This is a genomic window from Empedobacter sp. UBA2044, assembly GCF_002333005.1.
Lineage (GTDB): Bacteria > Bacteroidota > Bacteroidia > Flavobacteriales > Weeksellaceae > Empedobacter > Empedobacter falsenii_B.
Genome location: NZ_DDBA01000054.1, coordinates 1 through 47,147, shown reverse-complemented (window position 1 = coordinate 47,147; position 47,147 = coordinate 1). Strand labels below are relative to the sequence as shown.

General features: G+C 31.5%; 40 protein-coding genes. 19 read left to right on the top strand and 21 right to left on the bottom strand.

All coding sequences use genetic code 11. The features are described from left to right. Positions 1-668 precede the first annotated feature (668 nt). The 5 genes from B4E59_RS09505 (at position 669) to B4E59_RS09485 (ending at position 4,361) form a co-directional block, all read left to right on the top strand. Positions 669-902 (top strand): hypothetical protein, encoded by a 234-nt coding sequence (locus tag B4E59_RS09505; protein ID WP_171622699.1) that lies wholly within the window; start codon positions 669-671, stop codon positions 900-902. Between the two features lie 70 nt (positions 903-972). Next, the gene (locus B4E59_RS09500; RefSeq protein WP_171622698.1) at positions 973-1,698 is read left to right on the top strand and encodes a hypothetical protein; all 726 of its coding nucleotides are present in this window, start codon (positions 973-975) and stop codon (positions 1,696-1,698) included. Positions 1,699-1,920: 222 nt separating this feature from the next. Further along, entirely contained in the window at positions 1,921-2,619 is a 699-nt protein-coding gene (locus B4E59_RS09495; RefSeq protein WP_291052665.1) for a uracil-DNA glycosylase family protein, read from the top strand. Positions 2,620-2,845: 226 nt separating this feature from the next. Continuing rightward, entirely contained in the window at positions 2,846-3,709 is an 864-nt protein-coding gene (locus tag B4E59_RS09490) for an aminoglycoside 6-adenylyltransferase AadS (protein WP_003013318.1), read from the top strand. Between the two features lie 160 nt (positions 3,710-3,869). Then, a complete protein-coding gene (locus tag B4E59_RS09485; protein ID WP_291052661.1) occupies positions 3,870-4,361 on the top strand; it encodes a hypothetical protein in 492 nt (163 codons plus the stop codon). Between the two features lie 242 nt (positions 4,362-4,603). Here the strand turns inward: B4E59_RS09485 and B4E59_RS09480 are convergent, their stop codons facing one another. Genes B4E59_RS09480 through B4E59_RS09465 form a run of 4 tightly spaced genes read right to left on the bottom strand, consistent with a single transcriptional unit; the run spans position 4,604 to position 10,788 of the window. After that, positions 4,604-7,780, bottom strand: coding sequence for an efflux RND transporter permease subunit (locus B4E59_RS09480; protein ID WP_291052657.1), 3,177 nt, complete (start codon positions 7,778-7,780; stop codon positions 4,604-4,606). A 13-nt stretch (positions 7,781-7,793) separates the two neighbouring features. Beyond that, on the bottom strand, positions 7,794-8,864 hold the full coding sequence (locus B4E59_RS09475) for an efflux RND transporter periplasmic adaptor subunit (RefSeq protein ID WP_221856169.1): 1,071 nt from the start codon (positions 8,862-8,864) through the stop codon (positions 7,794-7,796). 12 nt (positions 8,865-8,876) lie between these two features. Next, positions 8,877-10,190 carry a TolC family protein gene (locus tag B4E59_RS09470; RefSeq protein ID WP_291052652.1) on the bottom strand — a complete coding sequence of 438 codons (1,314 nt, stop codon included), beginning with the start codon at positions 10,188-10,190 and terminating at the stop codon, positions 8,877-8,879. Positions 10,191-10,197: 7 nt separating this feature from the next. Then, a complete protein-coding gene (locus B4E59_RS09465; RefSeq protein WP_291052649.1) occupies positions 10,198-10,788 on the bottom strand; it encodes a TetR/AcrR family transcriptional regulator in 591 nt (196 codons plus the stop codon). 143 nt (positions 10,789-10,931) lie between these two features. Between B4E59_RS09465 and B4E59_RS09460 the strand changes: the two genes are divergently transcribed. The 4 genes from B4E59_RS09460 (at position 10,932) to dinB (ending at position 16,187) form a co-directional block, all read left to right on the top strand. After that, positions 10,932-11,909 (top strand): YpdA family putative bacillithiol disulfide reductase, encoded by a 978-nt coding sequence (locus tag B4E59_RS09460; RefSeq protein WP_280037076.1) that lies wholly within the window; start codon positions 10,932-10,934, stop codon positions 11,907-11,909. A gap of 45 nt (positions 11,910-11,954) precedes the next feature. Further along, positions 11,955-12,659, top strand: a complete 705-nt coding sequence (locus B4E59_RS09455; RefSeq protein ID WP_291047070.1) for a class I SAM-dependent methyltransferase — start codon at positions 11,955-11,957, stop codon at positions 12,657-12,659. A gap of 162 nt (positions 12,660-12,821) precedes the next feature. Beyond that, on the top strand, positions 12,822-15,089 hold the full coding sequence (locus tag B4E59_RS09450; protein WP_291047071.1) for a cation:proton antiporter domain-containing protein: 2,268 nt from the start codon (positions 12,822-12,824) through the stop codon (positions 15,087-15,089). A gap of 18 nt (positions 15,090-15,107) precedes the next feature. After that, on the top strand, positions 15,108-16,187 hold the full coding sequence (gene dinB / locus B4E59_RS09445; RefSeq protein ID WP_286496366.1) for a DNA polymerase IV: 1,080 nt from the start codon (positions 15,108-15,110) through the stop codon (positions 16,185-16,187). Between the two features lie 425 nt (positions 16,188-16,612). Here the strand turns inward: dinB and B4E59_RS09440 are convergent, their stop codons facing one another. From B4E59_RS09440 to B4E59_RS09415, 6 genes are all read right to left on the bottom strand, one after another. After that, positions 16,613-17,425, bottom strand: a complete 813-nt coding sequence (locus tag B4E59_RS09440) for a purine-nucleoside phosphorylase (protein ID WP_115001055.1) — start codon at positions 17,423-17,425, stop codon at positions 16,613-16,615. Then, positions 17,409-18,449, bottom strand: coding sequence for a tetraacyldisaccharide 4'-kinase (lpxK, locus tag B4E59_RS09435; RefSeq protein WP_221856528.1), 1,041 nt, complete (start codon positions 18,447-18,449; stop codon positions 17,409-17,411). The genes B4E59_RS09440 and lpxK overlap by 17 nt, the downstream gene beginning before the upstream one ends. 121 nt (positions 18,450-18,570) lie before the next feature. Beyond that, entirely contained in the window at positions 18,571-19,188 is a 618-nt protein-coding gene (locus B4E59_RS09430) for a DUF4230 domain-containing protein (protein WP_052217853.1), read from the bottom strand. Next, entirely contained in the window at positions 19,181-19,732 is a 552-nt protein-coding gene (locus tag B4E59_RS09425; RefSeq protein ID WP_219034218.1) for a TlpA family protein disulfide reductase, read from the bottom strand. The genes B4E59_RS09430 and B4E59_RS09425 overlap by 8 nt, the downstream gene beginning before the upstream one ends. Positions 19,733-19,767: 35 nt before the next feature. Further along, positions 19,768-20,943 carry a M14 family zinc carboxypeptidase gene (locus B4E59_RS09420; RefSeq protein ID WP_286495560.1) on the bottom strand — a complete coding sequence of 392 codons (1,176 nt, stop codon included), beginning with the start codon at positions 20,941-20,943 and terminating at the stop codon, positions 19,768-19,770. A gap of 206 nt (positions 20,944-21,149) precedes the next feature. Then, entirely contained in the window at positions 21,150-22,271 is a 1,122-nt protein-coding gene (locus tag B4E59_RS09415) for a GNAT family N-acetyltransferase (RefSeq protein WP_291052645.1), read from the bottom strand. 205 nt (positions 22,272-22,476) lie between these two features. On the opposite strand from B4E59_RS09415, the gene B4E59_RS09410 reads away from it, so the two are divergent. Then, positions 22,477-23,166, top strand: coding sequence for a zinc metallopeptidase (locus B4E59_RS09410; RefSeq protein WP_286495562.1), 690 nt, complete (start codon positions 22,477-22,479; stop codon positions 23,164-23,166). Positions 23,167-23,224: 58 nt separating this feature from the next. On the opposite strand, the gene B4E59_RS09405 is transcribed toward B4E59_RS09410, so the two are convergent. From B4E59_RS09405 to B4E59_RS09380, 6 genes are all read right to left on the bottom strand, one after another. Next, the gene (locus tag B4E59_RS09405) at positions 23,225-25,000 is read right to left on the bottom strand and encodes an AMP-dependent synthetase/ligase (protein ID WP_115001063.1); all 1,776 of its coding nucleotides are present in this window, start codon (positions 24,998-25,000) and stop codon (positions 23,225-23,227) included. Between the two features lie 121 nt (positions 25,001-25,121). Continuing rightward, positions 25,122-25,358, bottom strand: coding sequence for a DUF8828 family protein (locus tag B4E59_RS09400; RefSeq protein ID WP_038336082.1), 237 nt, complete (start codon positions 25,356-25,358; stop codon positions 25,122-25,124). Between the two features lies 1 nt (position 25,359). Beyond that, positions 25,360-26,811, bottom strand: coding sequence for an MATE family efflux transporter (locus B4E59_RS09395; protein WP_286495564.1), 1,452 nt, complete (start codon positions 26,809-26,811; stop codon positions 25,360-25,362). Between the two features lie 140 nt (positions 26,812-26,951). Next, complete coding sequence (aspS, locus tag B4E59_RS09390) at positions 26,952-28,709, bottom strand: aspartate--tRNA ligase (protein ID WP_286495565.1); 1,758 nt, start codon at positions 28,707-28,709, stop codon at positions 26,952-26,954. A 119-nt stretch (positions 28,710-28,828) separates the two neighbouring features. Then, complete coding sequence (locus B4E59_RS09385; protein ID WP_291052642.1) at positions 28,829-30,247, bottom strand: hypothetical protein; 1,419 nt, start codon at positions 30,245-30,247, stop codon at positions 28,829-28,831. A 90-nt stretch (positions 30,248-30,337) separates the two neighbouring features. After that, positions 30,338-32,239 (bottom strand): amino acid permease, encoded by a 1,902-nt coding sequence (locus B4E59_RS09380; RefSeq protein WP_221855381.1) that lies wholly within the window; start codon positions 32,237-32,239, stop codon positions 30,338-30,340. A 140-nt stretch (positions 32,240-32,379) separates the two neighbouring features. Between B4E59_RS09380 and B4E59_RS09375 the strand changes: the two genes are divergently transcribed. Further along, entirely contained in the window at positions 32,380-33,405 is a 1,026-nt protein-coding gene (locus B4E59_RS09375; RefSeq protein ID WP_280049540.1) for a M28 family peptidase, read from the top strand. Between the two features lie 51 nt (positions 33,406-33,456). Here B4E59_RS09375 and B4E59_RS09370 read toward each other — a convergent pair whose 3' ends face one another. Genes B4E59_RS09370 through B4E59_RS09360 form a run of 3 tightly spaced genes read right to left on the bottom strand, consistent with a single transcriptional unit; the run spans position 33,457 to position 36,405 of the window. Then, positions 33,457-34,218: an ABC transporter permease gene (locus tag B4E59_RS09370; RefSeq protein WP_286495567.1), complete on the bottom strand. Its 762-nt coding sequence runs from the start codon at positions 34,216-34,218 to the stop codon at positions 33,457-33,459. A gap of 1 nt (position 34,219) precedes the next feature. Continuing rightward, positions 34,220-35,101, bottom strand: a complete 882-nt coding sequence (locus B4E59_RS09365) for an ABC transporter ATP-binding protein (protein ID WP_286495568.1) — start codon at positions 35,099-35,101, stop codon at positions 34,220-34,222. Further along, complete coding sequence (locus tag B4E59_RS09360) at positions 35,101-36,405, bottom strand: erythromycin esterase family protein (RefSeq protein ID WP_291047075.1); 1,305 nt, start codon at positions 36,403-36,405, stop codon at positions 35,101-35,103. Before B4E59_RS09360 ends, B4E59_RS09365 begins: the two co-directional genes overlap by 1 nt. Before the next feature lie 185 nt (positions 36,406-36,590). Here B4E59_RS09360 and B4E59_RS09355 point away from each other — a divergent pair, with 185 nt between their 5' ends. The 5 genes from B4E59_RS09355 to B4E59_RS09335 all read left to right on the top strand — a co-directional run bounded on the left by B4E59_RS09355 (position 36,591) and on the right by B4E59_RS09335 (position 43,616). Then, positions 36,591-38,081, top strand: a complete 1,491-nt coding sequence (locus B4E59_RS09355; protein ID WP_219034212.1) for an aminoacyl-histidine dipeptidase — start codon at positions 36,591-36,593, stop codon at positions 38,079-38,081. A gap of 262 nt (positions 38,082-38,343) precedes the next feature. Next, positions 38,344-41,913 (top strand): glycoside hydrolase family 2 TIM barrel-domain containing protein, encoded by a 3,570-nt coding sequence (locus tag B4E59_RS09350; protein ID WP_291052639.1) that lies wholly within the window; start codon positions 38,344-38,346, stop codon positions 41,911-41,913. Beyond that, positions 41,856-42,410, top strand: coding sequence for a discoidin domain-containing protein (locus B4E59_RS09345; protein ID WP_291052637.1), 555 nt, complete (start codon positions 41,856-41,858; stop codon positions 42,408-42,410). Before B4E59_RS09350 ends, B4E59_RS09345 begins: the two co-directional genes overlap by 58 nt. Before the next feature lie 98 nt (positions 42,411-42,508). Further along, the gene (locus B4E59_RS09340) at positions 42,509-43,300 is read left to right on the top strand and encodes a cobalamin-binding protein (protein ID WP_286495573.1); all 792 of its coding nucleotides are present in this window, start codon (positions 42,509-42,511) and stop codon (positions 43,298-43,300) included. A 4-nt stretch (positions 43,301-43,304) separates the two neighbouring features. After that, the gene (locus B4E59_RS09335; RefSeq protein WP_219034206.1) at positions 43,305-43,616 is read left to right on the top strand and encodes a hypothetical protein; all 312 of its coding nucleotides are present in this window, start codon (positions 43,305-43,307) and stop codon (positions 43,614-43,616) included. Positions 43,617-43,642: 26 nt separating this feature from the next. Here the strand turns inward: B4E59_RS09335 and murB are convergent, their stop codons facing one another. Both murB and B4E59_RS09325 read right to left on the bottom strand, forming a co-directional pair. Beyond that, positions 43,643-44,662: a UDP-N-acetylmuramate dehydrogenase gene (murB, locus tag B4E59_RS09330; protein ID WP_219034205.1), complete on the bottom strand. Its 1,020-nt coding sequence runs from the start codon at positions 44,660-44,662 to the stop codon at positions 43,643-43,645. A 13-nt stretch (positions 44,663-44,675) separates the two neighbouring features. After that, positions 44,676-45,878, bottom strand: a complete 1,203-nt coding sequence (locus tag B4E59_RS09325) for a pyridoxal phosphate-dependent aminotransferase (RefSeq protein ID WP_221854791.1) — start codon at positions 45,876-45,878, stop codon at positions 44,676-44,678. A gap of 100 nt (positions 45,879-45,978) precedes the next feature. Between B4E59_RS09325 and B4E59_RS09320 the strand changes: the two genes are divergently transcribed. The 3 genes from B4E59_RS09320 (at position 45,979) to B4E59_RS09310 (ending at position 47,068) form a co-directional block, all read left to right on the top strand. Beyond that, positions 45,979-46,338 carry a YtxH domain-containing protein gene (locus B4E59_RS09320; protein ID WP_125350224.1) on the top strand — a complete coding sequence of 120 codons (360 nt, stop codon included), beginning with the start codon at positions 45,979-45,981 and terminating at the stop codon, positions 46,336-46,338. Between the two features lie 63 nt (positions 46,339-46,401). Further along, positions 46,402-46,752: a phage holin family protein gene (locus B4E59_RS09315; protein ID WP_219034203.1), complete on the top strand. Its 351-nt coding sequence runs from the start codon at positions 46,402-46,404 to the stop codon at positions 46,750-46,752. Next, complete coding sequence (locus tag B4E59_RS09310) at positions 46,742-47,068, top strand: hypothetical protein (RefSeq protein WP_115000004.1); 327 nt, start codon at positions 46,742-46,744, stop codon at positions 47,066-47,068. The genes B4E59_RS09315 and B4E59_RS09310 overlap by 11 nt, the downstream gene beginning before the upstream one ends. Positions 47,069-47,147 lie beyond the last annotated feature (79 nt).

Below are 47,147 nucleotides of genomic sequence, written 5' to 3'. Positions count from 1 at the left end.
TCTGCCCGCATTTGTCCACTTCTGTCCAGTTGCTTTTTACACAATAATAGTAATATAACAAAATAAAAACCTCGCTAACCTCCTATTTATAAGTGCTAGAGAGAAGTTGAATTTTTGGTCAATTTTGGTCTTGTTCGACCATCGTTCGACCATTGTTCGACGAATCTTCGGAAAAACGGCATTCTCGTCGAAGAACGGTCGAAGAAAACACGAACAAAAGTGGGAGGAAATTGAAATTGTAAAAATAAAATGATGCAAGAATACTTTGTTTCGCTATCCATACATTCATTATTACATTCTACAATAAATTATTTCGTGATACATGAATATTTTTTTTATAAGTATCTTATTTACAAAAAAATAATTATACTTGCTTCTAATTTTACGAAATACAGATATAGGTGATTTTTTACGAAACAAAAGCTAGATCTGTTTCGTGAAAAAACAATGTTGGTTGCAATTTTTAACAGCATGACGTTGAAGAATTACGGTTTATTTAAATAGTTTTGAAGAACATTTTACAAATTTCTCAAATATAGCCACTCACTACTAAAGAGATTATATCGTATTTTGTAAACAAATTGATTTATTAAATTATTACCAATATGGGAAATAACCCAACCTACTGCAGGAAGCAGATTAATTAATTTAACACTAAAAAAAATTACATGAAAAAATTAGTTTTTACATTAGGTTTTATGCTAATTGGAACACTTGCTTTTGCTTCAAATGAAAAGATTGAAGAACCCAAAACAATTATTCAAAAAGAAAATTGTGAAGAAAAAAGATCTTTAACAATACAAGTATTTGAAGAGGCTAACTTAGGATTATCTTCAGATGAGTTAATTGAACTTGGAGACGCTATGTACAATATTTGTACATTTAACAATATGAATAGATAATCATTATTTTTTTTATTTTGATCCTTTAATAATTAAAGGATCAAAATAAATATTAATTATAATTTATAATATGAAAACAATTAAAATTTTAATATTATTATTATTTACTTATAATCTATTTGCTCAAGAAAAAGCTAATACATTTATATATAAATTTTATAATGCTTATGACTCTGAAAAAATCACCGCATTAAGTAAAAAAGGAATTTCGGTAAAATTCGACGATTCAATAACATATATACTTGAACAAAATGATTCAATAGGAACTTTTAAAGCCGAGTCTAAATTAAATAATTCACAAGGTACTAGCTTCGATTTAACAGAAGTATTTATAAAATCTCAAGGTGATTTTTTTTATGATTACAAAAATAACATTACATTAAACAGTAAAAGAGATTATGTAATTAAAATTGATGAAAATGATTTTACTTGGGAGATTATTGAAGACAATATTTCTTGTTTGGAACGTATATGTAAAAAAGCTAAATTTACAAAAATAGAAAAAGGAGTAACAAAAGACAGAGAATATACAATTGAAGTTTTATATGATGACAGTTATTCAAAAAATATATTACCGTTTGGACTTTTAGGTTTAAAAGGATTAATTGTTAAAATTAACTTTAATGGTAATCAAGAAGTTATCCTAGAAGAAATGAAATATAATAAAAATATCAAAATAAAACCTTTCAAGGATAAAAGAAAAATAATTACTCAAAGAGAGTATAATGAAATTTTAAACAATAAAATGCTGGAAATGAAAGATAGACTAAATTTAAAAGTTGTAATTCCTAGTTAAAAAAACTGCTACCAACATAGTATTTGCGAAAAACGGGCTGAAAGTAAACTTTCATCCCTTCTTTTTCCGTTCGCAAAATTGCTTTTCAGAAAACTTTTATATAATTTAGTTTCAGCTAAGCAATTTGCTTGAACGCACGAACTTGAACTTCGTTCAATTTTCTTCCCGTTCTTCGCAAATACCAGGCTCGTTATACGAGATTTTAAACCAACACCGAACCATATGAACGAAAAATTACAAGAAATTTACAATTCTAAATGGAATGAATTATCTGATGGATTGAATGAAATTCTCAAGGATAATTCAAAAGAAAATAAACCTACAAATCCTTTATTACTTTATATAAATGAAAATGATTATAAAAATGCAGACATTAAAATAATGATTTTTGGACAGGAAACTAATGATTGGGAAGGAAATTTTCAAAATGATATAAATATTTGTCTAGACACCTATGACGATTTTTTTAATGCAAATGACTGCTTCTCATATGGTGGACAATTTTGGAACGGATTTAATAGATTTTTGACATTATTGCAAAATGAATTTCCTAACAAAAAAATTTCAAGTGTTTGGAATAACGTAATAAAAATTGGAAATTCAGGAAGAGATAAAAACTATCCGCCAGAATATATTTACAATATAGAAAATGAAAAGTTCAAAGTTATTAGCAGTGAAATTGAAATTTTAAGACCTGATATAATCTTATTTTTGTCGGGTCCAAATTATGATCTAGAATTAAAAAACTCGCTAAATGAAGCGGTATTTTCAGAATTAAGTGAGGATTTTACAGAAAGAAAATTGGCTAAAATAAAATACAAAAATTACAAAAACGTATTTAGAACTTATCATCCAAATTACCTATGGAGAAATGGAATTGACACATACTTTAACGAAATAATTAAAAAAATAGAAATATAAAAACCTCGTATAACATGGGTTTTGCAAGATGCGGGGTTGAAGGAAATCTCAGAAAATTTGTAGGCGGTACCCGCAAAAAACCATTTCATTTTTTTTTGTAAATTTGAAAAAAACGAAAATGGTTTTTGCTAGCGTTCGGTTCTCCTCTCCACTTTCGGTTTGCAGTAGCCCGCACCTCGCAAAGCCCTTTCCCGTTGTACGACATAGTAAAACCGAACCAAACAAAATGAAAGTCAGAGAAGAAAAGTTAAGAACAATTATAGAATGGTCGGAGAAAAACGAAGATGTAAGAGTTCTTCTTCTGACAAGTTCACTTGTAAATCCTTTAGCACTTGTTGACGAATTTAGTGATTTAGACATTGAATTTGTTTTTGAGGATAATACAAATTACATTTCAGACAAAAGCTGGACGCTTAAATTCGGAAATCCAATTGCTATGATTGAAGAAGACGAAAGTTGTTTTAACCATAAACACGCAATGAAAATGCTACTTTATGAAGACGGTGTGAAAGTAGATTTTAAACTTTACAGCAAATCAAAATTTATAAAGGAAACGCAAGAGAAAGAATTACCAGAAGATTGGGATATTGGTTATAAAATTTTAATTGATAAAGATGGTATTACAAAGCAAATGCTGAAACCAACTTATCAAATTTCCATTATCAAAAAACCGTCTGAAAAAGAGTTTCAAAATCTAATAAACGATTTTTGGTGGGACACAACTTACGTGGCAAAGTGTCTTGTGAGAGATGAAATATTCTATGCGAAATTTATGTCGGAAACCGTTATTCGCACAGAATATCTAATTCCTTTAATTGAATGGCACATTGCAAGTGAACACAATTGGAACATAACGACCAATAAATATGGACGACTTTTCAAAAAGTATCTTAACCAGGAAATGTGGGCTAAAACAGAACAAACATTTTCAGGGAGCGATATAAAGGAAAATTGGACTGCTCTATTTTCAATGACTGATTTAGTTTCAGAAATAGGAACTGAATTGTCAAAAAAATTAGAGTACAAATACCCGGATAAATTAGAAAATGACATACGAAAATATTTAGCTGGACTAAAACCCAAAACATAACTACGTCGTACAACATCGTATTGGCAATAGGCGGGCTGAACGGCTTCGTATCAACGGAAGTGCAAAATTCAACTTCTGTTCTTCGATTAAAGTTCAGTGCTAAAAATCCCGCCCATCGCCAATACGCGGCACGTTAGCTGTAATTTTAAAACGACAAACAATGAAGAAAATAATAATTCTGATAGTTGTATTTTTTGTTCAAAAATCATTCGGACAAAATTTAATAATTGATATTGACAATGGTTTAGTAACAATAAAATCTGTCAGCATAACATTTGACTATTCTCAAGGCAGTGACGGACGAGTTGTTTGCTACCCAACTCATTGGACAACAACAAGTGGGTCAGATGGTAGAATCGTTGCATATCCATCAGGTTGGACTTGGGAGCAAGGAAGCGATGGACGCAAAGTTGTTAGACCCTCATCAGGTTGGACTTGGGAATCAGGTAGTGACGGACGCAAGGTTGTTAGACCTTCATCAGGTTGGACTTGGGAATCAGGTAGTGACGGACGCAAAGTTGTTAGACCTTCGTCAGGTTGGACTTGGGAATCAGGTAGTGACGGACGCAAAGTTGTTAGACCAAATGGAAGTTCAAGTAACTTAGAATTTATTTTTATCAATGCTGAGTATCTAGCGATTTTTGAAGACTAGCCGATCTAAACTTAATTCATAAAAAAGTTGAGGAATAAATTCTTTTCGTCCTTGCATACTACAAGATATAAAAAATTGCTATATTTAGTGTTGTGCAACAAGCACATCGCATTAACAAAATAACGAGTTTCAACTAAATAAAAATCCTTGTCAAGGTTTAGAACTTTGACAAGGATTTTTTTATGTATCAATTAAAATAATAAAAACTGAACGGGTTTGATTAAATATCTAAAAACGAAAGATTACTCTTCCCATTCTTCTTTTATTTGTCGCGCTTCATAATCTGCAACCATTTCTGCTTCATAATCTACTTTTTCTCCTTTTGAGAATCGACGAATTGCACTATCGAATAATGAATAAACCACAGGAACAATAATTAAGGTTAGGAATAATGAGGAAACTAATCCACCGATAATAACCCATGCCAAACCGTTGTTCATCTCTGCTCCTGCTCCTTCTGCCAAAGCAATCGGAATCATACCAAAAACCATGGCGATAGTTGTCATCAAAATTGGACGAAGACGTGCATGATTGGCTTGTACCAAAGCATTGTGTGTTGTTTCTCCTGCTTCTTTTCTATGGTTTGTAAAATCGACTAATAAAATGGCATTTTTGCACACCAAACCAATCAACATAATCATTCCGAGAATCGTGAAGATATTCAACGAATTATTAGTTAAAGCTAAAACCACAAAGACTCCAATTAATGATAATGGAATAGAAAACAAAACCACGAAAGGATAAATAAACGAATCATACAAAGCAACCATCACCAAATAAACTAAAATAATTGCTGCTAATAATGCGTAACCTAATGTACCAAAACCTTCGGATTGATTTTCTTCATCTCCACCCCAAACATACGATACACCGGTTGGTTTTTTACTATCAATTTTTTGTAAACTATTTTTGAAATCAGTCACAATATCACCCGTTGTACGACCAACAGATTGCGCTTGCACAGTTACAGAAGGTGTTTTATCACGACGCTCTAAGAAACTTGGTCCAGAACTTTGTGTAACCGTTGCAAATTGATCCAAACGAATTTGTTGTCCTTTATCATTCATAAATATCAAACTACGAACATCATCGATATTCGAACGATTAAAATTATTGTACTGAATATTAATATCATATTCGTATTCACCCGCTCTAAATTTACCATCTGTATTTCCAGAGAAAGCAGTTTGCATCGTCAAACCAACTGTTTGTAAATTCAATCCTAAAGCAGCCATTTTATCACGGTCAACTTGCACATTAATTTCAGGATTTCCGGCTTCTGTCGTTAATTTCACTTCCGAAGAACCCTTAATTTGCTCTAATTCGTGTTTTGCTAATTCAGCAAATTTCATGGCGCTTTCTAAATTTGGACCTGTCACAACCAACGCTATTGGCGCTTGTTCCGCTCCAATTAAACCAACTGGAACAGTTTTAACCTTAGCACCAACTAATTCTTTTTCTAAATCGCGTTTTACTTTTGCCGCATAAATAAATGAATTGTCTTCACGCTCTGATTTATCATTTAAAATAACGTCTATTTCTGCTTTATAAGCTGTTGCTTGTGCTGCTCCAAATCCTTCAGAACTTTGACCAACAGTTGTAATCATATCAACAACTTCTTTTTTACCACGTAAAAATTTTTCTGCTTTTTGCGTCATAAAATTTGATTCCTCTATTGTTGCATCTTTTGGTAACTCTATTTGAACTAAGAATTCACCTTTATCTGTTTTAGGGAAGAATTCACCACCAATATATTTTCCTCCCATTAAAACTCCAATAACTGCAAATAAAACGATAAATACCCCAATAAAAACTCCAATTCTACGAACGGTAGATTTTAAACACCATTCTAACATATCAGAAATGAAGTGGGTAAATTTCATTAATTGTTTTTCGAACCAAAGAATAAATTTCTCAAAAATATTTTTCCCTGTGATATGTTCTAATTTCCCGAAACGAGAAGACAACCAAGGAACAATTGTAAATGACGACAATAAGGATAGTAAGGTTGCGATAACGACTGTCACACAAAACTGTGCAATAATATTCGCCACCAAACCTGTACTCATTGCAATTGGTAAGAATACCACGACAATTACCAACGTAATAGCTGTTACTGTAAATCCAATTTCTTTTGCCCCATCGTATGATGCTCTAATTTTCGATTTTCCCATCTCCATGTGACGGTAAATATTCTCTAAAACAACGATAGCATCATCCACTAAAATCCCTACAACAAGCGATAAACCAAGTAACGACATCAAGTTTAAGGTATACCCCATTAAGTACATTCCGATAAAAGTCGCAATTAACGATGCTGGAATAGAAACCATTACAATAAAAGCATTACGAATACTATGTAAAAATAAAAGCATTACAATTGCAACTAAAACAACTGCTAAAACTAAATCGAAAATAACGTGATCTGCCGCAGCCAATGTAAAATCAGACGTATCATTTACAATCTGAATTTTAAGTCCTTCTTTCTTATAATCTGTTTCAACTTTTTTGATGGTTTCTTTCATCAATTCAGAAACTGCAACCGCATTTGCATCTGATTGTTTTACAACCTGAACAATAATCGCTGAACTCTGATTAACACGTGCAATTTTTTCTACTTCTTTTTGAGAATCTTGCACAAAAGCAACTTCCGATAAACGAACTTGAATTCCATTATTCGAAGAAATTACCAAATTATTTAATTCATCAACTGATTTATATTTTCCAGAAAGACGAATAATTGTAGAGTTTTCACGTGTTTTTACACTTCCTGTTGGGAAATCTAAATTCGAAGTTAAGATTGCTTGCTGAACTTGAGGCACAGATAATCCATAACCTTTCAATTTCACAGGATCTAAACTTACCTGAATTTCACGTTCTTGTCCTCCAATCAAATTTACTTGCGCAACACCTGTCACACGCGATAAAACTGGTTCTATTTTTTTATCTAACAAATCATACAAATCTTTTTCTGTCAACTTATCAGACGTTACACCAGCTGTAATAATTGGTAAATCACTTAACGAGAATTTCGTCAAAGAAGGCGGATCTACATCATCAGGTAAATCTTTCTCAATGGCATTAATCTTACGTTGCGCATCATTCAACGCTAAATCTGCATTTGCATCAGAATTCAACGTCACCATTACAACTGATAAACTTTCATAAGATTTCGATTCTACTTTCTTTACATTTTCTAAGGCTGCAACCGCATCCTCTATCTTTTTGGTTACAGAATTTTCAACTTCGTTTGGAGAAGCTCCAGGATAAACCGTTGAAATCGTAACAACATTCGTTTCAAATTTTGGGATTAATTCGTATCCCATTTGCGTATAACTAAACAATCCTCCTAATGTTAAAATCGTGAATAACACGATAATCATTGTGGGACGTTTAATTGATATTTCTGCTATTTTCATGGAAAAACTACTCTTATTTTACAACTTTCACTTTCGTTCCATCTTTCAGATTAATCTGACCACTTGTCACGATTTCAGCTCCATCTTTAATTCCACTAATAATTTCAACTTCAGTTCCAACCGTTTTCCCAATCACAACTTTCGTTAATTTCGCTGTATTATTTTCAACCACGAAAACTTGTCCAGAACTAATTCCGTTAACAAAAGCATTCGCTGGAACAACCAATACATTTTTCCCTGCATTTACATCATCTTTTGTCGAGAAAACTGCCGTTCCGTACATACCAGCTTTTAAACCAGAATTATTCGAAACTTGAATTTCTACTGGAAAGTTTAATGAAGCATCTGCTTTAGGCGCAATAAAAGAAATTTTTCCTGCAAATTCTTGATCAGGAAAAACACTCGCCAATACTTTGATTGTTTGTCCCACTTTCAAATTCACAACTTCAGCTTCTGTTACTGTAACTTGTAATTTTAGTTTTGACACATTAACAATATCAAACATTTGCGAACCCGGTGCTACTACAGATCCTGGCTCTATGTAACGCTTGTTAATCACACCAGAAATAGTTGCTTTTACATTGGTATCACGAACACGTAAATTTTGTGCAGAAACCGCTGCTCTTGCATTTTTTAATTGCAAACGCGAATTATCCAATTGTTGCTTTGTTACTCCTCCAGTTTTGTACGCATTTTCGTAACGTTGATTATCTATAATCGCATTTTGAAGATTATTTTGTGCTTGAGTTACATCAACCTCAATTGCATCTTTTTTGATTGTTGCCAATGTTTGACCAACAGAAACATAACTACCTTCATCTACCAATACACGAACAATTCTTCCTGAAATTTCTGAAGGAAAACTCATTTCCTGAAATGGCGCAAATGTACCGTTTGACGTATAATCTGTATTTAAGCTTTCGTATTTTGCTTTAATTGTATTTACCACAACCTCATCGTTATTAGCATTTACAATCGCAACTTCCTTTTCTTGCTTCGCTTTGTTATTTTTGATTATGTAAACTGCTCCACCAATCAAGCCAGCAGCAATTAATATATAAAGTAAAGTTTTTACTGATTTCATAAATCGGTTCTATTATTGAATTAATGTTTTTAAATCTCCTTTTGCTTTGATTAATGCGATTTCGGCAATTTTATATTCTAATAAAGCATTTGAGTAATTATTTCTAGCATCTGTCAACGCATTTTCAGCATCTAAAATTTCTGTCAAATTAGCTAAACCTTGTTGGTAATTATTTTGAGTATTTGATAAAACTTTCTCCGCCAAACTCACGTTTTCTTCTTGAATATCGACACTTTTCAATGCATTTTCAATTTGTGCTTTTGCATTTTGATATTCTAAACTCAAACCAAGTTTTGTGTCATTCATTTGTTCTTCGATATCCAACAAATCAATTTCTGCTTGATTAATTTTTGCTTTTGTAGCTCCTCCTGAAAAAATCGGAACTTTAACACTCAAACCTATCGAAGCCAAATCTGACCAGATGTAACTTTTCGACGTAATAAATTTTTCGCCAAAACCTTGCAATCCATAATTTCCAGCTAAACCAACTGTTGGATATAAATTCGCACGCTCGGCTTCTTTAGCAAAATCTAACAATTCTTTTTGTTTTGATAAAACTTTAAATTCTGTTCTATTTTCAACATCTATTTGATCTTCCAACAAAACTAAATTTGGCGCAATAGTTTCTACTGCTAAATTAATTGGTTTCTCAATTGTATAACCCATATAAAATTTCAATGCATTTTTGTTGATTTCAACTGCATTTACCAACTGTTGACGCGAAGAAGAAATGTTATTTAATTGTACAACAATTCGGTCCAAATCAATTGGTTTTGCCAAACCATTATCCACTAAACTTTTGATTACATTTCGAACTTTATTTGTGTTTTCGTAACTTTTTTCAATCGTTTTTAATTTTTCTTCTTGAATAAAAACTTGATAATACGCATTCGCTACACGCTCAATAATTTGTTCGTCAGTTAAATCTGCATTTACCTGATAAAATTCGCGTGTTGTTTTCGCGGCTTTCAAACCTGTAAAAACACGTTGATCGAACAATGTTTGGTTTACCGTTACACCCAAACTCGAATTCCATGGTTGTCCCATTTTGATCACAGTTGTTTGTCCTCCCATTGTCAACGCCATTTCTTGTACAATTGGATTATATTGCAAACCTCCATTGGCATTTACCTGAGGCAAAGCTCCTGCTCTAGCTTCATCAATTTTGTATTCGGCTTTTTTGATTGCCAAATCTGCTCGTTTAGCATCTGCTTTATTTTCTAACGCAAAATTTACCGCATCTTTAAGTGCAATAACTTCTTGAGCATTAGCTGAACTTATCAATGCTACAATCGCTATAGAAAGTAATGGTTTTAATCTTTTCATTGATATATTAATTGTTAAAAAGTGTATTGAGAATAATTTCTTTTCGATCAGAAAGAATACGTTTAAAATCTTTGTCACTCAATTTCAAATCCAATTGAAGAAGTGGACGAATTGTAAACGGATAATTTACCAAGGAAATCATGTTTAACAAAAACTGAAGTGGTTCCATCTTTTTAATCGTTCCTTTTTCCATTTCTTCCTCTAATCTTTCGTAAAAAACATTTACAACTACATCTAAATCATCTTTCATTAACTTAGAACACATTGTATTATTTTTATTCATTTCGGTAACGATGTAAGTTTCCAAATATGGATACTTGATTGATGTTGCAATAGAATCCTCTATAAATTCGCCAATCATTTCTTTGATATCACGATTTCTATCAAAAATAGCGCGCGATTTTTCATTACTTACACGCGTAGCTTCTTCGTAAATAATACTAATTAAATTGTTTCGCGATCTGAAATAATAATTAATCAACGTTCTATTCACTTTCGCTTCATCAGCTATTTCTTGCGTAGTTGCATGAAATCTACCTTCCGCAAAAAACATTCTTTTCGCTGTTTCTTTGATCAATTCTTCTGTATCGTCTTTCATATCTGTGCGGCTTTTTTATTTTGACAAAATTGTCAAACAAAATTATTAATATATTTCGTTAATCCAAATAGTTAAACATTATTTTTAAAAAAATTGAAGAAAATCATAAAGATTACCGAACTGATTATCCGTAAATTTGCTTGATGAAAGAACAATATGATTTGATAATTGTAGGTGCTGGGCCAATTGGTTTGGCTTGTGCAATAGAAGCGAAAAGAAACAATCTTTCTTATTTAATTATTGAAAAAGGTGCTTTAACAAATAGTTTGTACAACTATCCTTTGTATATGACATTTTTTTCGACTGCCGAACGATTAGAAATTGGAGAAATTCCGTTCAATTGTATTGCGCCAAAACCTGGTCGACAAGAGGCGTTAGAATATTATCGAAACATTCATAAATATTTCAAATTCAATCTAAATCTATACGAAGAAGTTGAAACGATTAATAAAGTTGAAACAAATCATTTCGAAGTTAAAACATCAAAAAATAACTATTCAACTAACAATATAGTCCTTGCAACTGGTTTTTATGACATTCCAAACTTAATGAATATTGAAGGTGAAAATTTGCCAAAAGTTCATCATTATTACAAGGAAGCTCACCCTTATTCTTTTCAGAACGTAGTGGTTGTTGGAGCGAATAATTCTTCTGTTGATGCAGCTTTAGAATGTTATCGAAAAGGTGCAAATGTAACAATGGTGATTCGCGGAGAAGGTTTTACGCATCGACTAAAATATTGGGTTCGTCCAGATATCGAAAATCGAATTGCAGAAGGAAGTATCAAAGCTTATTTCAACTCGAATATTACTTCTATTGACGAAAATCAAGTTCATATCAAAACACCAGAAGGTGATATTTCAATTGAAAATGATACCGTTTTAGCTTTAACTGGTTATCATCCAAATTTCAATTTTTTGGAGAACTGTGGAATAACTTTCAGTGATGATGAATTGAAAACACCAACTTACAATCCCGAAACAATGGAAACAAATGTGGATGGTTTATATTTGGCAGGCGTTGTTTGTGGTGGTATGTTGACAAATATTTGGTTTATTGAAAATTCGCGCGTACATGCACAGCAAATTGTTGAGGCAATTTTAGCAAAAAATAATAAATAAAAGTTTCTGTATTAATCAGAAAATAAAAATAAAAATAAAAATAACATGAAAGACCTTTTCGGACAGGCAATTTTAGATTATCAAACCAATCATTCGCCCGAAGATCTCTATACCGAAACATCAATTTCAGAGTTAGATGTGATGCCAATTGATTATCTTTTTCGAGAGTATGATGACATGCCTCCTCTAGAGCAAAAAGCACTTGATTTGTCAAAAGGAAAAATATTGGATGTTGGTTGTGGAGCAGGTTCTCATTCACTTTATTTGCAAGAAAAAAGTTCAGATGTTTTAGCGATTGATATTTCTCCAAAAGCGATTGAAGCTTGTTTGTTGAGAGGAATTAAAAATGCAAAAGTTCAGAATTTCCTTGAAATCAATGAAGCTGAGAAATTTGATACGATTCTATTTTTGATGAACGGAACTGGAATTTTTCAGAATTTAGTTTTAATTAATGTTTTCTTGGATAAAATCAAAAATTTATTAACCGAGAATGGTCAAGTTTTGATTGATGGAACCGACATTATTTATATGTTTGATGAAGACGAAGATGGTGGAAAATGGATTCCGAGTAATGGAAATTACTATGGTGAATTAGATTTTACGGTTCATTATAAAGGCGAGCAAGAAGAACCTATTCAATGGTTGTATTTGGATTTTGACACGTTAAAAAATGCGTGCGAATATCATAAACTAAAATGTACAAAAATAAAAACCGAAGGAGATTCTTATTTAGCAAAAATTACTTTGTAAAATATCGTTTCGATAATAAAATACAAACTCATTAGTTCATTAGAATTAGTGAGTTTTTTTTTATTCTCAAACAAAATTGATAATGATATAAAGTTAATCAATAGTTGAACAATTAATTATCTTTTAAAAAATTCTTAAATTAGTGGAGATTAAACGCAATTTATGGAAGAACACTTGCCAAAACTCATTACCGATCTTGGATTAATTCTATGTGTAGGCGCTGTGACGACGCTTATTTTCAAACGCATCAACCAACCTCTTGTTTTAGGTTATATTATTGCTGGTTTTTTGGTTGGACCGCATTTCGAATATATTCCGTCCGTTGCAGAAGAACATAATGTGGAGATTTGGGCGAAGATTGGTGTTATATTTTTGCTTTTTAGTCTTGGTCTCGAATTTAGTTTCAAAAAATTACTCAATGTTGGTGGTTCTGCCTCCATCACTGCGATTGTCGAAATCATTTGTATTGTAACCGTTGGTTATTTTGTTGGTCGATTTATGAATTGGTCGACAATGGATAGTATTTTCCTCGGCGGTTTATTAGCAAGTTCCTCTACAACCATTATTATTAGAGCATTTGATGAATTAGGATTGAAACGAAAGAAATTCGCGAATGTCGTTTTCGGAATTTTAATTGTAGAAGATATTGTGGTCATTTTATTAATGGTTATGCTTTCTACTATGGCGGTTAGCCAGCATTTTAACGGAGCAGAAATGATTAATTCTTTCGTTAAATTAGGTTTCTTTTTAGCGGTTTGGTTTATTGGAGGAATTTTTATTATTCCAACTTTTTTACGTTCAATTAAGAACTATTTAGATGATGAAACTTTACTAATTATCTCAATTGGGTTATGTCTTGGAATGGTTTATATCGCGGATAGTGCTGGGTTTTCTATAGAATTAGGTGCATTTGTAATGGGGTCTATTCTAGCTGAAACTGTTTATGCAGAAAAAATCGAACATAATTTTCAATCTGTAAAAAATTTATTTGCTACAATCTTCTTTATTTCTATTGGAATGATGATTGATCCTGTTTCAATGTACGAACACAAATGGGCAATTTTAATTGTAACATTGCTGACGATTTTTGGAAAGTTAATTTTTACCACTTTAGGTGCTATAATTTCAGGACAACCGCTAAAACAGTCCGTACAAGTAGGAATGAGTATGGCACAAATTGGTGAATTTGCTTTCATCGTTGCTGGTTTGGGACTTTCTCTTGGCGTAACAAGCGACTTCTTATTTCCTGTTGCAGTCGGTGTTTCGGCAATTACAACATTTACTACACCTTATTTAATAAAATCATCTGACAAAGTTTATACTTTATTGGAAAAAGTTCTTCCACAAAAATTTATTCAAGGTGTTGAAAATTATTCATCTGATACACAACACATTCAAAACGAAAATAAATGGAATAAAATCATCAAACAAACAGTTTCTACAATTTTTATCAATGGAATAATCATTATCGCAATCACATTGATTATCAAAAGCTACGTTTTATTCTTATTAACCGATTGGTTTACCTATTTTGGCGCAAGTTTGGTTAGCCTTACATTGACATTTGTATTGTGTATTCCATTTATTTGGGCAATTATTGGAAATCGACCAAAAAGAGAAATTATTGGAGAGTTTTGGGATGAATCTAATTATAATCGTGCACCAATTATCGCGATTATTTCTATCCGTTTAACTTTAGTTGTAGTTGCTGTAATTTTTATTTATAATCAATTTTTTTCAAGCACAATTGCCTCAATTGTATTAGTTATTGGATTATTGATTACAATGTATTTTCTTTCAAAATATTTCAATCAATTTTACAATTATATTCAAACAAAATTCATTTATAACTTAAATGAACGTGAAATTTTGACTAAAAAAATTGAAGAGAAAAAGAAACAAGATAAATTTCAATATACTTGGGATAACACGCATATTTCGGATATGATTGTTCCGCAAAATGCCAATTTTATTGGTGTTTTTTTGGGTGAATTGGATTGGCGAACAAAATTTCAGATCAATATTGCCTATATCAAACGTGGCGATCGAATTATTCAGACTCCAAATTCTGAATCAGTTTTATATCCTTTCGATAAAATTGGAATTATTGGAACGGATGAACATATTCAACGATTTGAGAAGTATTTGCAAATTATTGGTGAAACTCCTCCAGAAAATAATGATCTTAAAAATACAGATAATTTTACGTTGGATAAAGTAGTTATTCCGAATGATTTTTGTGTTTTGGAGCATAAATCGATTGGCTGGGTAAAAGATACGGCAAAAGGAATTGTGGTTTCGATAGAGCGCGATGGAAAAATGATTCACAATCCTGATCGAAATGTACCAATTGAATTGGGCGATTATTTGACAATTGTTGCCGATAAGAAAAACTTAAAAAACTTTATTCAAGAGTATCATTTAAAATAAAGCGAGTAATTTTGCAAGATGCAGCGTAAGATTATTCACATCGATATGGACGCTTTTTATGCTTCTGTTGAACAACGAGATTTCCCCGAATTAAGAGGGAAATGCATTGCTGTTGGCGGAAATGAAGAACGTGGTGTGATTGCTACCGCTAGTTACGAAGCTAGAAAATATGGCGTCGGCTCTGCAATGTCTTCTGTTGTTGCAAAACGCAAATGTCCACATTTGATATTTGTAAAACCTCGATTTCAAGTTTATAAAGAAGTTTCGAATCAAATTCGTGAAATATTTCTTGAATATACTGATTTGGTTGAACCTTTATCTTTGGATGAAGCTTTTTTGGATGTAACAATTAACCATAAAGACATCGAAATCGCCACAGATATTGCAAACGAAATCAAACAAAAAATAAAGGAACGAACAGATTTGACTGCTTCTGCAGGTGTTTCTTTCAATAAATTTTTAGCTAAAATTGCTTCGGATTATAACAAACCTGATGGACTTTATGTGATTACGCCTAAAATGTCTGAAAATTTTATTGATCAATTACCAATCAAAAAATTTCATGGAATTGGAAAAGTAACTGCCGAACGTATGCAAATGATGGGCATTCATACAGGTTTGGACTTGAAAAACCTAGAATTAGAAAAACTGTTACGGGAATTCGGGAAATCAGGTAAATACTATTACAATATTGTTAGAGGATTAGATTTTAGAGAGGTCAACCCTACTCGATTGCGAAAATCATCTGGTTCAGAAACAACTTTTAGCAAAGATTTAGAAACATTAGAAGAAATGCAAATTGCTTTATTTCCACTAATAGAAGATGTTTGGAACTTTTCTTTAAAAACATCAATTTATGGAAGAACAATTACTGTAAAAATAAAACACAATGATTTTTCGGTTACTACAAAAAGTAAATCAGCATCATTTCCAGTTAAAAATAGAGAACTTTTTGATCTTATTTGTTATGATTTATTAAGTGAAGGTTACTCCTTAGAAAAACCAGTTCGACTATTAGGTGTTGCTATCTCTAATTTATCCAATAATCAAAAAAAATTCGGAACTCAACTAGAAATTCCATTTAGAGAAACTATATAAAATCTTCAATATAATTTATCTTTAATAAGATATGACAAAATCAACTTTTACCATTGTTTATCAAACAAAAGTATGTTCTAATAAATTAATAAAATATGGTAAAACGAGGAACGGCAAACAACGTTATAAACGAGCTAATTATAAATTGTAATATTTTTTAAGTAAAAAAAACTAATATTTTAGATTTTTAAAAACATTATTATAACTTAAATCATATCCTAATTTTTGTATATTAGCATTAGAGTTATCGGAAATAGATTGAAATACTAAGCAATAAGAACCGTTACAAAATAATTACTACTCTTTTTCAACAATATTTATAAAATTTTGATTTTCAATAAATAGTAGCTTTTATAAATACTTTAAAATAAAAAAAAAACCAACTTTTCAGTTGGCTTATTAATTTATCTAAGTAATATCAAAAATTAACAATTCTCGATTACGCTTTTTACCACGCGAATTACATTTGGCATTGCTGTATTCGCTGCATTTAATACATCTTCGTGCGAAACATCGAATGAAATTTCTGGTCCACCTAAATCTGTAATAATAGATAAACAAAAAACGCGCATATCCATGTGACGAGCAACAATAACTTCAGGAACTGTACTCATACCAACACAATCTCCTCCAATAAAACGAACCAATCCGTATTCAGATGGCGTTTCGAAAGTTGGTCCTTGTAATCCTACATAAACTCCTTGATGAACCAGGATATCATTTGCTTTTGCAAATTCTGCAGCTTCATTCAACATTTCTCTGTCATATGCTTTAGACATATCCACAAAACGAGGTCCTAATTCGTCAATATTTTTTCCGCGTAAAGGATGTTCTGGCATCATATTAATATGATCTTTTACCAATAAAATATCTCCAACTTGGAAATTTGGATTAACACCTCCAGAAGCATTCGATAAAACAACTTTCTTAATTCCTAATCCGTTAAATACACGCATTGGGAACGTTACTTCTTCCATCGAATATCCTTCATAATAATGGAAACGACCAGCCATCATCAAAACTTTTTTACCTAAAATAGTTCCGTATACTAAATGACCTTTGTGCCCTTCTACTGTTACTTGAGGAAAGTTTGGTATATCTTTGTAGCTAATAACAACTTTATTTTCTACTTCATCTTCTAATTTTCCTAATCCAGACCCTAACACAATTACAAATTCTGGTTGATCTGGCAATAAATTATTGATGTACTTTACAGCCTCATTAATTCTGTCCAACATACTCTAAAATAGTTTGATTAAATTTTTCTTTATCGTTAATATCGATACTAATCGGAATGTAGTATAAATCGTCCTTTATCATGGATTCTTCCATCAAACGCATATAATCTTTCTCTGTTGTCATGATAATTTTATCAAAACGCTTTCTACCTTCCGTATCTTCGTATCGTTTGTAAATATACTCAATTTCTGATTGACTAAAATTATGATGATCTGGATATTCTAAATGCAAGACATTTGCAAAGTTTTCTTCCGCAAATTTTACCAAACCATCTGTTTTAGCAATTCCTGTAACTAAAATAACATTCAGATTTTTCCAAGTCGATTTCTCAACATTATCCAATTTCCCAATCAATTTGTTATCATAAACAATTTTCGAAAAAAATAATTGCTGATGAGATTTTAAGTTAATCTTTTTCGAAATTTCTTTGTGTTTTTCTTCCGAAATTCTGTCTGGACATTTCGTTACAATAATAATATCTGCACGACGAACTCCACTTCTACTCTCTCTCAAATCACCTGCTGGCAATAAAAAATCTTTGTAATATGGATTATTGTAATCGGTCAACAAAATATTGAAACCAGCTTTTATTCCTCGATGTTGATATGCATCATCCAACAAAATTGCTTCTGCATTATAATGGTCAATTAATTTTTGTGCACCAAAAGCTCTGTCTTCGCAAACAGCAATCAATATTCTATTCTTGAAACGTTGAAAAAACTGCATTGGTTCGTCTCCTATATCATACACTTTTGAAGAATAATTTGCAATCAAAAAACCCTTTGTTTTTCGTCCATATCCTCTACTCAATGTTGCAATTAATTTTTCGTCTTTCAACAAATCAATTAAATACATGATATGAGGTGACTTTCCCGTTCCGCCAACAGAAAGGTTTCCAACATTAATAATTGGAATATTGAATGATGAGGAACGCATCATTCCTATATTGTAAAACAGATTTCGAACCGAAGTTCCTATCCAATATAAACCAGAAAATGGAAGTAAAAATCTACGCCAATTCATTTTTATTTTTAATATTAAGCGAAAATACTATTTTCAATTTTAATTCTAAAGAAAGAAACACTTCATTTCTTTATTCAGCGAAAAAAAACCTATTCTATCGGAACAGGTTTTTAATTATTTATTAATCGTATAATTTATTCAATTCGTTGGCATAACTCGTTTTATCTTCTATCTTCCAACCATAGGTTTTTGCAAGGAAATACAAATCGCCAAGATTTTGAATTAATTGTTGATGTGCTTCTTGTTTTAGTTTGGTTTGATCCACAGTTTTTTCCACATGCTCCACGGCACGTTTTTTAATTCCGTTCAAATCATCTTTACTAAATTTATTGAAAACACTTTGATCCATGTCATAAAAACTAACATCTGGATATACTTGGATTTCAACTGGAGGAATAGATTTGATGATGATTTTTTTATTCACCGAATCCAATTCAATATCCATTTTTTTTAAATCATACGTTGCTTGTGCTTTGGCTTTCACCAAAAGTGTCACCTTTTTATCCGCAGAAAAAATATCAGTTAAACCTGGCAACGATTTTTTTGACGTGTGATTGTATAAATCTGAATAGGTTTGTTCTGCAACAATCATTTTATTCATTCGTTCGATTTGATACGCAATCACATGAGATTGTTCGGTATAGCTTTCAGATTTGAATTTATCCATGATGAAATACGTTATCATCACACCAAAAATAAAGGCTACAACAACAAGAATTATTTTCTTTAAATTATTCATTTGCATAATTTGGAGTCAATGGCGTACCATTCACAATCTGTGCCAAATCTTCTTCTAGATAGCCCGAAACTGGAGATTCTACAATTCTACCAACTTCTTCTTTTTTATTATTATATACGATAATTGTCGGAACGTGAGTCACATTTTTATTGATTTCTTCTCCGTTGAAACTTTTCTTTTGACGATTTACACCAATCACTTTCAAACGATTTTGAGGAAATTTAATATCATCTAAAATTTTGTACAAACGTGGTAATTCACGACGAGAATCTGGACACCAAGTTCCTACAAAAACTTCCAAACGGTAGTTACGTAAATCTTTTAAACCTTTCAATTTACTTTTCTCAACTTCGTAAGTGTCATATTCGTGGTGATACCATTCTTTAAAATCTTCTTCTTCCAAAGCTTTTCTATTGAATTCTCCCGTCAACATTTTCTTCCCATTTTCAGCTGTAATCGTACGATTCAACACTTTATTTTGAGCAAACGATTGCGTAGAAAATCCCAACATTGCAACAAGTGCAATTGCTAATATTTTTTTCATTGTATTTTTAGTTTATAGGTTAAATGTATAAATAATTATGAAATGATTTGCCCATTTTCAACTTTAATTGAGCCAATTTCGAAAGTCGCCAATTGATTCAATAAAGGATAATTTTTGGATGCTCCTTTATAAACTTGTTTTTCAGCATCAATTTCGAGATGACCAATAAATTTTCGCAAATCACCAATTTCAATAATTTTTGCGATTTGCTCTACCGAATTATTTTCTTCGTTGTATTCATCTTCAAAATAAATTCCCAAATCAACAACAGAAGATTTTTCACCATTCAGAATTTGAACATTATGAATCACAACATCCAAATATTTTTGTCCATTTTGAGGAATCGCTAAATATTCATCAAACGGAAAGTTATCTTGCGTAGCTAAAGCATTCAATCCTGCTAAAATAGCCAATGCATTGTATTTTCTTGTTGTATTACGTTGATAATCATTCGGAAAATGTCCCGCTTCAAATAATACGCACGGATAATCCATTTTTGTAAAATTATCCCCAGTAGACATCGGATAGAACTCTGATGTATAACGACCTACATGACCAGGAATTACTTTTTGCAATTCAATATTCATTGCCTGAATAATTCCCATCGTTTTTTCGCGAACTTCGTTTACATCTTCTTCAACATTGTAAGAAGGCGCCAAAAAAGAAAGCGTTGCAGGTTTTGCTGTTTGTCCAACATTGAAAATCGTACGCTGATCATGCAAATTGAATAACGTTTGATAATTTCCTTTCTCCACTTGATTCAACAAAACATGAATTTCTGTTGATTCTTTTGCTAAAAAGTCACGATTAATATCAATTCCAACCGCATTTCTACGTGTATTGACATTTGCACCATCAGGATTTAACATCGGAATAAAATCAATTGTCAATTGAGATAAAATGGTTTGAGCTAATTCAGATTTTTGTTCAAAAAAATTAATCACATCAAACATTGCACGCGTTCCAGAAGATTCGTTTCCGTGCATTTGAGACCAAATCAATAAACGTTTTTCTCCATTCCCGAAACTTAATTTATAAATCTCATTTCCTAAAAAAGATGTTCCAATTTGCTCTTTTTGACTTGATTTTAATGAAAAATAGTGATTTAAAGCTTCAAAATTTAACCATTTCGAATCAAAACCTTCTTGTCTGAAAGTTGAATATTCTTTCTCTAATTGATGAATATCAAACATATTTATTATGTTATACATTTATAATTTCTATGTTATAAATTTTGATTATCAAAATAAATAAAACCATCAATTCGAGTGAAATTCGTTTAGAATTTTGTATCGAGAATAAGGTTTTTGAAGATAAAATATATCTTAATTCTCGATACAATTTTTAAAAATAATCTTTCTAAAAATCACTCGAATTGACGAATTTTAATCCAAAATATACAACATTATTATTTATATTAAATTGATTTCTTGAAAGTTTTGCGACGTTTGTGATTTATAGGATTATATGCTTTCCATAAAACTTGAATACTTTCGTTGTCCGCTAATTCAGGGTTTGTTTCCAAAAATTTGATCCCGTTGTTTCTAAACGTATCAAACATTGCATTAAAAATCAATGCTGTAACTCCCTTTCCTTGAAATTTCGGATCAATTCCAATCAAATAAAATTGAGCAGAATCATTATTTTTACTTGCTTTCATTAAATGCCACCAACCAAAAGGAAAAATTTTACCTTTCGCTTTTTGCATCGCTTTCGAGTAAGAAGGCATCGTAATTGCAAACGAAACCATTTTTCCGTCTTCATCAACAATACAGTTCACAAAATCTGGATTGATAAACGGAATATATTTCTTTTTGTAATATTCTATTTGGTAATCCGCAATTGGCACATAAGTATCCAATTCGCTGTAAGTTTTATCTAACAAATCGAACATTTCGTCGACATACGGAATAATTTCAGAAGTTTTTGTAAACTTCAATTCTCGTAATTTGTAACGTTCTCGAATAATTTTATTAAATTTGATAACCTTTTCTGGCAATTCTGTTGGTGCAGCCAATTCATATTCCACCCACTCATTAGCCGTTTCAAAACCTAATGATTCTAAGTGTTGCGCATAGTACGGAAAATTATATAAACCAACCATTGTAGCCAATTTATCATATCCGAAAGTTAGCAAACCTGCCTTTTCCAAATTCGAAAAACCAACTGGTCCCTCTATATATTCTAATTGATTTTCTTTACCTATTTCCGTGACTTTTGCCAAAAGTACTTTCGTGACTTCGATATCATCAATCATATCAAACCAGCCGAAACGCATTTTACGTTTTTGTTGATTATTGACTTCTTGCCAATTGATAATTGCCGCAACACGTCCCACAATCTTACCTTCTTTTTCAGCAAGAAAATAACGCGCTTCAGCATCTTTAAAAACGGGATTTTTAGAAACATCTAATGTTTCCTTCTCCTCATTAATAAAGGGTGGAACGTAATATTGATTATCCTTATACAAATTCATCGGAAACTTAATAAATGCTTCCAAATCGTGTTTTGATTGTACTTCTATTATGCGAATACTCATAGCTTACAAAGGTAATGAGTTTTGTAATTTCAATTCAAAAATTTTTGAGCAAAATGTCAGTTTTTGTTCATTTTTATATGATTTAATACAGAACTCTGCCAAAAAAACTAACTTTTCTGCTATTTTTGTCTCTATTCACTTATTGGAATACTTTTTGAATTTTGAATAAATATTAAAATTGATTAAAAAATAAAATAGAAAATAGATGACAGGTTATTACATTATTATTGGGTTATTTATGCTGATTAGTTGGTTTGTTAGTAACCGACTGCAAAGTAAATTTAAGTATTATTCGAAGGTACATTTAGCAAACGGAATGTCAGGAAAAGAGATTGCAGAAAAAATGCTTTCTGATAATAATATTCGCGATGTTCGTGTTATCTCTACTCCTGGACAATTGACGGACCATTACAATCCTGCTGATAAAACGGTAAACTTATCGGAAGTTGTTTACCACGAACGAAATGCAGCGGCAGCAGCAGTTGCAGCGCACGAGTGTGGTCACGCAGTACAACATGCGGTTGGTTATAATATGTTGCATTTACGCTCGAAAATGGTTCCAATGGTAAACGTTGCATCTCGCTTAAATCAATGGATTTTGATGTTAGGATTAATCGTGATGGCTTCATCTAAAAATGCAACTTTATTGTGGATTGGTATTTTCCTATTTGCGGTAACAACAGTTTTCGCATTTGTTACTTTACCTGTAGAATACGACGCTTCCAACCGTGCGTTAGCTTGGTTAAAAGGAAACAATATGGTAATGCCAAACGAATATGAAGGCGCAAAAGATTCATTAAAATGGGCTGCAAGAACTTATGTAGTAGCGGCGATTGGTTCATTAGCGCAATTACTTTATTTTGTAATGATGGCAATGGGCGGACGACGAGATTAAAACTTAATTATTATAAAATTAAAAAAATCCCTTCAAAAATTTTTGAAGGGATTTTTTATTATTTCTTATCGTATAATTTATTGTATAAATCTTGATATTTAGCCAAGACATTTTTACGTTTCAATTTTAATGTTGGCGTTAATAATCCATCATCAATTGTCCATTCATCAGGAGTTAATTCAAACTTTTTGATTTGTTCCCAATGTCCTAAACCTTTATTCATTTTTTCAATTTCACGACCTATAATATCTAAAATTGCAGGCTCTTTAATTAAATCTGCCTTCGTTGCAGGTTCAGCAATTCCTTTGATACGTAAATAATCTTTCAACACTTGAAAATTAGGTTGAATAATCGCACAAGGCATCTTCTCTCCTTCTCCAACAACCATTACTTGCTCGATAAAACGAGATTGTTTAAACTTATTTTCAATAATTTGAGGTGCAATATATTTTCCTCCAGAAGTTTTGAACATCTCTTTTTTACGATCAGTAATTTTAAGTAAACCTCTTTCAAGAACTCCAATATCACCCGTTTTGAAATAACCATCTGGTGTGAATGCTTCAGCAGTTTTTTCAGGATCTTTATAATAACCTTGTGTAACGTTAGGACCTTTGACTAAAATCTCTCCATCTTCTGCAATTTTAACCTCGATTCCTTTTAATGGAGCACCAACAGTTCCGATTCCGAAACCATCTTTCTTCATACAATTCACCGAAATTACAGGAGAAGTTTCTGTCAAACCATAACCTTCTAAAATTGGAATTCCAGCACCCCAGAAAATATGATTCAAACGTGCTGCTAAAGGTGCAGATCCCGACACCATACATACTAAATTTCCTCCAACTCCTTCTTTCCATTTACTGAAAACCAAACTTTTCGCGATAGAATGTTTCAACCCAAATAATCCACCTTTTGGATTATAAGGATCGTAATCTTCAACAAGGCTTAAAGCCCACATAAAAATTTTCGTTTTAAGACCTCCTGCAGAAGCACCTGTATTGTAAATTTTATCGTAAACCTTTTCAACTAATCGAGGCACAACCGTCATTACATGTGGTTTGACCTCTTTCATATTATCTCCTAATTTATCGATGCTTTCTGCATACCAAATTCCAATACTCAAATGTTGATACAAATAAATCAACATACGTTCGAAAACATGATTAATCGGAAGAAAACTTAACGCAATCGCATGATTTGGAAAATCTGGAATACGATCAACAGACATTAAAACATCAGAAACGATATTTTCGTGCGTTAATACAACACCTTTCGGACGACCTGTTGTTCCAGAAGTATAAATCAAAGTTGCCATATCAGAAGGTTTTATCATCTCTTTGATACTATCTACTTCATGTTGTGTTGAATTATCTTCACCCAAATCTAAAATTTCTTTATAATTAGGAACTCCAGCAATTTCATCAAAACTATAAATCCCAACCAATGTTGACACTTTATCTTTTACAGCCGCAACCGTATCGTATAAACCTTTATCAGAAACAATGATAAATTTACATTCAGCATTATTTAAGATATAATCAAAATCATCTTCCGAAAGTGTTGGATATAATGGAACGGAAATCGCGCCAACTTGCTGAATACCGATATCACAGATGTTCCATTCGGTACGATTAGTTGAAGTGACTATTGCAATTTTATCTTGTGGCTTGATTCCTAATTGTAATAATCCTCGACTAAATGCATTTGCTTTGCCAACGTATTCTTGCGTAGATGTTTTCACCCAAGTTCCGTTCACTTTAGACACCAATGCATCTTCTCGAGGATTATTTTCTAATTGATTTTGCGGAAAATCAAATAATCTTTTTATTTCCATGGTTTTGAATAATTTTCTTAGTTGCAAAATACTAATAAAAAAATTATAATGCAAGCATATAAAATTATTTTAGTGTAAATCTTACACCAATAAAAACACAGAAATTTTATTTATTTAAGACTTATTCTTCATCATCTAACAAAGACATTTCTTGATCATAAAAATCTAAAGCGTCTTCAATTAAATTAGCAATTTCAGTATTAAATTCTTCGTTATCTTCTTCTTCAGAAATATCTTCAAACCATTCAATATCGTCAGTTTCTACATCTAATAAAAATCGAGGATAATCTGTATGTAAAATAAAGATTTTGTCTGGCATTGTAGAGTTATCAGCCAATAAAAATTTTGGTAATTCCATTTTATATGTTTTTTAATTTATCTTCTAAAATTATTTCTGCATTAGGATTTTCCCTAATCATTTTCTTCGTTTGACGATTGTAACGAATCATCAAAAACACTGCCGAAGCTGTTAATCCAGTTCCTAAACCAATCCACATCCCAAATGCTCGCATTTCAAATACAATAGCTAAGACTACACCAATCGGAATTGCGATTAACCAATATGAAATAAACGTTAGAATAGAAGGGATTTTAACATCAGTCATTCCTCTCAAAGCACCTAGTAATACCAATTGTACGCCATCTGACATTTGGAAAAGCGAAGCAATGATTAATAAGGATGCAGCTAAATTGATAACATCTGGATTGTCTAAATAAATTGTTGGTAACTGATAACGGAAAATAATAAACAAAATTCCACACAAAATCATAAATGATAAAACCATTAAAATACAAGACCAACCTGCCTCTCTTAAGGTTTTATAATCTTTTAAACCTAATTGATTTCCAATACGAACCGTTGCTGCAACCCCAATTCCTGTACACATCATAAAAGTTGTGGAAGCTAAATTTATCGCAATTTGATGAGCTGCTAAATTTACTTTTGCTAATTCTTGATCTGCAATAGAGTTTGTAAATGTATAACCGCAAACAAAGGCTGCCAGAGAGAACGCACTCATTTCAAAGAAAGAAGTTAAGGCGGTTGGAATTCCAATTCCAGCAATTTTTCTGAAAATAGTTTTCTGAAAATTACTTGCCTTAAATTGAACTTCTTGCAAAACTGATTTCGTTTTCTTAAAATTAAACAATACAATAATTAAGAAAATCATCATCACCAAACGCGCAACGAATGTTCCCCAGGCTGCACCAGCGACTTCTAAACGTGGGAATCCCCAATTCCCGTAAATCCAACCATAGTTTAACGTAATATTAATCACGTTACTCAAAACAGTTGCAATTGTAACAGGAATCGTTAATGATAAACCTTCCGATAATTGACGAAAAGTTTGGAAAATCATCAATGGAATCATCGAAAATGTCATAATCGTTAGATATGGAATACATTTTTCCACTACATCAGCGGGTTGTCCCATGTAGAACATTAGCGGTTTCAGAAATGTAATCAATAAGAATAAACCGATTGATAGAGTAATATTCAAGACCAAACTATGCGAAAAATAATTTGCAGCCATTTTTTTATCGCCTTTCGAATCTTCTGCCGCAATCAATGGTGACAACGCAAAACTAAATCCGAAAGCAAATACTAAAACCGCAAAAAATAATGAATTTCCTAAAGAAGCTGCTGCTAAAGCTGTTTTCCCCAAAACCTCATCTTCTATATTATCATATTTTCCACCTAAACCACCAACCATAATGTTATCAATAATGTTGACAGAAATTTGCCCCATTTGAGTAATCATTACAGGAAATGCTAATTTGATATTACGCCTTAAATGCTCTTTTAATTCCAATTTATTCTCTATTTACAATTGCAAAGATACAGCAAAGGTTTTGCTTCTACATTTAAAAATTGTCATGTAATTTAAAATTAATCAATAAAAAAAGACTACTTAAATAAGTAGTCTTTAATATTTATAGAAAATTTTTCTTTTTATTTTGCAACAAATGTTGACGCAATATTCAGTTCATCCATTTGTGTTTGATCAATTGGAGAAGGTGCATCAATCATGACATCGCGACCCGAATTATTTTTAGGGAATGCGATGTAATCACGAATTGTTTCTGAACCATCTAAAATCGATACAAAACGATCAAAACCGAATGCTAAACCTCCATGAGGTGGCGCACCATATTTGAAAGCGTTCATTAAGAAACCAAATTGCGCTTCTGCTTGATCTGGCGTAAATCCTAATAATTCGAACATTCTTGCTTGAACTTCTTTATCGAAAATACGAATAGAACCTCCACCGATTTCATTCCCATTTAAAACTAAATCATATGCATTTGCACGAACTTCACCTGGATTAGTCGCAATTAATTCCATATCCTCTGGTTTTGGAGAAGTAAATGGATGGTGCATCGCGTGATATCTTTCAGATTCTTCGTCCCATTCTAATAAAGGAAAATCTACAACCCATAATGGAGCAAAAACTTCTGGATTACGTAATCCTAAACGCTCTGCGATTTCCATACGTAAAGCCGATAATTGCGCACGAACTTTGTTTGTATTACCAGACATCACCAACATTAAATCTCCTGGTTTTGCGTTCATACGCTCTGCCCAAGCTGCTAAATCTTCTTGCGAATAAAATTTATCTACAGAAGATTTAAATGTTCCATCTTCATTATAACGCGCCCAAACAAGACCAGTTGCCCCAATTTGTGGACGTTGAACCCATTCGATTAATTTATCAATATCTTTACGTGTGTAAGCATTACAACCTTCCGCAGCAATACCAACAATTAATTCTTGTTCATCAAAGATTTTGAAATCTTTTCCTTTAGCTAAGTCTGTGATTTCACCGAATTCCATTCCAAAACGAATATCTGGTTTATCATTTCCATAACGACGCATTGCTTCTGCAAATGTCATACGTGGGAATTGTTCAAATTCTAATCCTTTGAAAGTATGTAATAAATGTTTTGCTAAACCTTCGAAAACATTCATGATATCTTCTTGTTCAACAAACGACATTTCACAGTCAATTTGTGTAAACTCTGGTTGACGGTCTGCACGTAAATCTTCGTCACGGAAACATTTTACAATTTGGAAATAGCGGTCTAAACCTCCTACCATTAATAATTGTTTGAATGTTTGTGGCGATTGTGGTAACGCATAAAATTCACCTGGATTCATACGAGATGGAACCACGAAATCACGCGCACCTTCTGGCGTAGATTTAATTAAAACTGGAGTTTCAACCTCTACAAATTCTTGTGCATCTAAATATTTACGAACTTCCTGCGCAACTTTAGAACGGAAGATTAATTTTTCTTTTACTGGATTACGACGAATATCTAAATAACGATATTTCATACGGATATCTTCTCCACCATCTGTATTATCTTCGATTGTAAATGGAGGCAATGCAGATTCATTCAAAATTGTAATGTTTTCTGCTAAGATTTCAATATCCCCTGTTGGAATGTTTGGATTTTTTGAAGCTCTTTCGATTACAGTTCCTGTAACTTGAATTACGAACTCGCGTCCTAAATGACGAGCAGTTTCAAATAATTCTTTCGAAGAACGTTCTTCATCTAAGATGATTTGTGTGATTCCATAGCGATCACGTAAATCGATCCACATCATAAAACCTTTGTCACGTAACGTTGATACCCAACCGCTTAACGTGACTTTTTCATTAATGTTGGCTTGTGTTAATTCACCACAAGTATGAGTTCTAAACATTTGTCGTCAAATTTATAGGACAAAGGTAAAGTTTTGCGTCGAAATAAAGAAGTTATCTAACTTATTTGAGAAAATAAATTTAATAAAAAAAGCGATTCAAAATTGAATCGCTTTTCATACTATTTACAAGTCGTTTTATATTTTTCAAAAAAGGTTTTGATTCCATCTACAGATTTTAAGTCAAAATCCGTCACATTTAAACTACATTTTATGTATTCGTTGAAATTTTTTTCCAATTTATCATCATTATTATTTCCTAAATAAAGCGCTTTTTCTTGATTAGGTATTTTTATATAAAGTTTATTATTAGACGGTTCTTCTAAAATAAGAAATCCGTTATCTTCATTTAAAATTTTATAGAAATATGAAAAATCAGTGCTTAAACTCATTACATTTCCAATTGAATTAAAAACATTACCAATCGTTTTCAAACCTATATAACAATCTCCTGAATCTGTACAGAATTTTGCTCCTGTGTTTGATTTATATCGTGTAGATTTTTCTTTCCCTTTCTCATTTACAGCTTTTACATAAACTGATTTACCGTAATTTTCAGGTAAAGATTCTATATTGCTTTTTTCAACTTTACTTGTTGCATTTTCAAAATTAATCGAAAGTTTACCAGCAACCTTATTTCCTTTTTCGTCAATAAGAAAACCTGGGACATCATATAAATTGGAAGAATTTGCTTTAGCTTCTGCAATTTTATTCTGATAATCAACCCTTTCCTCTGTTGAATTTTTTATTTGAAGTTGAGTATTTAAAGCAAAACCATTTTTTAAAGCAAATCCTACAATTTGGGTAAAAAAATTATTATTCTTTATATCTCTTGAACTTTTATCTTTTAATGGGTTTTCTAATTCTTTTAATTTTAATGAATAAACTTTATTTAAGTCACTAATTTCTAAAGAATTTCCTCCAAATTCACCTACTTTATAATTATTATTTTCAACTAAAGTATAATTATCTACAGAAAATCCAGAAGGAGAATACAATATTTGTCCAATTATAATGTTATTTTGATATATAATTCCTTTATTGTCAAAATAAATCCCATTAGATTTCACTAATTCTGTTAATTCATCTAATAATTTATTATAATCTAAAATTTCATTATTATATTCCTCTTGTATATCTCTTTTATCAAGTTGCAAAATTTGTTGTACAATAGATTGATCTATTCCATTTGAAGTAATAATCTTATATTGTCCATTTGAAAAGGTTTTCACAATATCTTTTTCTAAATTAAATAAAGAGAAACCTTTCATATCTGTTTCAAAATCATTAGACTGATTTGATGTTAAATCAATCAATCTAAACCAAATTTTATTACCACCATATGGATATGGTTCAGCTTTATATTCAATAGATAAAATTGGTTTATTTTGTATATCTGACAACGTATAAACACGTTTTTTTCCTTCAACTAATGCAACTTCTTTTTTATCAAATAGAACTTTTCCTTTTTTTATATCAATATCTTGCGCAGAAACATAAAAAGAACCTAAAATAAACAGGCTCAATAGAATTTTTTTCATAGGGTTAAATTTCTGCAAATATAACTGATAGAAACAAAAAGATCCGGTTATAAATGATTATAATCGGATCTTTTATTGTTTATTGTAAGTTTAAACATTTCTCAACTTACTATGTTTATAACCGTAAGTGAAATAAATTGTTAAACCAATTGCAATCCAAATCAAGAAAATCATCCAGTTTTTCAATCCTAATTGCGCCATCATATAAAAACAACACAACATACCAGCTAACGGAATAATAGAAGTTCTTTTGAAAAATGTTCTAACTACCATAAAAACATAAATCATTAAGAATAGAATCATTGGAATTTTGTGTTTGAAAACATCCCATCCTTTTTCCATCTTCTTATCTTCGTAAACTGGTAATTTGCTCAAAGTAGATTTATATTGTTCTGGAGATAATTGTGCCAAATAATCATCCAAAAATTCAATTTCAGATCCTGTTAATTCATTAATTGTTGCATAAGAATCTTTTAATTCTTTTGGCGATAACGAATTTACAAAATGTTCAATTGGCATAGGTTGCGGTTTATTCGTAAAGAAATCAATCGAATCATCTTTAAATGTTGTTGCGCATAAAAATACAATCACGGCAGTTACAATTGGCATAATGTATTTTGCATTGATAAAAGGCGTTTTAAAATTTCCTCTTTTCGCATTTGGATCGGCATCCATACGAAGTACAGCAGCACAAACTAACACAAAAGCAAACAAAGTTCCAATAGAACAAGCATCAACAACCAATTCCAAATCTGTAAATAAAATAGGAACTCCAACTACAAATCCAGTAAAAATAGTTGCAAAAGAAGGTGTTTTAAATTTCGGGTGAATAGTAGAAAATTTCTTTGGTAATAAACCATCACGAGACATTGTCATCCAAATACGAGGTTGCCCAATTTGAAAAACAATAAATACACTCGCCATCGCTACTACAGCCGAAAAAGCAATAATTCCTGCCAACCACTTTAAATCTTGAATTTTATCAAAAACATACGCCAAAGGATCTCCAACATTCAATTCAGAATAATGAACCATTCCCGTAATTACTAAAGCAATCAGCACATATAAAACAGTACAAATAATGATAGACGCAAAAATTCCACGAGGCAAATCTCGCTTCGGATCTTTACATTCTTCCGCAGTTGTGCTAATCGCATCAAACCCAATATAAGCGTAAAAAACAGACGAAACTCCAGCCAAAACACCTCCTACTCCATTCGGTGCAAAAGGATTCCAATTATCTGGATTCACATAAAAAGCACCAACCACAATTACCAAAAGTACCACAGCTAATTTTAACACAACCATTGCATTACTTGCTTTTCTCGATTCATTAATTCCACGATAAACCAAAGCTGTAATCAAAAAAGTAATGATTAATGCAGGAATATCCACCACTAAATTAAATCCTAAATATGGAGCATCTTTAAAGGCTAAATATTTTGGAATCTCTTGCGCATAAGGCGAATTCGCAATTCCTTCTAATGTTTTACCTTTCGCTAACTCATTCGAAACAAATTCAAAACCTTCTCTCGCCGTAAAATAATCCATTGTCATCCATTCTGGCAGATGTAATCCCATTCCGGAGAGCAAGGTGGTAAAATAATCACTCCACGAAATCGCGAGCACAATATTCCCAATCGCATATTCCATAATCAATGCCCAACCAATTACCCAAGCAAATAATTCTCCAAATGCAACATAGCTATAGGTATACGCACTACCCGAAACAGGCACTAACGAAGCAAATTCTGCATAAGCAAAAGCTGTAAAACCACAGGCAATTGCCGTAAAAATAAAAAGGAAGATAACTGCTGGTCCACCTTCAAAACTTGCTCGACCAATAGTACTAAAAATACCAGCTCCAACAATTGCGGCGATACCAAAACCTGTTAAATCTCGAACACCTAAAGTTCTTTTCATTGTAGTCGTGTTCTTTGCAGATTCTGCTAAAATGGATTCGACAGATTTTTTTCTGAATAATTGTGACATAATTTATTTAAAAACGGGCAAATATAAAAAAGACAATCCCAAATTCGGATAGAATCCGTATAAATATTGGTTTTTTATTCAAATTTTCTTTTTTATTCTGCTTGGTTAGATTAATTTTAAATTTAATTCAAAAAATTAACATGAAACAATTTTTATTTGCAATTGCTTTAACTGCTACTTTAGTAAGTTGTGATTCTACAAAACCAATTTCTCAGGAGAAATATCAAAAGAGTCTTGTAAAATATACAGACAAAATTTCTGAAGCTGAATTAAAAAAACAGCTTTACATCATTGCTGCGCCTGATATGGAAGGTAGAAATGCTGGAACTGAAGGCGAAATAAAAGCGGGAAACTATATCTCTAATTATTACAAAGAATTAGGAATTAATGGACCAAATAATAATTATTTCCAAATTATTCCTGCTGGAACTTTTAACCGAGTAAAAGGTCAAATGAGAAATGTGATGGGATTCATCAAAGGATCAGAAAAACCAGAAGAAATTGTGGTGATTTCGGCACATTATGATCACGAAGGAATAAAAGATGGAAAATTATATGCTGGTGCTGATGATGATGGTTCTGGAACTGTTGCTGTAATGGAAATTGGTCGTATTTTCCGCGAAGCTGAGAAGAAAGGAATTCGTCCAAAACGTTCGGTTTTATTGCTACATGTTTCTGGTGAAGAAAAAGGATTATTAGGTTCTAAATATTATTCAGAACATCCAATTTTTCCTCTTGCAAACACAGTTGCAAATGTTAACATTGATATGATTGGTCGAGTAGACTACGAACATAATGAACAAACAAGAGACTTTGTTTATGTAATTGGTTCTGAAATGTTGTCTTCTGATTTACACAAAGCTGTTTTAGCAGCAAATGATGGATTAGGAATTAATTTAGATATGCGTTACAATACGCCAGATGATCCAAATCGTTTTTATTACCGTTCTGACCACTATAATTTTGCGAAACATAACATTCCGTCTGTTTTCTTCTTTAATGGTGTGCACGATGATTACCACAAACCAGGCGATACACCAGACAAAATTGAATATGATTTATTGACGCGTCGTACAAAATTAGCTTTCAATACAATTTGGATTTTAGCAAACGTCGAAAATAGACCAGTTGTAGACAAAGAATCTCCTATGCCTTCTACAAGATAAATATAAAAAGTATACATTAAAAAATCCCTTGAATTCAAGGGATTTTTTGCTTTATAGATTTTTCTTTCTTATAAAGATAAAGTAACTCAACCCTAAAAAGAAAATATTGTATATAAGGTTGATATAATCTAATCTTTCTAAAGATGCTATTTGATTCATTAAGTTATCAAATGATTTTGGAGAACTTGAATAAGGAATGAAATCTGCAAACTTTTTACTACTAATCACAGAACAAAAAACAGTTACAAATAGAGAAAAACCTACTGGATAAATAAAACTTCTGAAGAATAAACTCAAAGCAAATTGTATCATAGATACAGCTAAACATCCAATCCATAATTTGAAAAAAGTGTAAAAAGCAATTTCTCTAAAATCAAAATTCTGAAAACCATAATTTGGTGAAATAAATTGTAATAAATATCCACTTAATAGAAAAAACACATAAGCCCCAACAACAGAAAAACTGACTATAATTAAAATAAATAAAGCTTTGGCTAAATAAATTTTAGCATGTGAAATGGGCAGTGTAAATAACAATTTATAATTGTTGTTCTTATATTCTACATCGCAACATGAATGCACAAACACAGCAATTAAAACTGGAAATAGCATATAGAAAAACATAAAAACATATCGTCCTAAAAAACCGTACCACGGATTCAAAGCAATAGGTTCCATTGGTACTTTATAAATTAAATAGAAAAAAACACCTAAAACGACTAAAGTTGGTAAAAATAATACACCAAAAATTTCTTTGTTTTTTGATAATTTATATAGTTCGGAAGCAAATGCTTTATAAAATGTATTTGTCATTTTAGTGTTGAATTAGGTTAATAAAAATTTGTTCAAGATTAGCTGTTTCAGACTGAACATCATAAATTTTAATGTTATGCTGAATTAATTGTTGTATTTTTTGATGAAAATCATCATCGTTTTCAATTTCAAAATGCATGACGTTATCTTCAATTATTACATTTTCAAAAAGTTGTTTTGCTTTCTCTGCATCATTTATTTTTATAGCAACTTTACGAACAACATTCCCAAGTAATTCTTCTTTTTTGCCTTCAAAAATCATCTTTCCTCCTTCTATAATTCCAATATGCGTAGCAACTCGTTCTAATTCACTTAAAATATGACTTGACAAAAAAATCGTTTTACCTGATGCATTCAACCTCAAAAACAATTCGCGCATTTCATAAATTCCTTGTGCATCCAATCCATTAAGAGGTTCATCTAAAATCAAAATTTCTGGATCATGAAAAATCGCTATTGCAATTCCCAAACGTTGTTTCATTCCCATCGATAAATCAGATGTTTTATAATGTTCCGCGTACAACAAACCAACCAAATCTAACACTTCACTAATTCGCTCCTCACCTTTTTGATAAATTACATCTAAGTATTTTAAATTTTCATAAACAGTCAATTTTGTGTAAAAACAAGGCGCTTCAATCAAATTACCTGTTAAAGCATGAATCTTAATAGGATGTTTTTTGATACTCAACTCATTCAAGAAAATAGTATCTTCATTCGAATTCAATAATCCTAAAAGCAATTTTATTGTTGTCGATTTTCCTGCTCCATTTCGCCCCAAATAGCCATAAATACTTCCTTTCGGAACATTAAGATTAACTTGATTTAATATTTGTTTTGACCCGAAACTAAAATTCAAATCTTTTATTTCTATACTTTTCATTATTTCTCTTCTTTTAGTGGTGTTGGTTCTTGATTAACATCGATGTAAAAAATTCCATCTACAAAGTCACTCCATTTTGCTTTTACATTCATTCCTTGATCTATAACTGAATAATACTCAGATTTTAGTGCAGATTGATTCGGAATTTGACTAAAATCTAAAAAGAAATAAGGCTGATTAAGTTGATGAAATGCATTCTCTACCGCATATTTATTAGGTGTATTAATTATTTGTTTCAGAGGATTATAAACGCCATACGAAGTAAAACCAATTGCATACGATTGGTTCTTGTATTTTTCTTTGATATATTGTCCCAATGGTTTAAAATTATTCGGATAATATTTTTTGTAAGCATGTACATTCGCCGACCAAATAATTACTTTCTGATTTGGATAAAGAGAATCCAATTGATAAATTAAATTCTCTACCATCAAAGAATCTCTAAAATTCATACTTTCCTTAGTTCCAGATTTATACATCAAATTTTTCTGAATATGGTTTTTAATATCTTTCAGATAACGTGAATAGATTTTAGTTTCTTCAGTTTTTGGAAGCCTTGATATTCGTAATGAAATCGATTGTAACTCTTTAAGGAGTTGAGTAATTTCATTTTTTTTATATGTAGCTTCAGTAAATTTTTTATATCTAAAAATTGTAAGATTATCAATATTTTGATTTAAAAAAGGGTAATCATATAAAGATATATTTTGATTCGCTAAAAACTCTCTTAATAATTTTATACGTCTTAAATACCCATTATTTAAAATTTCTGTCAGTAAATCACCAGAATATTGCATATCAAAACCACCTAATGTGATTGGATTATTTGTTTTCTTAGTTTGTAAATAATAGTTATTTAGAGGTTGAGTTTCTTTATTATCCCACCAAAAATTAAACATACCAAGTCCCGCAATCGAATCTTTTCCAACACCTAAAGTTCCTTTTTCCATTTCTTGGTTGGTTATCCACATATCATATTGTCCAGCTTCGTACAAGACAACATTGTAATCCAAATTTTCGTGCAAATACTTTATCAAGCGTGATTTGGCTTTAAAAGTTTGTCCATCTTGATGTATACCTTCACCCAAAAAAACAATACGATTATCTTTTAACATCATTTTCAAAAATTCTAAATCCTGATTATTTTGTTCAGTCATTTCAATCGAATTTATTGGATGTTTATATTGATTTGTTTCAGCGATTATCTTCTCTGAGTCATCATTGAAAGTTTTCTTGAAAACAAAAACATTCAACAATACTGCACTGAGTAAAGTCAAAATTGTAAATAGTGTTAATTTCTTCATGAATCATTAGTGTTATTTAAAAATAGTATTTTTCGTATTACATCACGTTTTTATTTTTTCATTTATAATAATATGATTCATAAAAAAATAAAAAGGTTGGTTGAGAATCAAAAAAATTTAAAACTTCTTTAATAAAACTATATTGTCGCAATTCCGTAACTTTGAGGAACAATAAAAAACAAACAATGAATAACGATATTCTTAATTTGGAACCAAAAGCAATCTGGAAAAACTTCTCAGCATTGAATTCAGTTCCAAGACCTTCTAAGAAAGAAGAAAAAGTACGTCAGTTCATCATCAAATTTGGTGAAGATTTAGGTTTACCTGTCGAAACGGACGAAGTAGGAAATGTTTTAATCAAAAAAGCTGCTTATCCAGGAATGGAAGACCGTAAAAAAGTGATCATGCAATCGCACTTGGATATGGTTTGTCAAAAAAATAACGATGTAACATTCGATTTTGAAACACAAGGAATTGAAATGTACATTGAAGATGATAAATTTGTTACAGCAAATGGAACAACTTTAGGTGCAGATAACGGAATTGGAGTTGCGACAATTATGTCTATTTTAGAATCGAAAGATATTCCTCATCCAGCTATTGAAGCATTTTTTACAATTGACGAAGAAACTGGAATGACTGGTGCTTTAGGTTTGAAAGCTGGATTCTTATCTGGGAAAATCTTGTTGAACTTAGATACCGAAGAAGATGATGAATTAGACATTGGTTGCGCTGGTGGTGTTGATGTAACGGCGACAAAAGCTTACACTACAGAAGCTACTAACGGAACTGCTTTTACCTTAACATTAAAAGGTTTGAACGGTGGACACTCTGGAATGCAAATTCACGAAGGTTTAGGAAATTCGAACAAATTAATTGCTCGTTTATTAAATGCTGCAACTGAATTTGGTTTACAAATCGCTCATATGGAAGGTGGAAGTTTACGTAACGCTATTCCTCGCGAGTCTTGGGCTAAAATTGTGATTCCTACAGATAAAGTTGACGCTTTCAAAGCTTCTTACGAAACTTTACGCGCTGAAATTATTGAAGAATATGAAACGAAAGAACCTAAAATGGTGATTACACTAGAACCAACTGATGCAACTGATGCAATGTCAGCACAAGATTCTAAAGTTTTTGTTCAAACAATTATGGCAGCTTTCAATGGTGTTTACAGAATGAGTCCAGATGTTGAAGGTTTAGTAGAAACATCTAACAATGTGGCTCGCGTAGAAGTTATTGACGGAAACGCTCGTGTTTTATGTTTAACGCGTTCTTCTATAGAATCAGGTAAAGAAGCATTAGCACAAACATTAAAAGCTGGTTTCGAATTAGGTGGTTTTGAGGTTAAATTCTCTGGTTCTTACCCAGGTTGGAAAGCAAATACTCATTCTGAAATTTTAGAATTGATGAAAGGAATTTATGTTTCAAAATTTGGAGAAGAACCAAAAGTTGTGGCTTGCCACGCAGGTTTAGAATGCGGAATTATTGGAACAAATTATCCAGGTTTGGATATGATTTCTTTTGGTCCAAACATCTCTGGTGCTCACTCTCCTGACGAAAAAGTAGAAATTGCTTCTGTACAAAAATTCTGGGATTATTTATTAGATATTTTAAAAGATATTCCAAACGATGGTCCAGTTAATTACAGCTGTGCAAATTCAAAAAATATATAATTTAAGCTGAAAACTTAATCTAAAGACCACTTTTGCAAGTGGTCTTTTTTTACAATAATACTTTTTAAACAATTCTTTTAATCAAATTAAAATTTTTCTATAATTCTATTTATTTCAGAAAAAAAATCATTAATCATTCATAAGATTAAAAAACAATTATTTACAATTTTATCACCTTATTTTTACTTCTTCAAATAAGCATAATCATTTAATAATCTAGACTATATTTGTTTAACACGTGATTAAAAATGCTTATTGAAAAATGAATCTTATAACAAAATACAGTAAAGTTATTGTTTCTGCACTTGTTATTCAGACAACTTTTGCACAAATAAATCCGCCAATTGAAAATCCTTTTACTCATAATTTAGGGGGCTTCAATTACGGAACGAAAGATTCTCCAGACGGTAACGAATGGGAATCGCCAATGAATTTATCCTTCAACAAAGAATTACCTAAAAGCTATTTTTTCTCTTTTGAGAATCAAAATCAAGCTGTAAAACTTTTACCAGAAAATAGTCCATATTGGATGAATTTGAATGGTACTTGGAAATTTAATTGGGTAAAAAACCCAAACGAAAGACCGAAAAATTTTTACGAAAACAATTTTGATACCTCTTCTTGGGCTGATGTTCCTGTCCCGATGAGTTGGAATATTTTTGGAATTCAGAAAAATGGAGATTTAAAATATGGTGTTCCAATTTATGTCAATCAAAAAGTTATTTTTCAGCATGCTGTAAAAGTTGATGATTGGAAAGGCGGTGTAATGAGAGAGCCTAACAAAGATTGGACAACATATATTTATAGAAATGAAGTTGGTTCGTATAAACGTACATTCGATGTTCCTAAAAATTGGGATGGACGTGATATTTACATGAATTTTGATGGAGTAGATTCATTTTTCTACTTATGGATTAATGGAAAATATGTTGGTTTTTCTAAAAATTCTAGAAATTTAGCTTCATTTAACATTACACCTTATCTAAATAAAAAAGGTGAAAATTCTGTAGCAGTTGAAGTCTATAGGAATTCTGACGCTTCATTCTTAGAAGCACAAGATATGTTTAGATTGCCAGGAATTTTTCGTACAGTTTCATTAACATCAAAACCGAAAATCCAAGTTAGAGATTTGGTTGTAATTCCTGATGTAACGAATAACTATAAAGATGATGAACTAAATATTTCGGCTGATATTAGAAATTTATCAAATAAAGTCGCAAAAGGTTATAAAATTGCTTATACACTTTATCAAAATAAATTATACAGCGACGAAACTGAAAAAATTGCAACAACTGAATATATTATCAATTCTGATGCAGTTACAATCAATCCTAATTCTTCATCTATTTACAAACTAAAACTAAAACTAAAGAATGCAAATCTTTGGTCAGCAGAGCGTCCTTATCGTTATACGTTAGTTGGAGAATTAAAAGATGTAAAGAACAAAACAATCGAAACAGTTTCGACGAATGTAGGATTTAGAAAGGTTGAAATTAAAGATACAAAAGCTGAAGATGATGAGTTTGGTTTGGCTGGACGTTATTTCTATGTAAATGGAAAAACAGTAAAACTGAAAGGTGTTAACCGCCACGAAACAAATCCTGAAAAAGGAAAAGTTGTGACACGTCAACAGATGGAAGAAGAAATTAAGTTGATGAAACGTGCAAATATTAACCATGTTCGTAACTCACATTATCCAGATGATCCTTATTGGTATTATTTATGCGACAAATATGGGATTTATTTAGAGGACGAGGCCAATGTAGAAAGTCACCAATATTACTACGGTGAAGCTTCAATCTCTCATCCAAAAGAGTGGAGAGATGCGCACGTGGCACGTAATGTAGAGATGGTTCATGCAACAATCAATCATCCTTCTATCGTTATTTGGTCTTTAGGAAATGAGGCTGGTCCTGGAAATAATTTTGTTGAAGCCTACAATGCAATCAAAAAAATTGATACTTCTCGTCCTGTTCAATACGAGCGAAATAATGCAATTGTTGATATGGGATCTAATCAATACCCTTCTATCAATTGGGTTCGTGGTGCTGTACAAGGAAATTATAAGTTAAAATATCCTTTCCATATTTCTGAATATGCGCATGGAATGGGAAATGCAGCTGGAAATCTGATAGATTATTGGGAAGCAATGGAATCTACCAACTTCTTTATGGGAGGTGCTATTTGGGATTGGGTTGACCAAGCAATGTATTATTATGATAAAAAGACAGGCGAAAAATTCTTCGCTTACGGAGGTAATTTCGGGGATAAACCAAATGACGGAACGTTTGTAAACAATGGATTAGTTTTCGCTGATTTAAAGGAAAAACCTTCTTACTGGGAAGTTAAAAAAGTCTATCAAAATGTTGGTGTAAAACCTGCAAATATCTTGAATGGTGAAATCGAAATTTTTAATAAAAATTATTTCATTTCGTTAGAAGATTACACGCCAGAATGGGCTTTATACGAAGATGGAATCGAAATTGAAAGAAGTACAGCTTTTATTGAGCCTAAAAAAATCATTAGTCCTCGCGAAAAACAAATCGTTCGTTTACCAATTAATCAATCAAAATTAAAACCTACATCAGAGTATTTTGTAAAAATTCAATTCAAGCAAAATCATGATCAATTGTGGGCGAAGAAAGATTATGTTCAAATGGAAGAACAAATTTTTGTGAAAGCTGCAGAACAAATTCCGACAATTCAAGAAGTTCAAAAAACAAATCAAATTACCATAACAGATTCAGAAAAACTAAAAACAATTAGTGGAAATGGTTTCGCTGTAAAATTTGATAATCAAACTGGAACTATTTATAGTTTAAATTATAATAACCAAACGATTATTAAAGATGGTGACGGTCCAAAATTAGATGCTTATCGTGCACCAATGGATAATGACAACTGGGCGTATCAGCAATGGTTTCAAAAAGGTTTACATAATTTAAAACACAAAGTTTTATCATCAACTTCTTACACAAGAAAAGATGGCGCAATTGTATTATCGTATGTTGTAGAATCACAAGCGCCAAATAGCGCATCACTTTTAGGAGGTACTTCTGGAACATATAAGATCGAAGAACACAAAGACCAAGTATTTGGGGAAAATGATTTCAAATTTACTTCAAATCAAGTTTGGACGATTTATCCAGATGGTTCAATCGAATTATCGTCAAGTATTACTTCAAATGACGAATCGCTTGCTTTAGCGCGTTTAGGTTATGAATTGAAATTACCAGAAAATTTGAGCAATTACAACTATTACGGACGCGGTCCGATTAATAATTATGCAGATCGTAAAACCGCTCAGAATATTGAATTTCATAAAAGTACAGTGAAAGATCAGTTTGTACCGTGGCCAAATCCGCAAAGTATGAGTAATAATGAGGAAGTTAGATGGAGTTCTTTAACTGATACTTCTGGAAATGGGGTTGTTTTTGTAAGCAAAGATTTGATGTCAACTTCTGTTTTGCCTTGGAGCGAATTAGAATTAACGCAAACGCCTCATTTCTATCAATTACCAAAAAGTAATGGAACGTATATGCATTTAGATGCTGGTGTTACAGGGCTTGGAGGAAATAGTTGTGGGCAAGGACCACCATTAGAACAAGATCGTGTAAAACCAAACGCAACAACTTTTGGATTTATTATTCGTCCTGTTCAAAGCAATAATTATTCAACGCAAGCAAAAGTAAAAGGAGCAGGAGATTCTCCACTTCTTATTACACGAAACAAAATTGGGGAAGTTACAATTTTGAGCCAAATCAACATGCAGATTTGTATTACAAAATCGGGAATGGAAAAGAAACGAAGTATACAGAACCTTTCAAATTGAGAGATGCGAATACAATTGTTACTTGGGATAAAAATAATCCGAACATTAAAGTTTCTTCAAAATTTACTAAAATAGAAACGATTCCGTTACAAGTTGTTTTTGCTTCAAGTCAAGAAACTGGAGAAGGAGATGCTGCAAATCTTGTAGATCGTAATCCAAGCTCTATTTGGCATACGATGTATTCTGTCACTGTTGCGCAATATCCTCATTGGGTTGATTTTGATGCAGGAGAATTCAAGATGATTAAAGGATTTACATATTTACCTCGTCAAGATGGAGCTAATGGAAATATAAAAGATTATAGAATTCAGATTAGTTTAGACGGAAAAAATTGGAGTAACCCTATCAAAGAAGGTTCTTTCGAGAAAAACACTAAACTGCAAACAATTTTGTTCGACAAACCAATTCGCGGAAGATATATCCGTTTCACAGCTTTAAGTTCTCAGAATGGACAAGATTACGCTGCTGGATCCGAATTTGGAGTTTTAGTTAACTAACATTTTTACTCATAGTTTTTTCAAAAGGAATTCATATCATACAAAATGGTATGAATTTCTTATTTTTATACCTCACATCAATTTAACATCAAACCAAAATGTCATCAAATCGATATCCTCAACGCATTGTTTGCTTAACCGAAGAAGGAACTGAAATTATGTATAACATTAACGAACAACATCGTTTAGTAGGAATTAGTGGTTTTACCTATCGTCCGCCACAAGCAAGAAAAGAAAAACCTAAAGTTTCAACTTTTTTAGATGCTAAATTTGAAGATATCATCAATTTGAAGCCAGATTTTGTTGTAGGATATTCTGATTTACAAGCTGATATTGCAGCAGAATTAATTAGAAGAGGAATTAATGTTTTTATTTTTAATCACCGAACAGTTGATGAAATTTTAAATATGATTGTGCAATTTACTTCATTGATTGGTTGTCAAGATAAAGGATTAAAATTAGTCGAATTTTACGAAAAGAAACTCGAAGAAGTAAAACAACAAGCAACTCTTCTTCCCTATCGCCCAACAGTATTTTTTGAAGAATGGGACGAACCAATTATTTCGGGAAGCGCTTGGGTTAATGATTTGATAGAAATTGCTGGTGGAAAATTAGCTTTTCCAGAACTCAAAAATAAAGCTTTAGCTAAAGATCGTATTTTGTTGGATGAACAAGTGATTGAACGAAATCCTGATATTATTATCGGTTCGTGGTGTGGTAAAATGTTCAAACCCGAAAAAGTAAAACAACGAATTGGTTTCGAAAACGTAAAAGCTATTCAACAAAATCATTTATACGAAATAAAATCTGAATTGATTTTACAACCTGGTCCTGCTGCTTTAACCGATGGTTTGGATAAAATTGTGGAGATTATTACAAATTATAAATAAATATATGGATCCGGATTTTTTAATTTTGTATACTAAAGTAATTTTAGTCCTTCACTTCGTATTCGATATTTTATTATTAATTATTTCTATTGTTGCTCACGGAAAAAAAATAAGTTTTAGTAATTATCTAATTTTCATAACAATTTCTATATTACTATTATCAATAATAAGATTATCTATAAAAGAATATCTTGGTGTTTCAATTTATGAACTAAATATAGTAACAAATATTCTCGAAAAACTTTTATACATAGCATTCGGAATTATATTAATAATTGGAATTTCTAAATTAAAAATCAATAAAGAAGAAGAATAAAAATCCCGCTGAAAGCGGGATTTAATTTATTGTATAATATTGACTTCTCTAACCAATGTTACGCCATATTTGGCTTTCACATCTTCTATAATTCGTTCAGACAAATCATATATTTCGCGTCCTGTTGCATTTCCATAATTCACCAAGACCAAAGCTTGTTTGTCGTGAACTCCCGCATCTCCAAAACGTTTTCCTTTCCAACCTGCGTGTTCTATTAACCAACCAGCAGCTAATTTTACACCTAAATCAGTTTTGAAATGAGAAATTTCTGGATGAAGTTTTTCAATCTCAGCAAATTCTTCATTCGAAATCACAGGGTTTTTAAAGAAACTTCCCGAATTCCCTATTTGCGAAGGATCTGGTAATTTACTTTGACGAATTTTGATCACAGCTGCACTAATTTCTTGAATCGTTGGATCAAAAATTTGCTCCTTTTCCAATTCAGATTTTATTGCACCATAATCAACATGAAGTTTATGATTTTTCTTTGTCAGTTTAAACGTAACTGCCACCAAGACATATTGACCTCTCAATTCATTTTTAAAAACAGATTCGCGATAACCAAACTGACATTCTTCATTTGTAAAAGTACGTTCATCACCCGTTTCCAGAACTAATGTCTGAACTTCTTCGATATAATCTTTTACCTCTACGCCATACGCACCAATATTTTGCATCGGTGCAGTACCAACATTTCCAGGAATCAACGAAAGATTTTCTAATCCTCCGAAATCATTTTGCAACGTCCATTCAACAAAATTATGCCAATTCTCGCTTCCTTGCGCTTTTACATACACAAAATCATCATCTTCATTGATAATTTCGATTCCTTTCAAATTCAGTTTTAACACAATTCCAGGGAAATCGTCTACAAAAAGCATATTACTTCCTCCTCCTATAAATAAAATAGGTAAATCTTTTTGACGACGAAAAACCAAAACTTTTCGCAAATCTTGAATAGTTGCAACATCAGCAAAATATTTTGCTTTCGCTTCTATTCCAAATGTGTTATATAATTTTAATGAATAATTTTCGATGATTTCCATCTTCGTATTTTTCTTATGATCTAATTGTTCCTGGATATTGTTCTAAAGCTTCTTTCAAGATTTCGACAGAACGAACCAAATCTTCTTCTTTCAAAACATAAGCCAAACGAACTTCTTGAATTCCTGAATTTGGAGTTGAATAAAATCCTGCTCCTGGTGCCAACATTACTGTTTCTCCATTTGATGAGAAAGATTCTAATAACCAGATTGCAAATTTTTCTGCACTATCTACAGGTAATTGAATCATACAATAAAATGCTCCTTTTGGATTTGGACAAACAACACCTGGAATTTGTTGTAAACCTTCTACCAAAGTGTTGCGACGTTTTAAATATTCTGTACGACAATCTTCAAAATAAGTTCCTACGTTTCTGTGTGCTAATGTTGCAATGTACTGAGAAATTTCAACTGGACTTAAACGCGCTTGAGCATATAACATTGCTGCTTTTAAGAATTTCTCGTTACGTGTAATTAAAGCTCCAGAACGAGCTCCACATAAAGAAAAACGTTTCGATTCAGAATCAATTACAATTGCATTATCTTTCAATTCTGGGAAACTTAAAACAGATGTAAATTCTTCTTCTGTATATAAATATTCTGCATAAACTTCGTCCGCAATTAAATATATATCATGCTCTAAAACCAAATCTTTCAATTGATTTAATTCTTCTTTCGAATATACATAACCTGTTGGATTCCCTGGATTACAAATTAATATAGCACGTGTTTTATCTGTAATTTTTTTTGCAAACTCTTCTACTGCAGGTAATGCAAAATTATTTTCAATTGTAGATGGAACTGGAACAATATTTACATCGTTTTCACATGTAAATCCATTATAATTTGCATAAAAAGGTTCTGGAATAATAATTTCATCTCCTGGATTTGCAATAATTCCGAAAATAAATAATAAAGCTTCCGAACCTCCTAATGTTGCAATAAAATTTTCTGGCGTTAATTCAATTCCGCGATTTGTAAAATAATCTGCCAAAGCCTGACGATATTCCAACGTTCCTTCTGAGTGCGTATAAGAAATAATGTTTGAAGGAAAATTTTTCAATCCTTCTAAAACAGCTTTTGGCGACTCAATATCGGGCTGTCCAATATTTAAGTGATAAACTTTCGTTCCTCTTTTTTTCGCTGCATCTGCGTATGGCACCAACTTTCTGATTGGAGAAGCTGGCATATTTTGTGATTTTTCAGATAATATTAACATTTATTGTAATTTTTAAAATTTGATTTGAATTCTTTGGTATTGTTTTTGTAATTTTAAAGTGTAAATATAAAAAACGTTTAATCTCAAAAAAAACTTTATTATGAGTAAATTAAATAATGCAACTAAATTATTAGCAGGTTTAGCAATTGGAACAGCAATCGGAGCAGTAGTAGGTTTATTATATGCGCCAGAATCAGGGAAAGACACTCGCAAAAAATTAAAAAAAGAAGCTGACAAATACAAAAAAGAGTTAGACAAATACGCGAATGATTTTTCTGATAAAGCGAAAAAAACAAAAAAAGAATTAGAAGCTAAATTAGACGAAGTAAAATCAAAATTAGCAGAACAAAAAGACGAGTTTGTAGCAAAAGCGAAAGAAGCTGGAAAAGATTTAAAATCTAAAGCAAACCAAACAAAAGAAGATTTAAAAGACGAATTTCAAGAAAACGTAGGAGTTTAATTTCTTCGAAATACAACATTCCTTAAAATTTATAATTAACTTTGTCTGAAATAAATCAATTTTATGTTTAATGAACTAAAAGTTTATATTAATAATAGAATAACTTTAGCTAAATACGATCTCGTAGATTCGCTGAGTAATATGTTGGCGAGCGGTATTTATGTATTAATTATTGCCGTATTTTCTTTGTTTCTATTATTATTAGGAAGTTTAGCATTAGGATTTATTTTGGGAGGTTATTTTAATGATACAGGATTAGGTTTTCTTGCTGTAACTGGAATTTATTTCTTAATGATGGTTTTTTCTATTCTATTTAGAAAGAAATTAAAACTTTTCTTGACAAATATTGCCGTAGAAAACGCGATGGAAGCTATGTCTAACCAGGAAGATGACGAAGACGACGATGAAGAATAAAGAACAAATGTCTGCGATAAAAAATTTAGACGATTTGCGAATGGCAAAACGTAAACTAAAATTACAAATGAAAGTTGCTGAAAATAAACATGAAAATTCATTTGTAAATAAAGCAGTTAATCTTGTAACAAACTTAAAATCCGATACAAGTTTTACTTCTTCTAAAGTTGAAAGTGCATTAAATTGGGCTGGAGATAAAGCTTCAAAAAAATATCCAATGAAGGGAATTACAAAAATTTTAATTTCTGGATTGATTATGATAGCGGTTCCAATTATTACGAATAAAATTCAGGAATATATAGAAGAAAAATTATAAAATTATTTGATATTAAAAAACCACTTCGTTTGAAGTGGTTTTTTTGTGTGTTAATTTTAAGACACTGTACCAAAAACTG

Bases quoted from the DNA above. Each gene is read 5' to 3' on its own strand.
- B4E59_RS09450 (WP_291047071.1), top strand. From the start codon at position 12,822: ATGGAAGAACACTTGCCAAAACTCATTACCGATCTTGGATTAATTCTA.
- B4E59_RS09430 (WP_052217853.1), bottom strand. From the start codon at position 19,188: ATGAATAATTTAAAGAAAATAATTCTTGTTGTTGTAGCCTTTATTTTT.
- B4E59_RS09480 (WP_291052657.1), bottom strand. From the start codon at position 7,780: ATGAAAATAGCAGAAATATCAATTAAACGTCCCACAATGATTATCGTG.
- B4E59_RS09340 (WP_286495573.1), top strand. From the start codon at position 42,509: ATGTCATCAAATCGATATCCTCAACGCATTGTTTGCTTAACCGAAGAA.
- B4E59_RS09505 (WP_171622699.1), top strand. From the start codon at position 669: ATGAAAAAATTAGTTTTTACATTAGGTTTTATGCTAATTGGAACACTT.
- B4E59_RS09310 (WP_115000004.1), top strand. From the start codon at position 46,742: ATGAAGAATAAAGAACAAATGTCTGCGATAAAAAATTTAGACGATTTG.
- B4E59_RS09420 (WP_286495560.1), bottom strand. From the start codon at position 20,943: ATGTATAACATAATAAATATGTTTGATATTCATCAATTAGAGAAAGAA.
- B4E59_RS09470 (WP_291052652.1), bottom strand. From the start codon at position 10,190: ATGAAAAGATTAAAACCATTACTTTCTATAGCGATTGTAGCATTGATA.
- B4E59_RS09485 (WP_291052661.1), top strand. From the start codon at position 3,870: ATGAAGAAAATAATAATTCTGATAGTTGTATTTTTTGTTCAAAAATCA.
- aspS (WP_286495565.1), bottom strand. From the start codon at position 28,709: ATGTTTAGAACTCATACTTGTGGTGAATTAACACAAGCCAACATTAAT.
- lpxK (WP_221856528.1), bottom strand. From the start codon at position 18,449: ATGAATTGGCGTAGATTTTTACTTCCATTTTCTGGTTTATATTGGATA.
- B4E59_RS09365 (WP_286495568.1), bottom strand. From the start codon at position 35,101: ATGAAAAGTATAGAAATAAAAGATTTGAATTTTAGTTTCGGGTCAAAA.
- B4E59_RS09455 (WP_291047070.1), top strand. From the start codon at position 11,955: ATGAAAGACCTTTTCGGACAGGCAATTTTAGATTATCAAACCAATCAT.
- B4E59_RS09490 (WP_003013318.1), top strand. From the start codon at position 2,846: ATGAAAGTCAGAGAAGAAAAGTTAAGAACAATTATAGAATGGTCGGAG.
- B4E59_RS09410 (WP_286495562.1), top strand. From the start codon at position 22,477: ATGACAGGTTATTACATTATTATTGGGTTATTTATGCTGATTAGTTGG.
- B4E59_RS09460 (WP_280037076.1), top strand. From the start codon at position 10,932: ATGAAAGAACAATATGATTTGATAATTGTAGGTGCTGGGCCAATTGGT.
- B4E59_RS09360 (WP_291047075.1), bottom strand. From the start codon at position 36,405: ATGAAGAAATTAACACTATTTACAATTTTGACTTTACTCAGTGCAGTA.
- B4E59_RS09425 (WP_219034218.1), bottom strand. From the start codon at position 19,732: ATGAAAAAAATATTAGCAATTGCACTTGTTGCAATGTTGGGATTTTCT.
- B4E59_RS09475 (WP_221856169.1), bottom strand. From the start codon at position 8,864: ATGAAATCAGTAAAAACTTTACTTTATATATTAATTGCTGCTGGCTTG.
- B4E59_RS09315 (WP_219034203.1), top strand. From the start codon at position 46,402: ATGTTTAATGAACTAAAAGTTTATATTAATAATAGAATAACTTTAGCT.
- B4E59_RS09335 (WP_219034206.1), top strand. From the start codon at position 43,305: ATGGATCCGGATTTTTTAATTTTGTATACTAAAGTAATTTTAGTCCTT.
- B4E59_RS09325 (WP_221854791.1), bottom strand. From the start codon at position 45,878: ATGTTAATATTATCTGAAAAATCACAAAATATGCCAGCTTCTCCAATC.
- B4E59_RS09380 (WP_221855381.1), bottom strand. From the start codon at position 32,239: ATGTCACAATTATTCAGAAAAAAATCTGTCGAATCCATTTTAGCAGAA.
- B4E59_RS09400 (WP_038336082.1), bottom strand. From the start codon at position 25,358: ATGGAATTACCAAAATTTTTATTGGCTGATAACTCTACAATGCCAGAC.
- B4E59_RS09320 (WP_125350224.1), top strand. From the start codon at position 45,979: ATGAGTAAATTAAATAATGCAACTAAATTATTAGCAGGTTTAGCAATT.
- B4E59_RS09355 (WP_219034212.1), top strand. From the start codon at position 36,591: ATGAATAACGATATTCTTAATTTGGAACCAAAAGCAATCTGGAAAAAC.
- dinB (WP_286496366.1), top strand. From the start codon at position 15,108: ATGCAGCGTAAGATTATTCACATCGATATGGACGCTTTTTATGCTTCT.
- B4E59_RS09375 (WP_280049540.1), top strand. From the start codon at position 32,380: ATGAAACAATTTTTATTTGCAATTGCTTTAACTGCTACTTTAGTAAGT.
- B4E59_RS09385 (WP_291052642.1), bottom strand. From the start codon at position 30,247: ATGAAAAAAATTCTATTGAGCCTGTTTATTTTAGGTTCTTTTTATGTT.
- B4E59_RS09405 (WP_115001063.1), bottom strand. From the start codon at position 25,000: ATGGAAATAAAAAGATTATTTGATTTTCCGCAAAATCAATTAGAAAAT.
- B4E59_RS09370 (WP_286495567.1), bottom strand. From the start codon at position 34,218: ATGACAAATACATTTTATAAAGCATTTGCTTCCGAACTATATAAATTA.
- B4E59_RS09500 (WP_171622698.1), top strand. From the start codon at position 973: ATGAAAACAATTAAAATTTTAATATTATTATTATTTACTTATAATCTA.
- B4E59_RS09440 (WP_115001055.1), bottom strand. From the start codon at position 17,425: ATGTTGGACAGAATTAATGAGGCTGTAAAGTACATCAATAATTTATTG.
- B4E59_RS09465 (WP_291052649.1), bottom strand. From the start codon at position 10,788: ATGAAAGACGATACAGAAGAATTGATCAAAGAAACAGCGAAAAGAATG.
- B4E59_RS09350 (WP_291052639.1), top strand. From the start codon at position 38,344: ATGAATCTTATAACAAAATACAGTAAAGTTATTGTTTCTGCACTTGTT.
- B4E59_RS09495 (WP_291052665.1), top strand. From the start codon at position 1,921: ATGAACGAAAAATTACAAGAAATTTACAATTCTAAATGGAATGAATTA.
- B4E59_RS09415 (WP_291052645.1), bottom strand. From the start codon at position 22,271: ATGAGTATTCGCATAATAGAAGTACAATCAAAACACGATTTGGAAGCA.
- murB (WP_219034205.1), bottom strand. From the start codon at position 44,662: ATGGAAATCATCGAAAATTATTCATTAAAATTATATAACACATTTGGA.